At 70.1% G+C, this 56239-nt stretch carries 53 protein-coding genes (1 of these 53 cut by a window edge); 24 read left to right on the top strand and 29 right to left on the bottom strand.

Translation table 11 applies throughout. The annotated features are described in order from the left end of the window. Positions 1 to 402 carry the 3' portion of a YcxB family protein gene (locus J7E91_RS16860; protein WP_214904829.1) on the top strand. Its footprint begins 126 nt before the window's first position, so the window shows 402 of its 528 coding nt (coding positions 127-528); the start codon falls outside the window, past its left edge; it ends in the stop codon at positions 400 to 402. 64 nt (positions 403 to 466) lie between these two features. On the opposite strand, the gene J7E91_RS16855 is transcribed toward J7E91_RS16860, so the two are convergent. The 4 genes from J7E91_RS16855 to J7E91_RS16840 form a co-directional block, all read right to left on the bottom strand. After that, positions 467 to 886 carry a Fur family transcriptional regulator gene (locus J7E91_RS16855; protein ID WP_028813525.1) on the bottom strand — a complete coding sequence of 140 codons (420 nt, stop codon included), beginning with the start codon at positions 884 to 886 and terminating at the stop codon, positions 467 to 469. Between the two features lie 65 nt (positions 887 to 951). Beyond that, positions 952 to 1866 (bottom strand): metal ABC transporter permease, encoded by a 915-nt coding sequence (locus J7E91_RS16850; RefSeq protein WP_214904826.1) that lies wholly within the window; start codon positions 1864 to 1866, stop codon positions 952 to 954. A gap of 2 nt (positions 1867 to 1868) precedes the next feature. Then, complete coding sequence (locus J7E91_RS16845) at positions 1869 to 2642, bottom strand: metal ABC transporter ATP-binding protein (RefSeq protein WP_214904823.1); 774 nt, start codon at positions 2640 to 2642, stop codon at positions 1869 to 1871. 53 nt (positions 2643 to 2695) lie between these two features. Beyond that, positions 2696 to 3700 (bottom strand): metal ABC transporter substrate-binding protein, encoded by a 1005-nt coding sequence (locus J7E91_RS16840; RefSeq protein ID WP_214904820.1) that lies wholly within the window; start codon positions 3698 to 3700, stop codon positions 2696 to 2698. Positions 3701 to 3819: 119 nt separating this feature from the next. On the opposite strand from J7E91_RS16840, the gene J7E91_RS16835 reads away from it, so the two are divergent. The 3 genes from J7E91_RS16835 (at position 3820) to J7E91_RS16825 (ending at position 5884) form a co-directional block, all read left to right on the top strand. Further along, complete coding sequence (locus tag J7E91_RS16835; RefSeq protein ID WP_214904817.1) at positions 3820 to 5205, top strand: glycine--tRNA ligase; 1386 nt, start codon at positions 3820 to 3822, stop codon at positions 5203 to 5205. 89 nt (positions 5206 to 5294) lie between these two features. Next, the gene (locus J7E91_RS16830) at positions 5295 to 5507 is read left to right on the top strand and encodes a hypothetical protein (protein WP_214904814.1); all 213 of its coding nucleotides are present in this window, start codon (positions 5295 to 5297) and stop codon (positions 5505 to 5507) included. A 164-nt stretch (positions 5508 to 5671) separates the two neighbouring features. Further along, on the top strand, positions 5672 to 5884 hold the full coding sequence (locus tag J7E91_RS16825) for a DUF6243 family protein (RefSeq protein WP_214904812.1): 213 nt from the start codon (positions 5672 to 5674) through the stop codon (positions 5882 to 5884). 67 nt (positions 5885 to 5951) lie between these two features. Here the strand turns inward: J7E91_RS16825 and J7E91_RS16820 are convergent, their stop codons facing one another. Continuing rightward, on the bottom strand, positions 5952 to 7406 hold the full coding sequence (locus J7E91_RS16820; RefSeq protein ID WP_214904810.1) for an MFS transporter: 1455 nt from the start codon (positions 7404 to 7406) through the stop codon (positions 5952 to 5954). 52 nt (positions 7407 to 7458) lie between these two features. Here J7E91_RS16820 and dusB point away from each other — a divergent pair, with 52 nt between their 5' ends. The 3 genes from dusB (at position 7459) to J7E91_RS16805 (ending at position 13224) form a co-directional block, all read left to right on the top strand. Further along, entirely contained in the window at positions 7459 to 8598 is a 1140-nt protein-coding gene (dusB, locus tag J7E91_RS16815) for a tRNA dihydrouridine synthase DusB (protein ID WP_214904808.1), read from the top strand. 377 nt (positions 8599 to 8975) lie between these two features. Further along, positions 8976 to 11717 (top strand): pyruvate, phosphate dikinase, encoded by a 2742-nt coding sequence (gene ppdK, locus J7E91_RS16810; protein WP_214904806.1) that lies wholly within the window; start codon positions 8976 to 8978, stop codon positions 11715 to 11717. Between the two features lie 424 nt (positions 11718 to 12141). Further along, positions 12142 to 13224, top strand: coding sequence for a helix-turn-helix transcriptional regulator (locus J7E91_RS16805; protein ID WP_214904803.1), 1083 nt, complete (start codon positions 12142 to 12144; stop codon positions 13222 to 13224). Here J7E91_RS16805 and J7E91_RS16800 read toward each other — a convergent pair. The 7 genes from J7E91_RS16800 to J7E91_RS16770 form a co-directional block, all read right to left on the bottom strand. Next, positions 13194 to 14351: an alkaline phosphatase PhoX gene (locus J7E91_RS16800; RefSeq protein WP_214904801.1), complete on the bottom strand. Its 1158-nt coding sequence runs from the start codon at positions 14349 to 14351 to the stop codon at positions 13194 to 13196. The genes J7E91_RS16805 and J7E91_RS16800 overlap by 31 nt on opposite strands. 86 nt (positions 14352 to 14437) lie before the next feature. After that, the gene (pcaC, locus tag J7E91_RS16795) at positions 14438 to 15679 is read right to left on the bottom strand and encodes a 4-carboxymuconolactone decarboxylase (protein ID WP_214904798.1); all 1242 of its coding nucleotides are present in this window, start codon (positions 15677 to 15679) and stop codon (positions 14438 to 14440) included. Continuing rightward, on the bottom strand, positions 15672 to 17165 hold the full coding sequence (locus tag J7E91_RS16790; protein WP_251015787.1) for an adenylosuccinate lyase family protein: 1494 nt from the start codon (positions 17163 to 17165) through the stop codon (positions 15672 to 15674). Before J7E91_RS16790 ends, pcaC begins: the two co-directional genes overlap by 8 nt. Then, the gene (gene pcaG, locus J7E91_RS16785; protein WP_214904796.1) at positions 17152 to 17718 is read right to left on the bottom strand and encodes a protocatechuate 3,4-dioxygenase subunit alpha; all 567 of its coding nucleotides are present in this window, start codon (positions 17716 to 17718) and stop codon (positions 17152 to 17154) included. Before pcaG ends, J7E91_RS16790 begins: the two co-directional genes overlap by 14 nt. Continuing rightward, positions 17718 to 18497, bottom strand: coding sequence for a protocatechuate 3,4-dioxygenase subunit beta (pcaH, locus tag J7E91_RS16780; protein WP_214904793.1), 780 nt, complete (start codon positions 18495 to 18497; stop codon positions 17718 to 17720). Before pcaH ends, pcaG begins: the two co-directional genes overlap by 1 nt. Further along, positions 18494 to 19288, bottom strand: a complete 795-nt coding sequence (locus J7E91_RS16775) for a CoA-transferase subunit beta (protein WP_214904790.1) — start codon at positions 19286 to 19288, stop codon at positions 18494 to 18496. The genes pcaH and J7E91_RS16775 overlap by 4 nt, the downstream gene beginning before the upstream one ends. After that, the gene (locus J7E91_RS16770; protein ID WP_214904786.1) at positions 19285 to 20106 is read right to left on the bottom strand and encodes a CoA transferase subunit A; all 822 of its coding nucleotides are present in this window, start codon (positions 20104 to 20106) and stop codon (positions 19285 to 19287) included. The genes J7E91_RS16775 and J7E91_RS16770 overlap by 4 nt, the downstream gene beginning before the upstream one ends. Positions 20107 to 20256: 150 nt before the next feature. On the opposite strand from J7E91_RS16770, the gene J7E91_RS16765 reads away from it, so the two are divergent. Next, a complete protein-coding gene (locus J7E91_RS16765; RefSeq protein ID WP_214904784.1) occupies positions 20257 to 20694 on the top strand; it encodes a MarR family winged helix-turn-helix transcriptional regulator in 438 nt (145 codons plus the stop codon). A 24-nt stretch (positions 20695 to 20718) separates the two neighbouring features. Here the strand turns inward: J7E91_RS16765 and J7E91_RS16760 are convergent, their stop codons facing one another. Beyond that, entirely contained in the window at positions 20719 to 21351 is a 633-nt protein-coding gene (locus J7E91_RS16760) for an SRPBCC domain-containing protein (RefSeq protein WP_214904782.1), read from the bottom strand. 155 nt (positions 21352 to 21506) lie between these two features. On the opposite strand from J7E91_RS16760, the gene J7E91_RS16755 reads away from it, so the two are divergent. After that, complete coding sequence (locus J7E91_RS16755) at positions 21507 to 21920, top strand: VOC family protein (protein WP_214904780.1); 414 nt, start codon at positions 21507 to 21509, stop codon at positions 21918 to 21920. Positions 21921 to 21971: 51 nt separating this feature from the next. Here the strand turns inward: J7E91_RS16755 and J7E91_RS16750 are convergent, their stop codons facing one another. The 6 genes from J7E91_RS16750 to J7E91_RS16725 all read right to left on the bottom strand — a co-directional run bounded on the left by J7E91_RS16750 (position 21972) and on the right by J7E91_RS16725 (position 28680). Next, entirely contained in the window at positions 21972 to 22901 is a 930-nt protein-coding gene (locus J7E91_RS16750; RefSeq protein WP_214904778.1) for an oxidoreductase, read from the bottom strand. A 27-nt stretch (positions 22902 to 22928) separates the two neighbouring features. After that, positions 22929 to 23699 carry an SDR family NAD(P)-dependent oxidoreductase gene (locus tag J7E91_RS16745; RefSeq protein WP_214904776.1) on the bottom strand — a complete coding sequence of 257 codons (771 nt, stop codon included), beginning with the start codon at positions 23697 to 23699 and terminating at the stop codon, positions 22929 to 22931. Between the two features lie 101 nt (positions 23700 to 23800). Beyond that, entirely contained in the window at positions 23801 to 24385 is a 585-nt protein-coding gene (locus tag J7E91_RS16740) for a TetR/AcrR family transcriptional regulator (RefSeq protein ID WP_214904774.1), read from the bottom strand. A 50-nt stretch (positions 24386 to 24435) separates the two neighbouring features. Then, on the bottom strand, positions 24436 to 24765 hold the full coding sequence (gene nirD / locus J7E91_RS16735; protein WP_214904772.1) for a nitrite reductase small subunit NirD: 330 nt from the start codon (positions 24763 to 24765) through the stop codon (positions 24436 to 24438). Next, complete coding sequence (gene nirB / locus J7E91_RS16730) at positions 24762 to 27293, bottom strand: nitrite reductase large subunit NirB (protein WP_214904769.1); 2532 nt, start codon at positions 27291 to 27293, stop codon at positions 24762 to 24764. Before nirB ends, nirD begins: the two co-directional genes overlap by 4 nt. A 1-nt stretch (position 27294) precedes the next feature. Beyond that, entirely contained in the window at positions 27295 to 28680 is a 1386-nt protein-coding gene (locus tag J7E91_RS16725; RefSeq protein ID WP_214904766.1) for an NAD(P)/FAD-dependent oxidoreductase, read from the bottom strand. Between the two features lie 288 nt (positions 28681 to 28968). Between J7E91_RS16725 and J7E91_RS16720 the strand changes: the two genes are divergently transcribed. Further along, complete coding sequence (locus J7E91_RS16720) at positions 28969 to 29751, top strand: TSUP family transporter (RefSeq protein ID WP_214904763.1); 783 nt, start codon at positions 28969 to 28971, stop codon at positions 29749 to 29751. A 56-nt stretch (positions 29752 to 29807) separates the two neighbouring features. Here the strand turns inward: J7E91_RS16720 and J7E91_RS16715 are convergent, their stop codons facing one another. The 4 genes from J7E91_RS16715 to J7E91_RS16700 all read right to left on the bottom strand — a co-directional run bounded on the left by J7E91_RS16715 (position 29808) and on the right by J7E91_RS16700 (position 32872). Continuing rightward, complete coding sequence (locus J7E91_RS16715) at positions 29808 to 30191, bottom strand: VOC family protein (RefSeq protein ID WP_214904760.1); 384 nt, start codon at positions 30189 to 30191, stop codon at positions 29808 to 29810. A 244-nt stretch (positions 30192 to 30435) separates the two neighbouring features. Further along, entirely contained in the window at positions 30436 to 31065 is a 630-nt protein-coding gene (locus tag J7E91_RS16710; RefSeq protein ID WP_214904758.1) for a class F sortase, read from the bottom strand. 166 nt (positions 31066 to 31231) lie between these two features. Continuing rightward, positions 31232 to 31846, bottom strand: a complete 615-nt coding sequence (locus J7E91_RS16705) for a hypothetical protein (protein ID WP_214904756.1) — start codon at positions 31844 to 31846, stop codon at positions 31232 to 31234. A gap of 219 nt (positions 31847 to 32065) precedes the next feature. After that, the gene (locus tag J7E91_RS16700; RefSeq protein ID WP_214904753.1) at positions 32066 to 32872 is read right to left on the bottom strand and encodes an aminotransferase class IV family protein; all 807 of its coding nucleotides are present in this window, start codon (positions 32870 to 32872) and stop codon (positions 32066 to 32068) included. A gap of 92 nt (positions 32873 to 32964) precedes the next feature. Here J7E91_RS16700 and J7E91_RS16695 point away from each other — a divergent pair, with 92 nt between their 5' ends. The 6 genes from J7E91_RS16695 (at position 32965) to J7E91_RS16670 (ending at position 40953) form a co-directional block, all read left to right on the top strand. Then, positions 32965 to 33594, top strand: a complete 630-nt coding sequence (locus J7E91_RS16695) for an NADPH-dependent FMN reductase (RefSeq protein WP_214904751.1) — start codon at positions 32965 to 32967, stop codon at positions 33592 to 33594. A 315-nt stretch (positions 33595 to 33909) separates the two neighbouring features. Continuing rightward, a complete protein-coding gene (locus J7E91_RS16690) occupies positions 33910 to 34302 on the top strand; it encodes an SseB family protein (protein WP_214904749.1) in 393 nt (130 codons plus the stop codon). After that, entirely contained in the window at positions 34299 to 34913 is a 615-nt protein-coding gene (locus J7E91_RS16685; protein ID WP_214904746.1) for a hypothetical protein, read from the top strand. Before J7E91_RS16690 ends, J7E91_RS16685 begins: the two co-directional genes overlap by 4 nt. Continuing rightward, entirely contained in the window at positions 34913 to 39661 is a 4749-nt protein-coding gene (locus tag J7E91_RS16680) for a putative T7SS-secreted protein (protein WP_214904743.1), read from the top strand. The genes J7E91_RS16685 and J7E91_RS16680 overlap by 1 nt, the downstream gene beginning before the upstream one ends. Beyond that, positions 39618 to 40223 carry a hypothetical protein gene (locus J7E91_RS16675; protein WP_214904740.1) on the top strand — a complete coding sequence of 202 codons (606 nt, stop codon included), beginning with the start codon at positions 39618 to 39620 and terminating at the stop codon, positions 40221 to 40223. Before J7E91_RS16680 ends, J7E91_RS16675 begins: the two co-directional genes overlap by 44 nt. A 304-nt stretch (positions 40224 to 40527) precedes the next feature. After that, a complete protein-coding gene (locus J7E91_RS16670; RefSeq protein ID WP_214905309.1) occupies positions 40528 to 40953 on the top strand; it encodes a hypothetical protein in 426 nt (141 codons plus the stop codon). Here the strand turns inward: J7E91_RS16670 and J7E91_RS16665 are convergent. From J7E91_RS16665 to J7E91_RS16655, 3 genes are all read right to left on the bottom strand, one after another. Then, the gene (locus J7E91_RS16665; RefSeq protein ID WP_214904737.1) at positions 40883 to 41083 is read right to left on the bottom strand and encodes a DUF397 domain-containing protein; all 201 of its coding nucleotides are present in this window, start codon (positions 41081 to 41083) and stop codon (positions 40883 to 40885) included. The genes J7E91_RS16670 and J7E91_RS16665 overlap by 71 nt on opposite strands. Before the next feature lie 164 nt (positions 41084 to 41247). After that, positions 41248 to 41448 carry a DUF397 domain-containing protein gene (locus J7E91_RS16660; RefSeq protein WP_214904735.1) on the bottom strand — a complete coding sequence of 67 codons (201 nt, stop codon included), beginning with the start codon at positions 41446 to 41448 and terminating at the stop codon, positions 41248 to 41250. A gap of 14 nt (positions 41449 to 41462) precedes the next feature. Next, a complete protein-coding gene (locus J7E91_RS16655; protein WP_214904731.1) occupies positions 41463 to 42314 on the bottom strand; it encodes a DUF5753 domain-containing protein in 852 nt (283 codons plus the stop codon). Positions 42315 to 42551: 237 nt separating this feature from the next. On the opposite strand from J7E91_RS16655, the gene J7E91_RS16650 reads away from it, so the two are divergent. Both J7E91_RS16650 and cutA read left to right on the top strand, forming a co-directional pair. Next, the gene (locus J7E91_RS16650; RefSeq protein WP_214904728.1) at positions 42552 to 43022 is read left to right on the top strand and encodes an ATP-binding protein; all 471 of its coding nucleotides are present in this window, start codon (positions 42552 to 42554) and stop codon (positions 43020 to 43022) included. Continuing rightward, the gene (cutA, locus tag J7E91_RS16645) at positions 43010 to 43378 is read left to right on the top strand and encodes a divalent-cation tolerance protein CutA (RefSeq protein WP_251015785.1); all 369 of its coding nucleotides are present in this window, start codon (positions 43010 to 43012) and stop codon (positions 43376 to 43378) included. Before J7E91_RS16650 ends, cutA begins: the two co-directional genes overlap by 13 nt. On the opposite strand, the gene J7E91_RS16640 is transcribed toward cutA, so the two are convergent. Continuing rightward, positions 43379 to 45547: a molybdopterin oxidoreductase family protein gene (locus tag J7E91_RS16640; RefSeq protein ID WP_214904724.1), complete on the bottom strand. Its 2169-nt coding sequence runs from the start codon at positions 45545 to 45547 to the stop codon at positions 43379 to 43381. Positions 45548 to 45714: 167 nt separating this feature from the next. Next, positions 45715 to 46464 (bottom strand): vancomycin high temperature exclusion protein, encoded by a 750-nt coding sequence (locus J7E91_RS16635; RefSeq protein ID WP_251015784.1) that lies wholly within the window; start codon positions 46462 to 46464, stop codon positions 45715 to 45717. Positions 46465 to 46498: 34 nt separating this feature from the next. Between J7E91_RS16635 and J7E91_RS16630 the strand changes: the two genes are divergently transcribed. From J7E91_RS16630 to J7E91_RS16620, 3 genes are all read left to right on the top strand, one after another. Further along, positions 46499 to 47140 (top strand): GNAT family N-acetyltransferase, encoded by a 642-nt coding sequence (locus J7E91_RS16630; RefSeq protein ID WP_374224726.1) that lies wholly within the window; start codon positions 46499 to 46501, stop codon positions 47138 to 47140. 642 nt (positions 47141 to 47782) lie between these two features. Next, positions 47783 to 48694 (top strand): sirohydrochlorin chelatase, encoded by a 912-nt coding sequence (locus J7E91_RS16625; RefSeq protein WP_214904718.1) that lies wholly within the window; start codon positions 47783 to 47785, stop codon positions 48692 to 48694. Between the two features lie 36 nt (positions 48695 to 48730). Next, positions 48731 to 50140 carry a deoxyguanosinetriphosphate triphosphohydrolase gene (locus tag J7E91_RS16620; RefSeq protein ID WP_214904715.1) on the top strand — a complete coding sequence of 470 codons (1410 nt, stop codon included), beginning with the start codon at positions 48731 to 48733 and terminating at the stop codon, positions 50138 to 50140. Here the strand turns inward: J7E91_RS16620 and J7E91_RS16615 are convergent. Further along, a complete protein-coding gene (locus J7E91_RS16615; protein ID WP_214904709.1) occupies positions 50112 to 51131 on the bottom strand; it encodes a helix-turn-helix transcriptional regulator in 1020 nt (339 codons plus the stop codon). The genes J7E91_RS16620 and J7E91_RS16615 overlap by 29 nt on opposite strands. A gap of 376 nt (positions 51132 to 51507) precedes the next feature. Here J7E91_RS16615 and J7E91_RS16610 point away from each other — a divergent pair, with 376 nt between their 5' ends. The 3 genes from J7E91_RS16610 (at position 51508) to J7E91_RS16600 (ending at position 56204) form a co-directional block, all read left to right on the top strand. Then, positions 51508 to 52773 (top strand): FAD-dependent oxidoreductase, encoded by a 1266-nt coding sequence (locus tag J7E91_RS16610; RefSeq protein ID WP_214904706.1) that lies wholly within the window; start codon positions 51508 to 51510, stop codon positions 52771 to 52773. A 35-nt stretch (positions 52774 to 52808) separates the two neighbouring features. Then, complete coding sequence (gene dnaG / locus J7E91_RS16605; protein WP_214904703.1) at positions 52809 to 54713, top strand: DNA primase; 1905 nt, start codon at positions 52809 to 52811, stop codon at positions 54711 to 54713. Between the two features lie 138 nt (positions 54714 to 54851). Continuing rightward, positions 54852 to 56204 (top strand): RNA polymerase sigma factor, encoded by a 1353-nt coding sequence (locus J7E91_RS16600; protein WP_214904701.1) that lies wholly within the window; start codon positions 54852 to 54854, stop codon positions 56202 to 56204. The last annotated feature ends 35 nt before the right edge of the window (positions 56205 to 56239 follow it).

Below are 56239 nucleotides of genomic sequence, written 5' to 3'. Positions count from 1 at the left end.
CGGGGGGCGGTGATGGCGCTCTTCGCAGGCTTCGGGCTGCTGCTGGTGGTGGCACCCGGCGGGCCCCCGGCGGGTAACGTCCTGCTGTGCGGACTGGTTGTCCTGTTCGTCTGGTCGGTTCCGCACCTCCAGGCGCACCACGTGCTGCGCATCGTGAAATGGCAGGGCGAATACCGTGCGACGGTCACCGACGCGGGTGTCTCGGCCACCAACGAGCACGCGACCCTGACCACGCGCTGGTCGCTCTTCCGGGGTTACCGGGAGACCCGCGACCACGTCGTCCTCCTCAGTCGGGATCCGAACATCCTGTGCCTGGAGGTCCTGCCCAAGCGAGGACTCGGGGCCCCGGACGACATCGACCGGCTGCGGGCGATCCTCGACCGGAACCTGCGGCGGGTCTGAGGCGGTTCAGGTACGAGAGCGGGCCCGCACCGAACCGTCGGTGCGGGCCCGCTCTCGTACCGCCTCAGACGCTTGCCGCGCACTCCACGCACGTGCCGAAGATCTCCACGGTGTGGGCCACGTTGACGTAGCCGTGCTGGGCCGCGATGGCCTCGGCCCACTTCTCCACCGCGGGGCCCTCGACCTCGACGGCCTTGCCGCAGACCCGGCACACCAGGTGGTGGTGATGCTCACCGCTGGAGCAGCGCCGGTACACCGCCTCGCCTTCGCTGGTGCGCAGTACGTCGACCTCGCCGGCGTCGGCGAGGGACTGCAAGGTGCGGTAGACCGTCGTCAGCCCGACCGAGTCGCCCCGGTGCTTGAGCATGTCGTGAAGCTCCTGCGCGCTGCGGAACTCGTCCACCTCGTCGAGCGCCGCCGCGACGGCGGCCCGCTGCCGGGTGGACCGGCCACGCACCGGGGATGGGGTTCCCGCAGTCGTCACAGGTGCCTCCTCTGGTCGCCCGTACGTATGTCGGGCCATTCTGTCAGGTCGCCGCCGAGTGCCGGTCAGACCTTGACACCATTGGCGGGGCGGGAGGTCTGCGGCAGTCCGCCCGCCTCCACGCTACATCCCGGCCCCGACCCGGCCTCCGCGTCCCTCAGCGCCCGTGCCCGGCGCCTGGCGAGCGGTGTGGCCAGCGCGGTCAGTACGAAGAAGACGCCGATGGCCAGCAGCACGATCGTCGCGCCCGGCGGCACTTCGTACTCGTACGAGGTCACCGTGCCCGCCAGCGTCACCGCCGTGCCGATGATCACGGCCAGTACGAACGTGACCTTGAAGGACCGGGTGATCTGCTGCGCCGCCGCCACCGGCACCACCATCAGCGCGCTGACCAGCAACAGCCCCACCACGCGCATCGCGACGGTGACCGTGACGGCCGCGGTGACCGCGATCAGCAGATTCAGGGCGCGCACCGGCAGACCGGTCACGCGGGCGAACTCCTCGTCCTGGCTGATGGCGAAGAGGTGCCGCCGCAGACCGACCGTGACGAGCATCACAAAGGCGGCGAGCAGGCAGATCGCGACGACGTCCGAGTCCGAGACGGTCGACAGGGAGCCGAAGAGGTACGAGGTGAGGTTGGAGTTGGAGCCGTTCGGCGCGAGGTTGATCAGCAGGACACCGCCTGCCATGCCGCCGTAGAAGAGCATGGCCAGTGCCATGTCGCCGCGCATGCGCCCGTACCAGCGGATCAGTTCCATCGCGACGGCGCCGGCGATCGAGACGAGGGCGGCCATCCACACCGGGTTGGCGCTGAGGAGGAAGCCGAGGCCGACTCCCGTCATCGCGACATGGCCGATGCCGTCGCCCATCAGGGCCTGGCGGCGCTGTACGAGGTAGATGCCGACGGCGGGGGCGGTGATGCCGACGAGGACGGCGGCGAGCAAGGCCCGCTGCATGAAGGCTGTTTCGAGGATTTCCATGATCAGGTCAGCAGTCCCGTCCGGACGGGCTCGGAATCCGAGTGCGGATGTACGTGATCGTGGCCGGGCAGCGCGTGCTGGCCCAGCGACTCCGGTGGCGGCCCGTCGTGGGTGACGCAGCCGTCGCGCAGGACGACCGCGCGGTCGATCAGGGGCTCCAGGGCACCGAGTTCGTGGAGTACGAGGAGCACGGTCGTACCGGCCACGACCTGCTCGCGCAGCGTCGAGGCGAGGATCTCCTGGCTGGTCAGGTCCACGCCCGCCATCGGCTCGTCCATGATCAGCAGCTCGGGCTCGGAGGCGAGCGCCCGCGCTATGAGGACGCGCTGGTGCTGGCCGCCGGAGAGGGCGTTCACGGAGTCCTTGGTGCGGTCCGCGAGCCCGACGAGCTCGATGGCGCGGTGCACGGCGGCGCGGTCGGCCTTCGAGGGCCAGCGAAGCTTCGTACGGGAGAGGCGGCCGGAGGAGACGACCTCGTACACCGTCGCGGGAACGCCGCTCGCGGCCGTGGTGCGCTGCGGTACGTACCCGACGCGCGACCAGTCGCGGAAGCGGCGCAGCGGCGTACCGAACAGGTCGACGGAGCCGCCGGTGAGCGGCACCTGGCCGATCACGGAACGTACGGCCGTCGACTTTCCGGAACCGTTGGCGCCGAGCAGCGAAACGACCTCACCGCGGTGCACGGTGAGGTCGATGCCGCGCAGCACGGGGCGCGAGCCGAGCGTGGCCGTGGCCCCGCGCAGGGATATGACGGGCTGCTCTGGCTCTGGCTTCATGGCTCGCGCCTCCGATGCTGCTGGTGGTGCTGGGTTGCTGGAGGAGACCTGCTTCACTTCGCGCCGAGGGCCTTCTCCAGCGCGGCGAGGTTGGACTCCATGACCTCGATGTAGTTATCGCCCTTGGACTTGTCCGTGATTCCCTCCAGCGGGTCCAGGACATCGGTCTTGAGGCCGGTGTCGCCCGCGAGGGTCTTGGCGGTCTTGTCGCTGACGAGCGTCTCGAAGAAGACCGTGGTGACCTTGTCGTCCTTGGCGATCTTCTGGAGGTCCTTCATGCGGGAGAGGCTGGGCTCGGAGTCGGGGTCGAGGCCGCTGATGCCCTCCTGCTTGAGGTCGTAGCGCTCGGCGAGGTAGCCGAAGGCGGCGTGGGTGGTGATGAACGTCCGGGTGTCGGTGTTCTTCAGACCCTTCTCGAACTTCGTGTGCAGGCCGTCGAGCTTGGTGACCAGGGCGTCGGTGTTCTTCTTGTACGCCGCGGCGTTGTCGGGGTCGGCCTTCTCCAGGGCCTTGCCGACGCCCTTGGCGACCTCGGAGTACTTCACGGGGTCGAGCCAGATGTGGGGGTCGCCGGCGGCTTCGGCGTGGTCGTGGCCTTCTTCTTCGGCGTGCGCGTCGGTGTGCTCGTCCGCGTGCTCGTCGCCCGCGTGCTCGTCGTGGCCGGCCTCGGTGCCGTGTTCTTCGAGGTGGGTGAGGCCGGCGGCGTCGACGGTGTTCTTCACACCGGACTGCGCGACCGCCTCGTCGACGGCGGGCTGGAGGCCCTTGAGGTAGAGGATGAAGTCCGCTTCGCCGAGCCCGGCGGTCTGCTTCGGGCTGAGCTCCAGGTCGTGCGGCTCCACACCGGGCTTCGTGAGGGTCGATACGGCGACGTGCTCGCCGCCTATCTCCTCGGCCAGGTACTGCATGGGGTAGAACGACGCCACCACGTCGAGCTTGCCCTCGCCGTTCTTGTCGGCGGCGCCGGAGGAGGAAGAGCAGGCACTGACGGCCATCAGGCCGAGCGCGACGGCTCCGGCGGTAGCGGCGGTGGGTATGAGGCGTCGTCGTACGTTCATGACACCCATTTTCAACAAAAGTGGAAACGATTGTCAATAATGACGGGTGTGACGTGGAGCTACGAGCGCCGGTAATCTGAATCATTCGCGTTCGTCGTCGTCGTAATGAAGAGAGCACCGTGGCCGCCGACAAGATCGACACCATCGTCAGCCTGAGCAAGCGCCGTGGCTTCGTCTACCCGTGCAGTGAGATCTATGGCGGTTCCCGGGCCGCCTGGGACTACGGGCCGCTGGGTGTCGAGCTCAAGGAGAACATCAAGCGTCAGTGGTGGCGCTCCATGGTCATCGCGCGCGAGGATGTCGTCGGTCTTGACTCCTCGGTGATCCTGGCGCCCGAGGTGTGGGAGGCGTCCGGTCACGTCGCGACGTTCTCCGACCCGCTCACCGAGTGCACCGCCTGTCACAAGCGTCACCGCGCGGACCACCTGATCGAGGCGTACGAGGCCAAGCACAACGGCCGCGCGCCCGAGAACGGTCTTGCCGACATCAACTGCCCCAACTGCGGCACCAAGGGCCAGTTCACCGAGCCCAAGCAGTTCTCCGGCATGCTGGAGACGCACCTCGGCCCGACCCAGGACACCGGCTCGCGCGCCTTCCTGCGTCCCGAGACCGCGCAGGGCATCTTCACCAACTTCGCCCAGGTGCAGCAGACTTCGCGCAAGAAGCCGCCGTTCGGCATCGCGCAGATGGGCAAGTCCTTCCGGAACGAGATCACTCCGGGCAACTTCATCTTCCGCACGCGCGAGTTCGAGCAGATGGAGATGGAGTTCTTCGTCAAGCCGGGCGAGGACGAGCAGTGGCAGGAATACTGGATGGAGCAGCGCTGGAGCTGGTACCGCGAGCTTGGTCTCCGTGAGGAGAACATGCGCTGGTTCGAGCACCCCGCGGAGAAGCTCTCGCACTACTCGAAGCGCACCGCCGACATCGAGTACCGCTTCAACTTCGGCGGCAGTGAGTTCTCCGAGCTGGAGGGTGTGGCCAACCGCACCGACTTCGACCTCAAGGCCCACTCCAAGGCTTCCGGCCAGGACCTGTCGTTCTTCGACCAGGAGGCCGGCGAGCGCTGGACTCCGTACGTCATCGAGCCGGCGGCCGGCGTGAACCGCGCCATGCTCGCCTTCATGCTCGACGCGTACATCGAGGACGAGGCCCCGAACGCCAAGGGCGTCATGGAGAAGCGCACCGTGATGCGCCTCGACCCGCGCCTGGCGCCGGTCAAGGTCGCGGTCCTGCCGCTGTCCCGCAACCCGCAGCTGTCGCCGAAGGCCAAGGGCCTGGCGACCGACCTGCGCAAGAACTGGAACATCGAGTTCGACGACGCGGGCGCCATCGGCCGCCGCTACCGCCGTCAGGACGAGATCGGTACGCCGTTCTGTGTGACCGTCGACTTCGACACCCTCGACGACAACGCGGTGACGGTGCGCGAGCGCGACACCATGAAGCAGGAGCGCGTCTCGCTGGACCAGATCCAGTCGTACCTGGGCGGCCGCCTCATCGGCTGCTGACCTGCTCGTACGTTGCGAAGGCCCCGGTTCCGCCCAGCGGAGCCGGGGTCTTCGTGCACACTGGGCCCGACGCACAGCAGGGAGGCGTGATGCCGCCGACTACCGGCAGCAAGGTCCGCAGATGGGATCAGCACGGCCGTGAGCACGTGGTCGAGGTCCAACGGGTCGGGATACAGCGCTCGTTGAACTGCGGTACGTGCGGCTGGCGCAAGGGGGTGCAGTTCCTGCCCTGGCTCAAGGCCCAGGAGCATCTCGCCGAGGCTCACCAGGCGACGGTGGACCCGGCGGGCTCCCGGACCTGAGCCGACGGCCGCCCGGCGGAAAAATCTGGTGCCCGGCGGCCCCGCGGCCCGGTAATGTCGCATGCATGTTCTTCCAGATCTACGAGTGAGCGCGCGGCGGATCCGACGTCCGCCCCCCACCCGACGAATCCCCAGATCACTTCTCATCACTTCGGGAGAACCCCGTGGCAAAGAGCCGCAACAACCTTCTCGGCGTAGGCGGGCAGCGCAAGAGGATGTCCCGCGCCGAACTCGCGGACAACGGTCCCACGCGCAACGCCGACCGCAAGCTGGCGTCCGACCACAAGGAGGAGCTGCTGCGCAAGATGCGTGAGCGCGCCGCCGGGGCAGAGGGCGGCGAGGCGGCCGCCGACGGCGCCCAGGACGCCCAGAGCTGACGTACGAGCAGTACAGCGGTGGGCCCGGACCGCACACAGCGGTCCGGGCCCGCACCCTTGTCCGGCCTCAGCGCACCGCGCCCGTGGAAGCCCGGCAGGACGCGGACTCCTCCAGCCGGGCGGCCGTCCGGCCGGCCGACCTCAGGGCCCAGGGGCCGCTGGTCAGCGCTCCCACCAGCAGTACGCACAGTCCGCAGCCGGCGATGATCCACCAGGCCGGTCTGCTCGCCGCGACGAAGGTGGCGTCGTACGACCGGCCGTGCAACCCGGCGGCCAGGACCGCGCCGATGACGGCGACGCCCAGCGTCTGGCCGACCTGCCTGCTGGTCGAGGCGATCGCGGCGGCGACGCCCGCCTGGGCGCGCGGCATGCCGGACACGGCGGTGTTGGTGATCGGTGCGTTCACCACGCCGAAGCCGAGGCCGAACAGTACGTACCCGGTGAACAGCATGGGCGTGGACGTCTCCGCCTCGAACGCCGCGAACAGCACCCCGCTCGCCGTCATCGTGACACCCGCCAGGAGCAGCGGGAGCCGTGGCCCCCGGCTGCCGACAAGACGGCCCGAGAGTGGCGCGCAGACCAGGGTCAGCCCTGCCATGGGCAGCATGTAGAGCCCGGCGTGCAGGGCCGAGAAACCGCGTACGTCCTGGAGGTACAGGGTGTTCACGAAGAGGAAGCCGCCGAGCGCCGCGAACGCGCACACCGCGATGACCGTCGCCCCGCTGAACGGCGCGCTGCGGAAGAACCGGGGATCGATCAGTGGCTCCGTGCGCCTCCGCTCGTACAGGAGAAGGCCCACGAGCGCCATCGCGGCCGTTCCCGCGAGCAGCAGAATCGGCGGCGACGTCCAGCCCGCGACGGGGGCCTCGATGATCGCGTACGTGAGCGATCCGAGCAGCGCGATGACCAGGAGCTGTCCCACGGGGTCCGGGCGGCGCGCCTTGGGGGCACGCGACTCGGGTACGTACCGGATGGTCAGCAGCAGTGCGGCGAGTCCGACCGGCAGATTGACCCAGAAGATCGCCCGCCAGCTGACCGAGTCCACCAGCAGGCCGCCGATCAGCGGGCCCGCGGCCATGGAGATCCCGACCACACCGCCCCACACCCCGATCGCCCGGGCCCGCTCCCGCGGCTCGGTGAAGGTGTTGGTGATGATCGACATGGCGACGGGGTTGAGCATCGAGCCGCCGACGGCCTGGACCATGCGGAAGGCGACGAGCGATTCGAGGTTCGGCGCGAGGGAGCAGAGCAGCGAGCCGAGGGTGAAGAGCACGAGGCCGGTCTTGAAGACCCTGCGCCGCCCGATCCGGTCTGCGGTGGAGCCCGCGAGCATCAGCAGCGAGGCGAGGACCAGCGTGTACGCGTCGATCGTCCACTGCATCCCGGCGACCGTCGCGCCGAGCTCCTCGCGCATGGAAGGGAGGGCGACGTTGAGGACGGTGTTGTCGAGGCTCACGATCAGCAGGCTCATGCAGCAGATCGCCAGCACCAGCAACCGCCGCCGGTGGGTGAGCTCGGGCATACGCGGATAGTACGGCTCACTAACGACTCGTGCCGTACGGGACAATGGGGCCATGACCACCGCGCTCCCCATGCTCTCCATCGGCCCGCACTCCGTGCAGCCCCCGGTGGTGCTCGCCCCCATGGCCGGCATCACCAACGCCCCTTTCCGCACCCTGTGCCGCGAGTTTTCCGGTGGCAAGGGGCTGTTCGTGAGCGAGATGATCACCACGAGGGCGCTGGTCGAGCGCAATGAGAAGACCATGCAGCTGGTCCACTTCGACGCGACGGAGACGCCGCGCTCGATCCAGCTGTACGGCGTCGATCCCGTCACGGTCGGCAAGGCGGTCCGCATGATCGTGGACGAGGACCTGGCCGATCACATCGACCTGAACTTCGGCTGCCCGGTGCCGAAGGTGACACGCAAGGGCGGCGGCTCGGCGCTTCCGTACAAGCGGCCGCTGCTGCGGGCCATCCTCAACGAGGCCGTCTCCAACGCGGGCGAGCTGCCGGTGACGATGAAGATGCGCAAGGGCATCAACGACGACCACCTCACCTACCTCGACGCCGGGCGGATAGCGGTCGAGGAGGGCGTCACGGCGATCGCCCTGCACGGGAGGACCGCGGCGCAGCACTACGGGGGTACGGCCGACTGGGACGCCATCGCGCGCCTCAAGGAGCACGTGCCGGAGATCCCGGTCCTCGGCAACGGCGACATCTGGTCCGCCGACGACGCGCTGCGGATGATGCGCGAGACCGGCTGTGACGGTGTGGTCGTGGGGCGCGGGTGCCTGGGGCGCCCGTGGCTGTTCGGGGACCTGGTGGCGGGCTTCGAGGGGACGGGCGCGTACGCCGCGCCGACGCTGCGCGAGGTCGCCGCGGTGATGCGCAGGCACGCGGAACTGCTCGGGGAGTGGATCGGTGACGAGGCACGCGGGGTCATTGACTTCCGTAAGCACGTCGCCTGGTACCTGAAGGGGTTCTCGGTCGGCTCGGAGATGCGAAAGAAACTCGCAATCTCCTCATCCCTGGATGAAATGGACGCTCACTTGAGCGAGCTCAATCTGGACCAGGCGTGGCCCGTGGGGGCGGATGGGCCTCGGGGACGTTCGTCCGGCAATGGGCGAGTTGTCCTGCCGGATGGCTGGTTGAAGGACCCGTACGACTGCTCCGCCGTGAGTACGGAGGCGGAGCTGGACACGTCCGGAGGCTGAGATCCGGGTCTCGGAAGGGTCTCATCTGTGACGTGATCCTCGCCACGCCTGATGTGGTCATTGCTCAGATGAGCACTTCAGGCGGGGCTGCACCTCTCAAAAGGTGGCACTGGGTGCCACCTTCTTTTGTTTTGATCGATCAAATCAACTGTCACTCTCTGCTGGCAGTTCGGCAAAAGATCGCTGCACTGTGTAGTTATGTGTTGAACACTTGAATGAAGCCCTCGATCGGTCGCGCCGAGTTGATCACTTTCGATCTGCTGGCGGACGAGTGGTTAAGGCCGCATGACAGTCAGGTGGACGTACCCAGACACCTTCGATCTGGGTATGTTCCTCGCCGTCAGGGCAGCCACCGCGTCCTCGAGGAGTCGAGACCCGTGTCGGAAAACAAAGAACCCCAGGTAGCCACCGAGCCCCAGGGTCAGAAGTTCGTTTATGACTTCACCGAAGGCAACAGGAACCTCAAGGACCTGCTGGGCGGCAAGGGTGCCAACCTCGCCGAGATGACCAACCTCGGGCTGCCCGTCCCTCCGGGCTTCACCATCACCACCGAGGCGTGCAAGGTCTACCTCGACAGCGGCGAGGCGCCGGAGGCGCTGCGCGCCGAGGTCAGCGCGCACCTCGACGCCCTTGAGCAGAGGATGGGCAAGAAGCTCGGCCAGGCCGACAACCCGCTGCTCGTCTCCGTCCGCTCGGGCGCCAAGTTCTCCATGCCCGGCATGATGGACACCGTCCTGAACATCGGGCTCTCCGACAAGTCGGTCACCGGCCTCGCCAAGCAGGCCGGCGGCGACGAGCGCTTCGCGTGGGACTCGTACCGCCGTCTCATCCAGATGTTCGGCAAGACCGTCCTCGGCGTCGACGGCGAGCTCTTCGAAGAGGCGCTGGAGCAGGCCAAGCACGCCAAGAAGGTCACGGTCGACACCGACCTGGAGGCGGCCGACCTCAAGAAGCTGGTCCGCAAGTTCAAGAAGATCGTGTCCGACGAGGCCGGACGCGACTTCCCGCAGGACCCGCGCGAGCAGATGGACCTCGCCATAAACGCGGTCTTCGACTCGTGGAACACCGACCGCGCCAAGCTGTACCGCCGCCAGGAGCGCATCCCCGGTGACCTCGGCACGGCCGTCAACGTGTGCTCCATGGTCTTCGGCAACCTCGGCCCCGACTCCGGCACCGGTGTCGCGTTCACCCGCGACCCCGCCAGCGGCCACCAGGGCGTGTACGGCGACTACCTGCAGAACGCGCAGGGTGAGGACGTCGTCGCCGGTATCCGCAACACTGTGCCGCTCGCCGACCTCGAGAACATCGACAAGGCGTCGTACGACCAGCTCATGCAGATCATGGAGACGCTGGAGACCCACTACAAGGATCTCTGCGACATCGAGTTCACGATCGAGCGCGGCCAGCTGTGGATGCTCCAGACCCGCGTCGGCAAGCGCACCGCCGGCGCCGCCTTCCGCATCGCCACGCAGCTCGTCGACCAGGGCCTCATCGACGAGGCCGAGGCGCTCCAGCGCGTCAACGGCGCGCAGCTCGCGCAGCTGATGTTCCCGCGCTTCGACGAGGAGGCGAAGACCGAGAAGCTCGGCCGCGGCATCGCTGCATCCCCGGGCGCGGCGGTCGGCAAGGCCGTCTTCGACTCGTACACGGCCGTCAAGTGGTCGCGCTCCGGCGAGAAGGTCATCCTCATCCGCCGTGAGACGAACCCGGACGACCTCGACGGCATGATCGCCGCCGAAGGCATCCTGACCTCGCGCGGCGGCAAGACCTCGCACGCCGCCGTCGTCGCCCGCGGCATGGGCAAGACCTGTGTCTGCGGCGCCGAGGAGATCGAGGTCGACACCAAGCGGCGCCGCATGACGGCTCCGGGCGGGATCGTCGTCGAGGAGGGCGACGTCGTCTCCATCGACGGCTCCACCGGCAAGGTGTACCTCGGTGAGGTGCCCGTCGTACCGTCCCCGGTCGTCGAGTACTTCGAGGGCCGCATGCACGCCGGCGCCGACGACGCCGACGAGCTGGTCGCCGCCGTGCACCGGATCATGGCGTACGCCGACCGGGTACGTCGCCTTCGGGTACGCGCCAACGCGGACAACGCCGAGGACGCCCTGCGCGCCCGCCGCTTCGGCGCCCAGGGCATCGGCCTGTGCCGCACCGAGCACATGTTCCTGGGCGAGCGCCGCGAGCTCGTCGAGCGGCTGATCCTGGCCGACACGGACGACGAGCGCGAGCAGGCGCTGGGCGCGCTGCTGCCGCTCCAGAAGGCCGACTTCATCGAGCTCTTCGAGTCGATGGACGGGCTGCCGGTGACGGTGCGGCTGCTCGACCCGCCGCTGCACGAGTTCCTCCCCGACATCACCGAGCTGTCGGTGCGCGTCGCGCTCGCCGAGGCCCGCAAGGACGCGAACGAGAACGACCTGCGCCTCCTCCAGGCCGTGCACAAGCTGCACGAGCAGAACCCGATGCTGGGTCTGCGCGGTGTACGTCTGGGCCTCGTCATCCCGGGTCTGTTCGCGATGCAGGTCCGCGCCATCGCCGAGGCCGCCGCGCACCGCAAGAACGCCAAGGGTGACCCGCGACCGGAGATCATGATTCCGCTCGTCGGCACCGTCCAGGAGCTGGAGATCGTCCGCGAGGAGGCCGACCAGGTCATCGCGGAGGTCGAGGCCGCCACCGGCACGAACCTGAAGCTGACCATCGGCACGATGATCGAGCTGCCCCGCGCCGCTCTGACCGCCGGTCAGATCGCTGAGGCCGCGCAGTTCTTCTCCTTCGGTACGAACGACCTCACCCAGACCGTGTGGGGCTTCTCCCGCGACGACGTCGAGGCGAGCTTCTTCACGGCGTACCTGGAGAAGGGCATCTTCGGGGTCTCCCCGTTCGAGACGATCGACCGGGACGGCGTCGGCTCCCTCGTCCGCTCGGCCGTCGAGGCGGGACGCGCCACGCGCCCCGACCTGAAGCTCGGCGTCTGCGGCGAGCACGGCGGTGACCCGGAGTCGGTGCACTTCTTCCACGAGGTGGGGCTGGACTACGTGTCCTGCTCGCCGTTCCGGATCCCGGTGGCGCGCCTGGAGGCGGGCCGCGCGGCGGCGCAGTCCGCGGGCAGCGACTCGCGCTAGACCGGCCGCATAAGAAGCGGCGGCGCCTCTCGGAGGCGCCGCCGCTTCGTTGTGCCGGTGATTAGGAGCGCGGAGAAGTTCAGGAAACAACAGAAAGCAACAGCAGTTCAATTACGCCATTTTCCCCGGAAAGCGGCGGCAGGATGCGGTCGCCGGATCCCCACCCGGCGACCGCATCCTGATACCTCGACGGACACTGAGCCGCTACCTTCGCCGACCGCCGCCAGACCCAGCAAAGCCCCCCACGGCCTTCGCTGCGTCTTTCCGGTGACTCCGGTGTCGTGTCCGACGGGGAACAGCATTTCGTTCGGCACAGGGGACGCGCGATGCGTTTCAACTGTGGCTGAAAGGCCGTGGTGACGGCGTGTGATTGCGTGCATACTCGGCTGCGGGGGCGATTGCGGATGCAACAGATGGGGCTTCGGTGCTACGTGTTCATTTCTCCGGTGTTGACCTGTCGAGGATTCGGCTGTCCGACCGGCCGGACGCGTTGTGGGAAACGGTCCTCAGCTTTCACAGATTGCGAGACCGGCGCGGCGCCAAGGTGTTCGGAGAATGGCGACGGGAATCGCGGGCTCGGTTGAATGGTGAAACACGGCTGCTGTCGTCGGTGATACCGACGAGGGGCTATTTTCCCGATTTCCTGACACCCCGTGAGGGGACGCGCGGCATGGACACGGCACTCGAAGCGGTACGGGGGACCGCACCCGAGCGGCTGCGCGCCGAGCTGGCGCTGCTCGTCGCCTCGCACCGGCCGGACCGTATGACGGCTCCGCAGAACCACGCGGCATCGACACAGCAGCGCCTCGCCCCACTGGCCGGCGGCCGGGGTGAGCCCCTGGCCCGCCTCACCGGCGCCCTGCGCGGCTACCACCGCGCCGCCGTCGAGCCGTACTGGCCGCACATCCAGGCCCGTGTCGAAGCCGACAGGGCGGCCAGGGGCCGCGCCCTGCTGGACGGCGGCGCGGACGAACTCCTCGCCTCGCTCCCGCCGATGCTGCGCTGGCGCCCGCCGGTCCTGGAGGCCGACTATCCGGTCGACCGGGATCTGTACCTGCGCGGCCGGGGCCTGCTGCTCCAGCCGTCGTTCTTCTGCCGCGGCACGCCGGTCGTCTACCGCGACCCGCAACTGCCGCCCGTCCTGGTCTACCCCGTGACCCACGCGGACGCCGCCCCGGCCCCCGCCGACGACCCCGGACCGCCCCTGGGCCGCCTGGTCGGCCAGACCCGCTCCACGGTCCTCGGGGCGATCGGCAGCGGCTGTACGACGAGCGAACTCGCCCGCAGGGCAGGGGTGTCGCTCGCGTCGGCGAGCCAGCACGCGTGCGTACTGCGCGAGGCCGGCCTGGTCGTCACCCTGCGGCACGGCAACGCGGTGCTCCACACCCTGACGCCGCTGGGCGCCGCCCTCCTGCGGGGCGGCGCCACAGCGGAAGCCCTCGTACCTTCGCCGGAAGAGACGGGGGCGGCGGGCCGTCAGCTGCGGAAGGGGCCCGTCACCTCGTAGGTGATGCCGCCGGACGAGCTGCCGCTCGTACCGCGCTGGCTGGAGAAGTACAGGCGCTTGCCGTCCGGCGAGAACGCCGGGCCGGTGATCTCCGAGCCCGACTGACCGTCGATCCGCAGGAAGGGAGCCACCACGTCGTCCGGCGTGATCACGCAGATCTCCATGTTGCCGCCGTCCTCGGCGACGAAGAGGTCACCGGACGACGTGCCCGTGACGTTGTCCACGCCGGTCAGCGGGGCGGTGCCGCTCACCAGCGAGTCGTCGTAGGCGAGCTCGATGGTCTGCGCGGCCGCGTTGTACTGCCAGACGCGGTTGTCGCCCTTGGTGGTGAACCAGCACGTGTCGTCGGCGTAGTAGCAGCCCTCGCCGCCCGTGAAGCGCTTGGCGCCCGAGACCTGGTTGCGGGTGGCGGTCGAGGCGCCGCTGGGGTCCGGGACGGTGGCCCAGGTGACAGGTCCGGACGTACCCGAACCCATCTTCAGCACCTCCAGCCTGCCCGCCGACAGATCGCCCCAGGTGGTGGGCGTGAAGCGGTAGAAGCAGCCGTCGGAGACGTCCTCGGTGAGGTAGATCGTCCTGCGCACCGGGTCGGCGGCGGCGGCCTCGTGCTTGAAGCGGCCCATCGCGTCGCGCCGTACGGCGGCCTTCACGCCCCACGGGTCGGTCTCGTAGACGTAGCCGCGGTCGACCTCCTCACAGGACAGCCAGGTGTTCCACGGGGTCTTGCCGCCCGCGCAGTTCTGGCGGGTGGAGGACAGGATGCGGTACGCGCCGGTGATCGCGCCCGTCGAGGAGAAGCGGACCGCGCCCGCGCCGCCGGAGGGGTTGATCTCCGAGTTCGAGACGTAGATCCAGCCGGTGCCGTCCGCGTAACAGGCGCCGCCGTCCGGGGCGTTGTGCCAGGTGTACGCGGTGGAGCCGACCTTCTGGCCGGAGCGGGCTATGACGCGGCTGCTGAAGCCGGACGGCAGGCGCAGGCCGTTGGCGTCGGGGGAACCCAGCGCACCGTAGGGGCCGGTGCCGGGCTGCGCGGGGGCGGCGTACGCGGCGCCGCGCCAGAGGGTGCCGCCGAAGGCGGTGACGGAGGTGCCGATGACAGCGCCGCGCAGGAAGCTACGACGTTCCATGTGTCACTCCAGGGTGGGGGACTGTGACCTCGCAACCTAAGAGTCTCGAATTGACAGTGCATCAACAACCGGTGAGCGGCAGGTGATCAGTCGTAGACCTGGTCATCGAGGTCGTCGAGGTCGACCTGGTCGTCGGGCTCGATCTGGTAGTCGGCGCGGTCCAGGTCGTCGAAGACGTCCTGCGCCACGGTGAACGCCGAGTTCGCCGCCGGGACTCCGCAGTACACCGCCGTCTGGAGCAGGACCGCGCCGATCTCCTGCCTGCTCAGGCCGTTGGTCAGCGCCGCCCGCACATGCAGCGCGAGCTCCGCCTCGTGGCCGTGGGCGACGAGCGCGGTGAGGGTGACGCAGCTGCGGATGCGCCGGTCCAGGGTCTCGTCGGTCCAGATCTCACCCCAGGCGTACCGCGTGATGAAGTCCTGGAAGCGGGCCGTGAACGGTGTCGTACGGCCGATCGCGCGGTCCACGTGGGCCGGGCCGAGGACCGCCCTGCGGACGCGCATGCCTGCCGCGTGGCGGGACGCGTCGGTGTGGGCGGGCGGCGGGGCGAAGTGGGCGAGCAGCGCGGCGGTCACCGTCTCGGGCTTCTCGACGCCCGCGAGGTGCGCCGCGCCCGCGATCTCCAGCAGGCTCGAACCCGGGATCGCGTCGGCGATCTCGCGGGCGTGCGCGGGCGGCGTCGCCGGGTCGTCGCGTCCGGCGACGACGAGGGTCGGTGCGGCCACGGTGGGGAGCGCGCCGCGCAGGTCGTACGCCGCGAGGGCGTCGCAGCAGGCGGCGTAGCCGGCCGGGTCGGTGGCGCGCAGGTCTTCGATGAGCGCGTGGCCGAGGGGCGTCGAGGCGAACGCGGGCGCGAACCAGGTGCCCGGGCGGCTCGACACCATCGCCTCGGTGCCCTGCGCCCGTACGAGAGCGGCGCGCTCGCGCCAGGTGGCCGGGTCGCCGAAGCGGGCCGACGAGCAGACCACGGCGAGGGCGGTGACGCGTTCGGGGAAGTGCGTCGCCAGGTGGAGTCCTACGGCGCCGCCGATCGAGACACCGGCGTATGAGAAGCGCTCCCAGCCCTGCGCGTCGGCGGCCCGCAGTACGAGCGCCGCCAGGTCGGCGACGGTCGCGGTGCCGTCCAGCGGCATCAGCCCGGCGGGGGTGCCGCCGTGGCCGGGGAGGTCCCAGCGCAGGACGCGGTGGACGCGGGCCAGGGCGGCGAGCTGGGGCTCCCAGACGGTGAGGGAGGTGCCTACGGAGGGGCCGAGGATCAGCGGGGTGCCGGATTCGGGGCCGTCGAGGCGGACGTGGGGGAGCTGGGGGAGGTGGCCGGCGTCAGGCATGGGGGTGCTCCGGCTTTCGGTCCAGGGCGCGGTCTACGAGGGCCGCCGCGGAACCGGTGTAGCGCGTGGGGTCGGTGAGTTCGGCGAGCTGGTCTTGGGGGAGCACGTCCGCGAGTGCCTCGGCCAGGGGGATGCCTTCGGTGGCGGTGCGCCGGGAGGCGGCGGTGAGGAGCTCCTTGGCACGGGCCCGGCCCAGGGCGGGGGTCAGGGCGGCGGCGACGCGTTCGCTGACGATCAGGCCGTGGGTGAGACCGAGGTTCTCGCGCATGCGCTCGGGGTGGACGCGGAGGCTGGTGACCAGCTCGGCAGCGTGGGCCGCCGCGCCGCCGGCCAGACGCAGAAGCTCGCGCAGGGGCTGCCATTCGGCGTGCCAGGCACCTGCGGGGCGTTCGTCCCCGGCGGTGGCGAGAGAGGCGACGAGTACGGACGCCAGGGCGGGGGCCTGGTGGGCGGCGGAGGCGATCAGGGTGGCGTGGACGGGGTTGGCCTTGTGGGGCATGGCGGAGGAGCCGCCGCCGGTGCCTTCGGAGAGCTCGGCGATCTCGGTGCGGGAGAGCGTCAGGACGTCCGTTGCGAGTTTGCCGAGGGCGGCGCAGGTGAAGGCGAGGGCGGTGGCCAGGTCGGCGGTGGGGGTGCGGAGGGTGTGCCAGGGGAGGGTGGGCGCCGCGAGGTTGAGTTCGGCGGCGTAGGCGGTGAGGAGGGTGAGGCCGGGGGTGGGCTCGGGCTGGGGGGCTTTGGGGTCGGTGCCGTGCCGGGGCGTCTCCTCGGGCGCCGAACGTTCGGGTACCGCGTTGGTTCGTTCGCGGTGGTTGCGTTCAACGCCCTGCGGGGAGCGCCCCGGCACGTCCCCTCCCGGCACCGTGAAGTCGTCACCGGCGGCCGTCCGGCCGAAGGCGGCCAGCGTGCCCGCCGCTCCTCCGAGTTGTGCGGGGAGGCAGAGGGCCCGCAGGCGGGCGTGGGCGTCGAGAGCGAGGCTTCGCCAGCCCGCTGCCTTCAGGCCGAAGGTGGTGGGGACCGCGTGCTGGGTCAGGGTGCGGCCCGGCATGGGGGTGTCCCGGTGTTCCGCCGCCAGGGTGGCGAGAGCCGCCGCCGTGCGGGTCAGGTCAGCCGTGATCAGGGGGAGCGTGCGGGTGGCTACCAGCATCATCGCCGTGTCGACGATGTCCTGGCTCGTGGCTCCCCGGTGCACGTACGGCGCCGCTTCCGGGCCCACCGCCGCAGTGAGGCCGGCCACCAGCGGGATCACCGGGTTGCCGCCGGACCTCGCGCGCAGGGCCAGGTCGCGTACGTCGAAGCGGTCGGCCTGCGCCGCCGCCGTGACCGCCTCGCCCGCCCAGGCGGGCCCCTGCGCCCGGGTCAGGGCCGCCTCCGCGTCCAGCATCGCCTGGAGCAGCGCCACGTCGCCGGTGGCGGCTTCGGCCGCCGTTCCCGCGCGTACGGGGGAGAGGAGTCCGTGGTCGGGCCGGTCACGGTCAGGCGAAGTCAAGGAAGACCGTCTCTTCCTCGCCCTGGAGGCGGATGTCGAAGCGGTGGGTGCGGTGGCGGTTCGGTTCGGGCCGGGCGATCAGTGTCGCGCGGCGCTCGGGAGTCAGCGAGGCGAGCAGGGCGTCCGGGCCCTCCGCGAGGTACGCGCGCGTGAAGAGGTGGTGCGTCAGGCCGCGCGCGAACACGCACACGCTGATGTACGGGACGGACGGGGCACCCGGCGGCAGCGTACGGACCGTGTAGTGGCCGTCCGCGTCCGTCGGCACCCGGCCGAAGCCCGTGAAGCCGACGCCGTCGCGGCCGAGGAAACCGCCGTTCACGGGATCGCGGCGCATCGATCCCGGCGCGCCGGCCAGTGAACCGTCCGGTCCCGCCTGCCAGAGCTCGACGATCGCGTCGGGGACCGGTTCCCCGGCGCCGTCGTACACGTACCCGTGCAGCGTGATCGTGTCGGGATGATCGGCGGGGGCGATGTCGCCGCCTCCCGGGAACGGCAGGGCGTACCCGTAGAAGGGGCCGACGGTGTGCGAAGGGGTGGGCGGCAGATGCGTCATCAGCGGCCTTCCTCGATCCAGGTGGCGGACGGGCCGTCGAGGACGATGTCCCAGCGGTAGCCCAGCGACCATTCGGGGCGGGAGAGGGAGTGGTCGTACGCGGCGACGAGCCGGGCGCGGGCCGCGTCGTCCGTCACCGACTGGAGGATCGGGTCGTACGCGAAGAGCGGGTCGCCGGGGAAGTACATCTGCGTGACCAGGCGCTGGGTGAAGGCCGAGCCGAAGAGCGAGAAGTGGATGTGGGCGGGGCGCCACGCGTTCTCGTGGTTGCGCCACGGGTAGGCGCCCGGCTTGATGGTGGTGAAGCTGTACGAGCCGTCGTCACCCGTCAGGACCCGCCCCACGCCCGTGAAGTTGGGGTCCAGGGGGGCCGGGTGCTGGTCGCGCTGATGGGCGTACCGGCCGGAGGCGTTGGCCTGCCACAGCTCGACGAGCTGGCCGCGTACCGGCCGGCCCGCGCTGTCGAGCAGCCGCCCGGAGACGGTGATGCGCTCGCCGAGCGGCTCGCCCGCGTGCTGCCGGGTCAGGTCGTGGTCGAGCTCGGTGACGTCGGTGTGGCCGAAGACGGGGCCGGACAGCTCGACGGTCTCGGGGTCCCCGTCGACGGCCACCAGGGGCTGCTTCGGGTGGCGCAGGAGGCTGCTGCGGTACGGCGGGAAGTCGCGCGGCGGGTGGTGCGTGGCCGGAGCCCCTGCCGCGCGGGCCTTCTCGTAACCGGCGCGGATCTCGGCGAGCTCGCCGTCGATGTCGGACTGCGTGAGAGGGGTCGGCGGTGTCATCGGGCGTCGTCCTTTCCTGCGGAACCTGCGGAACCTGCGGCCTTCAGGGCGCGCAGTGCGGCCAGTTCGGCCGGCGTCGGGGGCTCGGTGACCCCGACCGTGTCCGCGGCCTTCAGCTCCCAGCCGGTGGCCGCCCGTACCTGCTCGACGGTGACGCCGGGATGGAGTTCGGTGAGAACCAGCTCCGCGGTGGCCGGGTCGGGGCGCAGGATGCCGAGGTCGGTGATGACGGCGACCGGGCCCGCGCCGGGCATGCCGAGCTCCTTGCGGTCGCCGGGGCCCGAGCCGTGGCCGAGCGTGGTGACGAAGTCCAGCTTCCGCACGAAGTTGCGGGTGGAGTGGCGCAGCACCATGAGCACCTTGCCGCAGTTCGACGCGATCTCGGGTGCGCCGCCCGCGCCGGGAAGGCGGCCCTCCGGCTTGTCGGGGCCCCGGTCGACGACGGTCGTGTTGATGTTGGCGAAACGGTCGACCTGGGCGGCGCCGAGGAAGCCGACGTCGATCCGGCCGCCCTGGAGCCAGTAGTTGAACATCTCGGGTACGGGCACCACCGCGTCGGCCGTCTCGGCCAGCTCGCCGTCGCCGATGGACAGCGGGAGGCGGGTCGGCTTGGAGCCGATCGTCCCCGACTCGTAGATCAGCACCAGGCCCGGATTGACGGTGTTGCGGGCGAGGTTGGCGGCGGTGGACGGCAGGCCGATGCCGACGAAGCAGGTCCGTGCCCCGGCCAGCGCGCGGGCCGCGTTGATCTCCATCAGCTCGTCGCGGGTGAAGTCCTCGGTGGTCGTCATCGGACGGCAGACCCTTCGGTGCGTACGTTCTCGTTGATCCAGCGGGTGAAGGTGTCGCGGTCCCGGGCGATCGGGTCCCAGGCCTGGTAGAACGCGTTGTCGCGCACCGTGTAGCCAGTGGCGTACGACGGGTGCGCGCCGCCCGGCACCACGGCGACCGCGTCGATGACCCAGGTCGGCAGGACGACGCCGCCGGGCCGGGGCGTCAGCTCGTCGACGACCTCCTCGACGGTCACCAGCACCCGGCCGGCGGCGAGCGCGGCCTCCTTCTGGACGCCGGTCAGGCCCCACAGCTGGACGTTGCCGTCCCGGTCGGCCTGCTGGGCGTGGATGACGGTGACGTCGGGGTTGAGCGCGGCGACGGCGGCCAGCTCCTCACCGGTGAACGGGCAGGTGACGGAGGAGACCGTGTCCGTACGGGTCGCGAGGTCGGAACCGCGGTAGCCGCGCAGTACGGCGAACGGCAGGCGCGACGCACCCGCGACGTATCGGTTGGCCATGCCGGCGTGGCTGTGCTCGTCGAGCTCCAGGGGGCGCGGCCAGCCGTTCTCGACGGCGTCGCGGAAGCGGTGGAGGGAGCCGACGCCCGGGTTGCCGCCCCAGGAGAAGATCAGCTTCTTCACCAGACCGGCGCCGATGAGCTGGTCGTAGATGACGTCCGGGGTCATCCTGGCGAGGGTCAGGTCGGTGATGCCCTGGCGGATGATCTCGTGTGCGGCGGCGTACGGGATCAGGTGGGTGAAGCCCTCCATGGCGAGGGTGTCCCCGTCGTGGACGAGGTCCGCCACGGCGTCGTGCAGGCTGCGTATGTCGGCCATCGTCACTCCGCGAGTTGCCCAGTGTGAGTTTGGGAGAGTTGCTCAGTGTACTGACTAAATTCTCGTCGAGGCCGTACAATTCCACTGAGTAAGGCTGGCGTCAATGACTCAGTGCACAGAGCATCGACCCGATCATTCCAGGAGGCCCGCATGGCTGCGGTCGATCTGAGCACCCACCCCGGGCATCTCGCCCGGCGGCTGCAGCAGGCGCACACCCTGCTGTGGACCACGATGGTCTCGGAGGAGACGACATCGCCGCAGTTCGCCGTCCTCAACGCGCTGACCGAGAAGCCGGACATCGACCAGCGCACCCTGAGCGAACATGTCCACCTCGACCGCTCGACCATCGCGGACCTGGTGGCGCGCCTCGGCAGGCGCGGTCTGCTGGAGCGGGTGCGCGACCCGGACGACGGCCGGCGCAACGTACTCAAGCTCACGGACGAGGGCACGGCGGTGCACCGCAAGCTGGTCACCCGGACGACGCGGATGAACCGGGTGTTCCTCGCCCCCCTCGACGAGGGCGAGCAGGAGACGCTGCTGCGCCTGATCGGGCGGGTCGCGGACGCGGCGGAGGAACTCCGGGGCTGAGTCCGCGGGCGTTCCGGGGAACGTTCAGCTCTCCACAAGCTCCTTGAGAGCGGCGAGACGCTCCTTCCAGAAGGCCTTGTACGCCGCCACTTCCGCCGCGTCCGCGAGCTTGGTGTGGATGAGTGACACCTGCGTCTTCGACTCGCCCTTCGGCGTGAAGTAGACGGAGAGCCGGCCGCTCGCGCAGTCGGCGGACAGGGTCTTGCCCGCGCGGTGGGTACGCAGCGAGAACTCGCTGCCGGGAAGCCATCGGCGGCGTACATCCTCATCGGTGAAGGCGGCCTCGCAGCGCGCAACCGGCGCCTCGACCGTTCTGCTGCCGCTCGTCTGCCAGTCACCGGCCGACGACTGGCCGACCTGGCGCAGGCCGCGTTCCTGTTCGTACCCGACCGTGATCGACTGGGCGTACCAGCCGTCCACCGCGAGATCTTCGGTGAGGTGGCGGGCGATCTCCGTGTGGCCGCGCCCGATGGCGCCCCACGCGTCGAGGAGCGCGAACCAGGTGTCCCAGTCCCGGCCGGTGGACGCCTTCAGCGCATCGGCCGACAGCTTCTCGGTGATCTTCTTGCCCGCGGAACCGGCGGAACCGGCGGAACCGGAGGAACCGGAGGAACCGGAGGAACCGGAGGAACCGGAGGAACTGGAGGAGCTGGTCATGGCGCCGACGCTAGGACGGGCGTGGCGCACCCGCAAGGCGGAAACTTTCTGCGAGTTTCTGTTCGAGCGATGAGTTTCGCGTGGTGCCCGGGTCTACCCCTGCGTATGGCAACGACGGTACTGAACCGCCGACCGAGAGAAGAGAGACACAGCTCATGCCCCAGATGATCTTTGTGAACCTGCCGGTCAAGGACCTCGACACCACGAAGGCCTTCTTCGGCAAGCTCGGGTTCTCGTTCAACCCGCAGTTCAGTGACGACAAGACGGCCTGTCTGGTGATCAGCGACACCATCTTCGCCATGCTGCTCACCGAGCCGCGCTTCAAGGAGTTCACCAAGAAGGAGATCGCGGACACGAGCAGGACCACAGAGGTGCTGCTCGCCCTCAGCGCCGAGAGCCGGGAGAAGGTCGACGAGATGGCGGACACCGCCCTCGCGTCCGGCGGTTCCCCCGCGAACGAGCCCCAGGACCACGGCTTCATGTACGGCCGTTCCTTCCACGACCCCGACGGTCACACGTGGGAAGTCATCTGGATGGACCCGTCGGCCGTCGAGGGACAGCAGGGCTGACACCGGGCGGCAGGAGCGGCGGAAGCGGCAGGCAAAGTGACGAGGAGGGCCTCATGATGTGAGGCCCTCGTACGTCACGCCCGTGAGCTGCTCCGAAGCCACCCACAGCCGTTCGCTCGCCACATCGTTCGTTGTCCACGTCGCGCGCCACGACTTCGTGGGCGCGCCCCGCCAGCCCTGGAACTTCGGCCCGGTGAACGAGTCGGGCCGTACGCCGGGCGCGGTCGCCGCGTACAGCGTGGGCAGGGCGCCGGACTCGGCGGGCTGCGCGACGATCCTGTTCCCCAGCGCCACGATCCGTTCGGCCGCCCTGCGCCCCTCCATCCGTACGCCGGCGGACTGGAGGTTGGTGCTGGCGTAGCCGGGGTGGGCGGCTGCCGCGACGACGTCGGAGCCCGCCGCGGCGAGCCGCCCGGCCAGCTCGTGGGTGAAGAGCAGGTTGGCGGTCTTGGACCGGCCGTAGGCGATCCAGCGCCGGTACCCGCGCTCGCTGTTGAGGTCGCCGATGTCGATGTTGGACAGTGCGTGCAGCCCGCTGGAGACGGTCACGACACGGGCCTCGGGCGTCCGGAGCAGATGCGGCAGGAGCAGTCCGGTGAGGGCGAAGTGCCCGAGGTGATTGACGCCGAACTGCGTCTCGAAGCCGTCGGCCGTCCGTCCGTACGGGAGCGCCATGACGCCCGCGTTGTTGATGAGCAGGTCGAGGCGGTCGTACGCGTATGAGCTCGCGAAGTCCCGTACGGAGGACAGGTCGGCCAGGTCGAGTGGTGTGAAAACGACCAGTGCTCCGGGCAGTTCGCGGGTGATGCGCGCCGCGGCCTCTTTGCCGCGTTGCTCGCTGCGGCACGCGAGGACCACCCGCGCGCCGCGGCGGGCGAGTTCGCGCGCCGTGACGAGTCCGATGCCGCTGTTGGCCCCGGTGACCACGGCCGTACGGCCGCTCTGGTCGGGGATGTCGCTCGCTTTCCAGCCAGTCGTCATGGGGCCAGCGTACGACCGGACACCTCGTCAGGCGGAGGCGCCTCCGTCGATGACGAGTTCGCTTCCGACGACGGACGCGGCGTCGGCGGAGGCGAGATACAGCACGGCGGCGGCAACCTCACCGGTCGTCGATATCCGGCCGAGCGGAGACTCGTCCTTCATGCGGACGGCGCGCTCGGCGTCGCTCTCGCCGGGGTGCAGCGACATGGTGGTGGCGGCGGCGCCCGGGCTGACGGCGTTGATCCGGACGCCGTCCTGGATGTGGTCGAGGGCGGCGGCGCGGGTGAGGGCGGATACGGCGGCCTTGGAGGCGATGTAGCCGGCGGCGCCGGGGATGCGCCGGTGCGCGCCGAGGTTGGAGGAGATGTTGACGATCACCCCGCCGTTCTCCTGGGAGCGCATCGCGTCGATCTCGGCCTGCATGGACAGGAGTACGCCCGTGACGTTGATGTCGAGGAGCGTGCGCCAGTCGTTCTCGGACAGCTCGGCGACGGGACCGCCTCCCCGGAACACGCCGGCGTTGTTCACCGCGACGTCGAGGCTGCCGAAGCGCTCGACGCTCTCGCGAACGAGCGCCCTCACGTCCTCGGAACGGCTGACGTCGGCGGTGACCGCGACCGCGGTGCCGACGCCGCCCGTCTGCCGTGCCAGGGCGACCGTCTCGTCGAGGGGCGCGGCGCGGCGTCCCGCTACGACGACGTTCGCGCCCTCGGCGGCGAAGGCGAGAGCGATGGCGCGGCCGAGGCCGGAGCCCGCGCCGGTGACGAGGGCGGTCTTGCCGGAGAAGCGAGCAGTCATGATCGGTCCGTCCTTATATTTGAACGAGCGTTCTGTTATTGGGGCGTAAAAGAGACGCCCTGAGGGCGCCCCGGAAGTGGTCGGTGGTGTCGTTGGGCCGGTCAGTCGAGAAGTGTCAGCGCCTGTTCGGCCGCGTCCCGCACGCGGGCGGGGTCGCTGGAGGCCTTGCCGACGACTCGCAGGCCCTGCATCAGCACGAGCAGCATGCGGGCGAGCGCCCGCGGATCGCGGTCCTCGGGCAGCTCGCCCTGTGCCTGGGCCCGTACGAGCGCGGAGTGCAGCAGGGTTTCCATGTGCTCCCAGCTCACCTCCACCCGGCGGGCCGCCGAGTCGTCGTGCGGGGCCAGCTCGGCGGCCGTGTTGGTGACGAAGCAGCCGGGCAGCCGTTCCTTGTCGGAGGCCGCCTCGGCGGCGAACCGCCGCAGCACCGCACGCACGGCCGGCAGTGCGGGGCCCGGCTGGGAGAGCTCGCCGAGCAGGCGCGGGTTGCGGGAGTCGGCGTACCGGTCGAGCGCCTTCAGGTAGAGCTCGTGCTTGTTGCCGAACGTGGCGTAGATGCTGGCGCGCCCGATGCCGAGGTGGTCGACGAGGTCCGCCATGGTCGTCGCTTCGTAACCGCGCCGCCAGAACAGCTCCAGAGCTGCCTGCAGCGCGGCGTCGGGGTCGAATTCCTTGGTCCTGGCCACGTCCGGAACGGTAGCCGTTCTGGAACGATCGGTCAATTAGCGGCGATCGGTCAATTAGCTCCGACGCGTACGGCGAACGTCTGCACCGAGACCGTCTCGTCGTCCAGACAGTGCCCCGTTTCCAGGTCGAAGCGCTGCTTGAGGAGAGGCGACGCAACGAAGGGACGGCCGTTCGCGGTTCCGGTCAGACCACGGGAGAGCACCTGGGCGCCGGAGAACGGGTCGCGGTTGTCGATGGCGTACGGGCGCCCCGCGCGGTCCGTGAACAGCGCCGCCTGGCGGCCGTCGGGGAGCAGGGCCGCCACACCGCGCCCGGGTGTGAGGGCGGACAGGTCGCAGGCGGTGAACCAGGAGTCGTCGATGCGCAGTTGCAGGGTCATCCGGCACGGGTCCCTTCGAGGGTGAGAACGGTCAGGTCCGGCTTCATCTGGTCGCGCTCGGGAACGAACCGTACGGACGGGTCCGGCGCGTCGGGAGCGTTGACGAACGAAACGAACCGGGACAGCCGCTCGGGGTCGTTGATGGTCTCGGCCCATTCGTCGCGGTAGCCGGACACGTGGGTGGCCATCAGGGCTTCGAGCTGCTCGCAGATGCCCAGCGAGTCGTGGACGACGACGTCCCTGAGGTGGTCGAGGCCGCCCTCCAGCCGCTCCAGCCAGGTGGACGTGCGCTCCAGGCGGTCCGCGGTGCGGATGTAGAACATCAGGAACCGGTCGATGAGCCGCACGAGTTCCGCGTCCGACAGGTCCTGGGCGAGGAGATCGGCGTGCCGCGGGGTCGCGCCGCCGTTGCCGCCGACGTAGAGGTTCCAGCCGTTCGCTGTGGCGATGACACCGAAGTCCTTGGACTGTGCCTCGGCGCATTCACGCGCGCATCCCGAGACCGCCGACTTCAGCTTGTGCGGCGCGCGCAGGCCCCGGTAGCGGAGCTCCAGGTCGATGGCCATCCGGACGCTGTCCTGGACGCCGTACCGGCACCACGTCTGTCCGACACAGGACTTCACCGTCCTGAGGGCCTTTCCGTAGGCGTGGCCCGACTCGAAGCCGGCGTCCACCAGCCGCGTCCAGATCAGCGGGAGCTGGTCGACCCGGGCGCCGAAGAGGTCGATGCGCTGGCCACCCGTGATCTTCGTGTAGAGCCCGAAGTCGCGGGCCACCTCGCCGATCACGATCAGCTTCTCGGGGGTGACCTCGCCGCCCGGGATGCGCGGCACGATCGAGTACGAACCGTTGCGCTGCATGTTGGCGAGGAAGTGGTCGTTGGTGTCCTGGAGGGCGGCCTGTTCACCGTCGAGGATGTAGCCGTTGCTCAGGCTGGCCAGGATCGAGCCGACCGTCGGCTTGCAGATCTCGCAGCCGTCGCCGCCGCGGGCCTCCTCACGGCCGTGCGAGTCGAGGAGCGCGGCGTACGACGTGATGCGCAGGGTGCGGACGATCTCGTACAGCTCGGAGCGCGTGTGCGGGAAGCAGCCGCACAGGCCCTTGTCGCCCGACTGCGGAAGCAACTGGCCGATCAGCTTCACGCAGCTGCCGCAGCCGGTCCCCGCCTTGGTGCACTTCTTCACCTCGGGGAGCGTGGAGCAGGCCGTCACCTGACCCTTGGTGACGTTGTGGCAGTTGCAGACCACCGCGTCATCGGGGAGGGCGGACGGGCCGAGGGTGACCTGGCCGCCACCGGCCGGCGCGATGAGCTGTTCCGGTGCGACGGGCGGTACGGAACCGGTGAGCGGTCGCAGCATCGCGTACGCGTCGGCGTCGCCCACCAGCACACCGCCGAGGAGCGTGCCGTCCGGGCTGACCACCAGCTTCTTGTAGACGCCGGAACGGGAGTCGGAGTACGTGACGTCCAGGCAGCCCTCCGCGTGGCCGTGCGCGTCACCGAAGGACGCGACGTCCACACCGAGGAGCTTCAGCTTGGTGGACATGTCCGCACCGGTGAACGCCCGGTTCGCGCTTTCGGCCGTTCCCGCGAGCGTCCCAGTGATCGCTTCGGCGGCCGTCTCCGCCATCTCGTAACCGGGCGCCACGAGCCCGTACACCCGGCCGTCCGACGCCAGGGCGCACTCACCTATCGCGAAGACGGCGGGGTCGGACGTACGGCACTGCTCGTCGACGGCGATGCCGCCCCGCTCGCCGACCGGCAGACCACAGTCCCTCGCCAGCTGGTCGCGCGGCCGTACACCCGCCGAGAAGACGACGAGATCGGTCTCGATCGTCGAACCGTCCGACAGGGACATGCCGTTGACTACGCCGGCGTCGTCCGTGGTGACGGCCTGGGTGCCGACGCCCGTGTGGACCGTCAGCCCCATGCCCTCGATCGTACGGAGCAGAGCCGCGCCGCCGCCCTCGTCGACCTGGACGGGCATCAGGCGGGGCGCGAACTCCACGACGCGCGTGTCGAGTCCGAGACCGCTCAGCGCGCCCGCCGCCTCCAGACCGAGCAGTCCGCCGCCCACGACCGCTCCCGTACGCGCTGTTTTCGCGTACGCCTCGATCGCGAGGAGGTCCTCAATGGTGCGGTAGACGAAGCAGCCCTCCGCGTCCTTCCCCGGAACGGGTGGTACGAAGGGATACGAACCAGTGGCGAGTACCAGCGCGTCGTACGCGAAGGTCCGGCCGGCGCGCGAAGTGACCGTGCGGGCCTCGCGGTCGATGGCCGTCGCCGGGTCGTCGAGGTGCAGCTCGATGCCGTGCCGCTCCATGAAGCCGGGCTCGCCGAGAGCGAGCTCGTCCGGGGTGCGGCCCGAGAAGTACGAGGTGAGCTGCACGCGGTCGTACGCGGGCCGCGGCTCCTCGCACAGGACGACGACTCGCGCCCTCTCCGTCACGCCTCGCTCGGCGAGGGCCTCCAGGAAGCGCTGGCCGACCATGCCGTGGCCGACGACCACGATCGTGGGTGGTGTGGACATCTCAGGCGCCTCCAAGCAGATGGAACAACGGGGTGGAGGGGAGCGGTTCGTCACCCTCCCAGGTGCGGGCGAGTTCGCCGACGGCGCCGAGATCGCCCAGCAGGATGCCGCCGATCAACCGGTCCCCGCGAACGACGACTTTGCGGTACGCGCCACGGGTGGCATCGGCGAGCCGGACGACGTCGTCACCGGGGAGCGGATTTGTCTCGCCGAAGGCGGCGAGGTCGAGCGGCCCGGCGCCGGCGCCGGTGCCGCGGCTGTTGAGGGTGAGACGGGTGAGGGCGCGGGTGCCGGTGTAGCGGGGCAGGGAAGCACTCGCGGGACCGGTGACCGCCGCTACGAGCCCGGCGGACACCGCAGCCGCGACGGCGTCGGCGGTGTCTGCGGTATCGGCGTGACCGGACGGCGGGGCGGCCAGTGCGGCGGCCGACGGCGAGGTGAGCAGCAGTGCCGCCAGGATGTCGGCCTGTTCGAGGGCGGGACCCGCGAGACCGTATACGCGGCCGTTGTGCTCGGCGCAGTCACCGATCGCGCGGATGTGCGGGTCCGAGGTGCGCAGCTCGTCGTCCACGACGATGCCGTGGCGCACCTCCAGGCCCGCCGCCTGCGCGAGGCCTACTCGGGGGCGTACACCGCAGGCGAGGACGACCAGGTCCGCGTCGAGGGCGTAGCCGTCGGCGAGCTCGACGGCCCGCACCGTCCCGGCGGCCCCCTCCCCGGCCTCGCAGCGCAGGCCACGTACCCGGCACTCGGTGTGGACCTCGACACCCAGCGTCTCCAGGTGACCGCGCAGCAACTCGCTGGCCTCCGGGTCGAGCTGGCGCTGCATGAGGTGTTCGCCCTGCTGGGCCAGTACGACCTGAGCGCCGCGTTCCGCGAGCGCGCGGGCCGCCGAGACGCCGAGGAGGCCGCCGCCGATGACGACGGCGCGGGTGCCTTCGCGTACGGCGGCTGCCAGTGCCAGGCAGTCGTCCAGGGTGCGGAAGGGGTGGACGCCGTCGGGGAGGTCGGCGCCGAGGCCGCGCAGCGGCGGCAGGACCGGGTTGGAGCCGGTCGCGAGGACCAGCGTGCCGTACGGGACGACGCTTCCGTCGTCGCACTGCACCACCCGCTCGGCACGGTCGATACGGACCACCCGCACTCCGCGCCGTACGGGCGTCTCCGGCTGCGCGATGACCTCGGGGCCGTAGCGGCCGGAGAGGACCTCGGCGAGCAGCACCCTGTTGTACGGAGCGTGCTCCTCCTCACCTATGACGGTGACGGTCGGCGTCGCCGCCGGCGTCGTCGGCACCGACGACGCGGCCGCCGGAGTGGTCCGGCGGGTCAGTTGCCGGGCCAGCCGGGCACCCGCCGTCCCGCCGCCGATCACCACGATGTCCTTGCTCATGACTGCAGCGTGCGGGGGCGGTGTTACCCGACCGCATCCCGTCTGTTTCCCGCGGGGAACACTGCGCTCAGCGCCACGCGTACCGCACTGTGAGGGGTCGGAGCCGCGCTGCCGGTCCTGTCCGGCCGGGGCCGCGCTGCCCGTCCTGTCCGGCCGGGGCCGCGCCGCCCGGACCCGCCTGGGCACTGTCCGGACCCGCCCCGGCACCGCCCGCCGGAACCTCAGATGTCGCTCAACTCTCCAGGGATCGATGGACGCCACACCCACCCCCTCCCTAGGGTCGCGATCATGCCCGACATATCGCTGACCGCGCTCGTTGTCCTTTGCATCGCCGCCGCCGCGGCCGGCTGGATCGACGCGGTGGTGGGCGGTGGAGGGCTGCTGCTCCTGCCGGCGCTGCTGCTGGGCCTGCCGCACGTGCCCGCCGCGCACGTCCTCGGTACCAACAAGGCGGTGGCGATCGTCGGCACCTCGGGCGCCGCGGTGACGTACCTTCGCAAGGCTCCGGTGAAGGTCGGGACGGCGATACGGATCGGGCTCGCGGCCCTCGTCGGCTCCATGACCGGCGCGTTCTTCGCCGCCGGGATCAGCAGCGGCGTACTACGCCCGGTGATCATGGTGGTGCTGCTCGCCGTCGCGGCCTTCGTGCTCCTGCGGCCCTCCTTCGGCCGCGCCGCCGCCGACGCGAAGACGCCGGTCACCCGGGCCCGTACGGTCACCGCGATCGTCCTCGTCGGCGGCGGCATCGGCTTCTACGACGGCCTTTTCGGCCCGGGCACCGGCACGTTCCTCGTCCTGGCGCTGACCGCCGTGCTCCACCTCGACCTGGTCACGGCCTCCGCCAACGCCAAGATCGTCAATGTCTGCACCAATGCCGGTGCGCTCGCGATGTTCGCCTACCAGGGAACGGTGCTGTGGCAGCTCGCCGCCCTCATGGCGCTCTTCAATCTGGCGGGCGCGATGGCGGGCGCGCGGATGGCGCTCAGGAAGGGCAGCGAGTTCGTGCGCGGGGTGCTGCTGGTGGTCGTCTTCTCGCTGGTCGCGAAGCTGGCCTTCGATCAGTGGACGTAGGTCGGCGTAGTTGGCACGCGGTCCGAGGCGGGCCCCGTCTGAAGCGGAGGACGTGGTCAGAGGGGCTGGAGCCGGGTGTGCAGGAGGCAGAATTCGTTGCCTTCCGGGTCGGCCAGGACGTGCCAGTTCTCGGTGCCGGTCTGGCCGACGTCGGCGGGCCTGGCGCCGAGAGCGAGCAGCCGCTCCAGCTCGGCGTCCTGGTCGCGGTCGGTGGCGTTGACGTCGATGTGCAGTCGGAGCTTCCCCGTCCGCGGGGCGCTGCTGGGGCTGAGGATGAGGGTGGGCTGCGGGCCGCCGAAGCCGGCGTCGGGCGGCCCGATCTCGATGCTTCCGTCGTCTTCCCGGCCGAGTTCGACGTAGCCGAGGACCTCGCTCCAGAACGCGGCGAGCCGGTCGGGGTCGGCGGCGTCGATGACCAGCTCACTGATGCGGCATGCCATGCCCGGCAGTGTACGTAGACGACCCGAGAGTCGACAGTCGGCCGCGTGCAAGGCGTCCGACAACGCGGAACCCGCCCGGCCGATCCGGCCGGATCGGCCGGGCGGATCTGACCCGGTACACCCCCCCAGCGGGGCGGTGCGCATCCGCCTGCTCGACCGCGGCAAGACCGTGTCCGGGGTCGCCGTCCGGCCTGAATGCCACCCGGTCACGGTCGGACGAATCCGGCTTCTTCGCCCCAGCCGGTCAGCGCACCGCCGTGAGGTGCGCGTACGCCACCACGTTCCCCCGGTAGCCGGTCCTCTCGGAGAACGTTCCGCCGCAGGTGATCACCCGCAGCTCCGCCTGCCCGGAGGCGGCGTACACCCGCTCCTCCGGGAAGTCCTCGCTGTCGTACACCTCGATGGCATCGATGGTGAAGACGGCGGTACGCCCGTCCTTGCGCACCACCTCGATGGTGTGGCCCTTCTTCAGCGCGCCGAGGTGGTAGAAGACCGCCGGGCCCCGCGCGTTGTCGACATGCCCGGCGATGACCGACGTGCCCTCGGCGCCGGGCGGGGTGCCGTCCTTGTACCAGCCGGCGAGGTTGCGGTCCCCGGCCGGCGGTACGTCGAGGCTTCCGTCGGGGGCGAGGCCGAGCCGCATGACAGGTGCGTCCACGTGCACGGCGGGTATCCGGATCCGTACGGGCTCGGAGGGCCGCAGCGGTGGCGCCGGCGGCACCGTGCTCCTCGGGACGTGCTCGGAACCGGCGGCGAACGCCTCGGCGGACGACGGCCGGGGCGGGTCCTGACCCGCGGCGCCGTTCTGGATCAGCCAGAGGCCGGTGCAGACGGCGATGGCGACGAGCCCGCCCTTCGTACGCCGGTCCGTCATAGTTGATCACCCTCCAGTCCAGTCCAGTCCAGTCCAGCCCGTCCCGGTCCGGTCCGTTCCGGTCCGTTCCGGGGCGTACGCCCCGCGTGCCCCCGCCCGGCTCGGGGCCAGGGCGGAGGCACGGGGAACTCCGGCGGTACGGGTACGGCGCGGCAGGGCCCCCCCGTCAGCGCTCCCGTGTGCCGCTCGCCCGGCGACGCAGGAGCCAGGTACCGCCGACGGCGGTCGCGGCCAGTACGGCCACGCCCGCCGCGATCTGGGTGGTGTCGGGGCCCGCGGACCCGCCGACACCGGTCTTGACGTGGCCCGTGGGGTGCGTGGGTCTGTGGGCCGGGTCGTGGTGGGTCGGGTCGTGGTGAGCCGAGTCGTGGTGGGTCGGGTCATCACGGTCCGGGTCGGGGTGGGGGGACTCGGGCGGCGGACCGGCGGTCACGGTGAGAGTTCCCTCGGCGGTGTTGCCGTTGTCGCAGGCCACAGCGATGTCGTGGGTTCCGTCCGGGGCATCGGGGGGAAGCTTGAACTGCCCGGTGGCGACCTCTTTGTGGGTGGCGGGCCGCAGCGGGAAGTCGCCCGCCCCGACGGAGTTGGCGTCGCCCGTGCCGCCGCTGTCGGCGCCGCAGGCGGTGGTGTTCACCGTGATGGCCGCACCGGGGCCCGCGGTCGCCGGATACACCTCCAGCGTGTGCTGCGGCGTGCCGTTCTCGGCGTACGCCGGTCCTGCGCCGAGGCCGATCGCGGTGGCCGCCAGCGCGGTACCGGTCAGCAGAAGTGCAGGGCGCATGGTGATCCTCCCGGAAGCGTCGGTACGGCACTCCCTCCCGAGATAAGTGGCCGTACGCGCCGGGCGCCTGCTGAAGCCAGGTCAGATGGCCCGCTCCCACCAGGCGCCACGCCCGGCACGAGCCGCGTTCACCCAGGTCAGCACCCGGGCGGCGGCAGGCTGGACGGTCCGCCCCGCCCTGCGCACCGAATGGGTGACGGGCGGGGTGTCCGGGCCGCCTCAGACGCGGTCCCAGGGCGTCGCCTCGTACACCGACATGACCGTCTTCATCAGTTCCTCGTCGACCGCGAACTCCGTGTCGTCGATACGCCGCACCGGGGCGATGCCCTGCGCGTTCGTGACGAACGCGGCCCGGTACGTGCCGAGACCGTCCAGCGTCACCGGGCCCCGCACCGACGGCAGGCCGGACTCCGGGAGGCGGGCTTCGAGCAGGGCCATGGTGACGCCGTGCAGCGACGGCGCGTCGGGCCAGACGACCGAAGTGCCGTCGTAAAAGGCGATGTTGGTGATCGCACCCTCCGTGACGACTCCGCCCGGACCGGTCAGCAGCGCGTCGTCGAAGCCCGCGTTCCGCGCGAGCCGGCCGTAGTGGGTCTGGGCGAAGCCGCCCAGGTGCTTGAGGTGCGGGAAGGGACGCTCGTACGGGACCGACATCAGGGCCCGCGGCGTCGGCGGCATGGTGGCGGGCGGGCGGACGGTGACCATCAGGGTGGGCGCCTCTGCCTCGGGCGCCCAGAACACGTACACGCGCACCGCGGCGTCGTGCACCCCGGCCCCGTCGAGCGCGTGCCGCACCCGCTCGCGCACCAGCTCCCCGTCGAGCCCGACGCCGAACACCTCCTGGGTGGCGGCGTCGAGTCGCGCGAGGTGCAGGCGCAGTCCGCGCACGCCGCGGTCCCTGACTTGCATCGCGGTGAAGTGGGCGTAACCGCCGTACAGGGCCGGGACGAGCAGGTCGTCCGCCGTGGTGGCCCTTCGGCCGTCGACCTCGATGTGGGGAGCGGCGGATGCGGGAGGTGTGGTCATGCGACCACCGTAGAGGCGGCGCGCGCGTGTTGAGAGATGTCCCCGCGCGTACAGCTTGACCTCAATCATGGTTGAGGTACGAGTCTTGCCGCATGGACATCACGACGCACGTATCCGCCCAGGTCAACACCCCTTCCGACGCCCCCGCCCCGCTGCGGGTCGCCGTCATCGTCGCCAGCAATCGCGAGGGCCGCTTCGCCCCCGTCATCGCCGACTGGTTCCTCTCCCGGACCGCCGAGCACGACGACCTCGACATCGATGTGATCGACCTGGCCGGCATCGAACTGCCGACCGCCCTCTCCTTCAACCCGTCGGACGAGGTCAAAGCAGTCCTCGCCCAGGTCTCCCCGCGCCTCGACGCCGCCGACGCCTTCGTTGTCCTCACCCCCGAGTACAACCACTCCTTCCCCGCCTCCCTCAAGAACCTCATCGACTGGACCGGCAGCGAATGGCACGCCAAGCCCGTCGGCTTCGTTTCCTACGGCGGCATGTCGGGCGGCCTGCGCGCCGTCGAGCAACTGCGCCAGGTCTTCGCCGAAATGCACGCCACCACCATCCGCGACACCGTCAGCTTCCACGGCCCCCGAGCCCACTTCGACGATGACGGCCGGCACAAGGACCCGTCCGCCCCCAACACCGCCGCCAAGGCCCTGCTGAACCAGCTCACCTGGTGGGCACACGCCCTGAGAAACGCCAAGTCCGCCCGCCCGTACACCGGCTGACGGCGGCGACGCGGGACCCCGAAATCGTCTGCCATGCAGAACTGACGGCGGTGCCCACCAGGCAGGATGGTGATCGGGTGAAGGCCGGTGGCCGTTCAGCCGAGGGTGCCCGCGTCACTGGCGGTGTGCGCCCGATGTCTTGTTGTACTTGCGTTCATTTGATCCGAATCACACGGACGGCGCGTACGCCCGCCTGCACGCGCCACAGTTCGCGGCGACGACGGCGGCTTGAACTGTGACCACTCACAGTGGGTTGTCAGACCCGTCGGTTACGGTGAGGGTTCGCGTACGCAATGAGCAACGGGGGTGGCGGGTATGCGTGCTGAGGCGTTGGCGCTGCGGCTGACGGAGCTGGCGGGGACTGGGGAGGGGGACCTCCGGTCGCTGGTGGGTGAGTTCCGGCGCAGTGAGGTGCTGGTGCCGGTGGTGGAGGGGGCGCTGCTTTCGGTGGCGACGGGGCCGGTCCGCTGGTTGTTCGCGTTCACGAGTGTGGAGGCGCTGGAGGTCTTCGCGCGGCAGCGGGGCGAGGTTGTTGATGAGTGGGTGCCGGTGTTCGGGGCCCGGCTTGTGGACCAGGTGATTCCGGATATTGGTGGGCCGGTGGGGGTCGCGGTGGATGTCGGAAGTCCGGCGGGGATGGTGCTGCCACCGGTGGCCGGGATCGTGCCGGACGCGGTGGCGCTGGATGTGGCGGGTGCTGCGGTATGAGCGACGCGGGCGGGTACCGGGCGGATACCGAGTCACTGGGTGAGATCACCAAGGGCATCAACCTGGCGATGGATGAGCTGAAGGAGCTCGGGTTCGATGTCGATGCGAATCTGGGGCGGGGCTTCGACGACTTGGAGCTTGCCGGCCTGGAGTTGGGTGACAAGCCGTTGCAGGAGATCTTCGCGGAGTTCTGCGACCGGTGGGGCTGGGGGGTGCGCACCCTGATGCAGGACGCCAGTAATTTCGCGGCCGGGCTCGGACTGAACGCAGGGCTCTACCACGAGGAGGAACGGTACGCGGCGAACACGTTCAAGACGGTGTGGAATCAGGTCGGCGGCAACCCGTACGCCTCTGCGGAGGAGATCGAGAAGACGTCGGTGAAGGACACGGTGCTCAAGGGCAACGTGGTCGGCCATGTGATGGACGCGGACTACAGCGCGGAGTCCGTGGTGGAGGCCGAGGCGGGGAAGAGCGAGGCCGTCGCTCAGGCGGTGGAGGACTTCGGGACGTCGCCGTTGACGGGGTGGCAGGACGATACCGAATGGCAGTGGGACGGCCCGCCCCAAGCCGAGCAGGCGCCCGCCGGGGGTTCTGCGGGTGGTGAGCGCTGATGGGCATCGACCTGCCCGATATAGGCGGCGCGATCAAGAGCGGTGTCGACAACATCGGTGCCAGGGCCGAGGGCGCCCTGGACTCCGCGAAGGAGAGCGTCGGCGAGGCCACCAACCGGGTCACGGACAAGGTGGCCGACGGCCTGTCCTCGGTCGGGGCCGACCGGATCGCCGAGGGCGTGCGGGACTACGGCGAAGGTGTGAGCAACCGCCTGGGGGGCGATGTCCCCGAGCGGCAGTTGGGCGAGAGCGAGGATCCCAGGGAACTCATTCACGGCAGCGCCCCGGCGATTGAGGCGCGGGCGTCCCACCTGGCTGACTTCGGCAAGGCGTTCGAGACGGTCGGCCAGGGTTTGCGTGGTCTGGACAGCGGTGCCTGGCAGGGCAAGGCCGGTGACGCGTTCCGGGAGAAGTTCGGGATGCAGCCGCCGGCGTGGTTGAAGGCGGCCGACGCGTGTGAGGAGGCCGGCAAGGCTCTGAAGGCGTACGGGGAAGCGGTGAGCTGGGCGCAGGGGCAGGCTTTGGCCGCGATCGAGGCGTACAAGAGTGCTCAGCGGGCCAGTCAGAGCGCGGCCAAGGTGTATGACGCGCAGGTCGCCCAGTACAACCAGGCCGCCACCCAGTACAACAAGATTGCCGCGACGGGCGGTGATCCTGGCCCGAAGCCGACCCAGCCAGGCACGTTCCATGACCCGGGCGAGGCGGCCCGCCGCGAGGCACAGGAGATCCTGACCGAGGCCCGCCGCCAGCGCACCGAGGCGGCACGCGACGCGTACCTGCGCATCAAACAGGCTCTGGAGCAGGCGCCGCAGAAGCCGGCGCTCAGCGACCGGCTCGGTGCCGAGGCCAAGGACCATGTGCTGAGCACGAGCATGGACCTTGCGCACCTGGTCGGCGGCTTCGCCAAGGGCCTGGGCGACGCAGTGGTGATGGCGCGCACGCTCAATCCGTTGGATCCCTACAACCTCACCCACCCCGCCGAGTGGAGCAAGCAGCACCATGCGCTGGCGATGAACCTGCTCGGCACGGTGGCCCATCCCGAGCGGATCCCGATGGGAATCATCGGCTCCGGATGGTCCAGCGACCGAGGAGACACCGCCGGCAGATTCCTGTCCAACGTGATCGGAACCAAGGGAGCGGGCGGGCTGGCCAAGGGCGCCGCCCGGGGAGCGGCCCGAGGAGCCGCCCGAGGAGCGGGCACGGGCACGGCCCGTAGAAGTGTCGGCGCGGCGCTCAAGGACTTGGCCAGGGAACTGAAATGCAAGTGGTTCGGCGACCCCATCGACATGGCCACCGGCCGGATGGCGCTGTCGCAGACCGACGTATCACTCCCCGCCCGCTTGCCGTTGGTCTTCTCGCGGCAGTTCGAGTCGTCCTACCGGGCAGGCCGCTGGTTCGGCCCCAGCTGGACCTCCACCGCCGACCAGCGCCTGGAGATCGACGCAGAAGGCGTCATCTTCATCCGTGACAACGGCGCCATGCTGGCCTACCCCCACCCGGCGCCCGGCGTGCCGACGCTGCCCCTGGAGGGCGGGCGCTATCCGCTGACCATCGACGCCCACGGCGACTACACCGTCACCGATGAGCTGAGCGGTCGAATATGGGACTTCGCCGCCCCGGGCGGCGACGGCAACGGCATCGCCCTCCTGGCCCAGGTCATCGACCGCTCGGGCCAGTGGCTCACCTTCGAGTACGACACCGAAGGCGCCCCGACAGCAATCGTGCACTCGGCGGGCTATCACCTCAAGATCACGACCGCCGAGGACCGAATAACCGCCCTGCACCTCGCCCACGCGGCAGAGGACGGCGGCGACCAGGAGCTGGTCCGCTTCGGCTACGACGAACACGGCCACCTGGCGGCGGTGACCAAGCCGTCCGGCCTCCCGACCCGCTTCACCAACGATTCACTCGGCCGGATCACCGCCTGGACCGATACCAACAACTCGTCCTACAGGTACGTCTACGACGACCAGGCGCGTTGTATCTCTCAGTCAGGCGAAGCCGGCCACCTCCGCAACACGTTCACCTATGACGACACCGACCCCGAGACCGGTAACCGGGTCATCACTGCGACCAACTCCCTCGGCCACAGCACGCGCTACCACGTCAACCGTGACCTGCAGGTCGTCAAAGAGATCGCCCCGGACGGAGCCACCACCCACACCACGTACGACCGGTACGACCGTCCCCTGACCATCACAGACCCGCTCGGGCGCACGCTCAGCTACGCGTACGACAAGGCCGGCCGCATGGTGATGGCCGTCCGGCCCGACGGCCGTTACACCAGCGTCGGCTACAACGACCAGGGCCTGCCCGTCTCCATCGCCGGGGCCGACGGGACATACGGCGCCCAGTCCTTCGACGAGTTCGGCAACCGCACGGAGCACACGGATTCCTCCGGGGCCACGACTCGCTTCACGTACGACGAGCTCGGCCACCTGTCCGGGGTGACGGACGCGCTGGGCGCGAGGACCACGGTCTGCTGCAACGCCGCAGGCCTCCCCCTGGAAGTCACCAACCCCTTGGGCGCTGTGACGCGTTACGAGCGGGACGGTTTCGGACGTCCGGTCGCGGTCACCGACCCGCTGGGTGCGACGACGCGGCTGGAGTGGACGGTCGAGGGCAAGCTGTCGCGGCGCACCGCTCCGGACGGGAGTACGGAGACGTGGACGTACGACGGCGAGGGCAACTGCACGTCACACACGGACGCGATGGGCGCCGTCTCGACCTTCGAGTACACGCACTTCGACCTGATGTCGGCCCGCACGGGCCCGGACGGGGTCCGTTATGAGTTCGAGCACGACTCGGAACTCCAGCTCCGGAAGGTCATCAACCCCCAGGGTCTGACCTGGAGGTACGAGTACGACCCGGCTGGTCGCCTGATAGCCGAAACGGACTTCGACGACCGGGCGCTGACGTACGCCCATGACGCAGCAGGTCAGTTGACGACGCGGACAACAGCCTCCGGTGCGGTGATCCGCTTCGAGCGGGATGTGCTGGGTCGCACGGTGAAGAAAGACGCCGCTGGGGCGGTGACGACGTACGCGTACGACGTAACGGGCAGCCTTGCCCGGGCGACCGGCCCGGACGCGGACCTGACGCTGGAGCGGGACGACGCGGGCCGCCTGCTGGCGGAGACGGTCAACGGCCGCGCGGTCACGTACGCCTACGACACACTGGGCCGCCGAACCGGCCGTACCACCCCGGCGGGTGCGGTCAGCACCTGGAGATACGACGCGGCGGGCAACCGCACCGAACTGACGACCTCTGGTCGGACCTTGACCTTCGAGCACGACGAGGCAGGCCGCGAACTTTCCCGCCACCTCGGCGGAGCTCTGACTCTCACCAGCGCCTTCGACGACCTCGGCCGCCTGACCAAACAGGAGCTGTTCGGCCCGGCCGACCGGCGCATCCAGCAGCGTGCCTACGCATACCGCGAGGACGGCAACCTGGTCGGCATCGACGACCAGCTCAACGGATCCAGCCGCTTCGACCTGGACGCGGCAGGCCGGGTCACCGCGGTCCACGCGGCAGGCTGGACGGAGACATACGCATACGACGAGGCGGGCAACCAGACCTCGGCATCCTGGCCGCCCCCCATGCCGGGCCAGGAAGCGGTCGGCCCGCGCACCTACACCGGAACACGCATCCGCACAGCGGGCGCAGTCCGCTACGAACACGACACGGCAGGCCGCATCACACTCCGCCAGAAGCCACGCCTGTCCCGCAAGCCGGACACCTGGCGCTACACGTGGGACGCCGAGGACCGCCTGGTCTCGGTCCTCACCCCGGACGGCACGACCTGGCGCTACCAGTACGACCCACTGGGCCGCCGCATCGCGAAACAGCGCCTTGCGGCAGACGACTCCGAAAAGATCGCGGAACAGGTCGACTTCACCTGGGACGGCACGACACTGTGCGAACAGACGACGCACACCCCGGGCACTCCTCACGCTCCCGCGCTCACCCTCACCTGGGACCATGACGGCCTACGCCCCCTGACCCAGACGGAACGCAAGACTTCGGCGGCCGACACCTCTCAGGAGGAAATCGACGCCCGCTTCTACGCAATCGTCACAGACCTCGTCGGCACCCCGACAGAACTCGTCGACGAACAGGGCGACATCGCGTGGCGGTCCCGCAGCACGCTCTGGGGCACGACGGCTTGGAACCGGACAGCTACGGCCTACACCCCTCTTCGCTTCCCCGGCCAGTACTTCGACCCAGAGACAGGCCTCCACTACAACTACTTCCGCCACTACGACCCCGAAACCGCCCGCTACCTCACCCCCGACCCGTTTGGCCTCGCGCCCGCAGACAATCCCACGGCATACGTCCACAACCCTCACACCTGGGGCGACCCGCACGGTCTCGCGCCCTACGAGAATCAACTGCCTGACGAGTTGGGGCAGGAACTGGCAACGGCTGAGCGTCTAGGGGTGACGCCCATCCGGGTAGGAGGTGAAGGGTTCGATGCGGCGGTCAACTCAGGAACCGTAAAGTGGGCCGTGACACCGGAAGGGGATCTCCTAGTGATCCCTAAGCATGTTGATGGCGTGGAATTGAAGCACCCCGTCCTCACGGGAGGTGGGCCAGTCATAAGTGCGGGAGAAGCAGAGATCGCTGGCGGGGGAGGGGGATATTTTGGTCTCGAACTCAATAACAATAGCGGCCACTATCGGCCATCACTGGAAAGCCTTAAAATTGGAAGAGAAGCATTTGAACGGGCCGGAATTCCCTTTGTGTAACGGTCAAGAGGGGCCCTCGGGCGGCAATCAGCCTGATTTGAAATTTGCGGCAAAACTATCCGTAAGCGAGGTGCGGGAGATTGTCGATCGAGCCGCAGTAGGCTCAGCTGCGGACTCGTGGTGGGAGGGTATGCGTACGTTGTGTGTTGGCAGGATGCAGGATGTGCGGCGGAATGCGAGCGAGCGCATTGAGTGGGGGCGATTGGCTGTTAAAGCTATCCACTCCAAGCGTGAGGGAGACCCGGATCCCAAGATTCCACTCGCTGCGGAAGCTCGGATTCGCGCATACGTGATCCGAGAATTTGGGAAGGATCAGGAAGATGATTTCAGGAATCCGGTAGCACTTTGCGGTCAGGTCATTGCGGGGGTTGATTCTGAGCTCGACTCGGTAGCATTTTCGGCCTCTCGCTGGCGGGAGGCTGGCCGGGCAGAAATGTTGCGGTTGCGGAGAATTAAAAACCTCCTTCAGTCTCTTGTGGAAATCAAGGAGTTTCTTGATCCAGGCGATCCTCTTTGCCGCAAGGTGGCGACGTGGTTGGAACTGATTCCGTCTTTGCCCTGACCCGGGATGTGGCCGCCTCTCTGAACACGTAACACGCTCGTGAGTCGGCGGACGACTGACCGGGGGGGGAGACCTATGGAACGTAAACCTGGGAAGGGAAGGTGCATAATTTCGGAAGTCGACCGGATTTCCGAGGTATGCGATAACTGCGGAGTCGAATCCTGGTCCGTAGCCAGTGAGGCGCTTGTGCGTGAAGGTGCGCAGACTTCGTAGTGCAGATCGAGAAAGAGCGAAGGGGGGATGTATCGCATTGTTGGGGTCACAAGGAAACTGCGTCGAGCGGTTCGCCCGCCAAAAGGGTGCCATGGAAACGTTGTTCCAATACCGGCTCCGCAGTCCGACCGGCGGGCTCGCCGCCGACTTGACCGCCCACCCCGTTGCATCCGATCAATCTTCCGAGTGCTCCCTGCGGATCCACCAAAATATCTGGCTGGCCTATCCACTTGGCGGACTTTATTGGAAAGATGCCGCTTGGCTCTCCTTCGGAGTGGCGCTACACGCACAAATCTTGGCGACACGCCATCCAAAAGGTCTGGGTATCCAAGTAGTTTCGCTTCGAGCGCCATTGAACGACTACCGATCCGAAGTTGCGGCGCTCGCAATGGACGGGTGGCTGCGCGCCGAATTCGACCTGCCAACTGCTGGCGCTGAGGTTTCGTTTAGTCAAGCAGGCGGTGACTATATTTTCCATTGGGGAAATATCGAATCACCATTTGCGGATCACACCTAGCACTATGGCGAAGGGCCGGGTCATCGCTCTCGCGCAGTTCGATGCCTATCGTTTCGGTGACGCCGACCTCCAGGCAGTTGGATCCGTCTGGGCTGAAGGACGATTTCTGCCAGTTAGTGAAGGTCGGCATGGTGCCTGCTCTCAGCTTCCGTGGGCCGAGCGGTGGACGGTGATGCCGCTCTTGAGGCTGTGTATGAGGCTGCGAAGCTCCTTGGCGATGTTGACGCAGGCGTTGCCCTCTGCGCAGTAGGAGGACTTCTACCATTCGCTAGCGGTCGGCATGCCGGGCCCCTTTCAGGCGTCGGCGGAACGCGGGCTGAGCCCGTGGGTCTTCAGGCTGAGTACGAGCTGGCGCACACTTTGGGTTGTGGCGGTGAGGATGACCTCCGGGTCATCGCTTTCGCGGAGCTTGATACCTCCTGTTTCTGCGGCGACCTCCAGGCAGTTGGAGCTGTCTCCGCTGTAGGTGGACTTCTGCCAGGGTGACGTGGGCACGGTGGATTCCTTTCTCAGATGTCCTGCGCAATGCGGTGGATGAACTCGCGGGACGCGGAAGGCTTCAAAGCGCTGTGCTCCATGCGGTCCAAAACTGATCGGTACTTTGCCAACTGGGCTTCGGCATCGAGAAAGTCGCAGCCGTGGTGCACGTCGAGTTGCACAGTGTCGAGCTGCGGCACAGGGCCGGATACGTAGTCGATGGACTGGCCGTTGCCTGGGAACGTGGCCTTGCTGAAGGGGATCACTCTGATGGTGACGTGGTCGAGCTCACTCATTGCGATGAGGTGCTTGAGTTGGGCTCGGGCTGTTGCGGATTCACCGAAACCCATGCGAAGGGCGGCTTCGTGGATGATCGCGGTGTATGGGATTGGAGGATCCCGGTAGAGGATCTCCTGTCGCTTGATGCGGTGGGAGATGCGGTGCTCCACCTCGTACGGGCGCAGGGGCGGGACGACGGTGTTGAAAAGCGCACGGGCGTGGTCCGGTGTCTGGAGGAGTCCTGGGATGTGGATCACCACGGCCACTCTCAACTCTGCGGCGTAATACTCCAGTTCCGCTAGATCGGCGAACGCGGCAGGCAGATACTCGCGATGTTCGTCCCACCAGCCGCGCTTGCGACCGCCGGTCATGGCGGCGAGAGCCTCCACGAGTTGATCGTCTCCACATGAGTAGGCCCGGGCGAAGGCGCGGACCCGGTCGGCGCTGACGGCGTAGCGGCCGGCTTCGATGCTGCTGATTCGCGCTTGGTTGACGCCGAGGAGGGTGGCGGCGGCAGTGGCGGTCAGGCCCGCGTGTTCACGGAGTTTGCGCAGCTCGGCACCAAGACGGCGCTGTCGCAGGGTGGGTGCGGTGCTGGGTGGCATGAGGCTCCCCTCTTCGTGTGCACGCAGTGTGCCCGTGTCACCCACAAGGGGCAATTGGCAAGCATCTCTATAGCCTGATGGCAACTATCCCATTCAGCGCTCTATGGTGGAACCCAAGCCACTTGCTGGTTTGGCTGCCGTGAGTTCGGAAGCGCACCGCCCCTCGATCGGGCGGCATTGCCACCGCGCGGTGCCGCGGCAAGTGGGGTCAACTCCGTCCTTCCGTAGGAGGCGTTCATGGCCACCGTATCCTCGTCCGAACCTTGGGCGTACGCCCTTCACTTGCCTCATCATCCCCGTGCCCCGCGTGTTGCCCGGATGACGCTCCGAGCCGTTCTTGGAGGGCACGGGATAAGCGAATTGATTGACGTCGCAGAGCTGTTGACCTCCGAGGTGGTCACCAATTCCTACCGGTACTCGGACGGCCCCGCCTCCCTGCGGATGCGGTCCATGGACAAGGGGCGGCGGCTGCGGGTCAGCGTGTGGGACACGAATCCCGTGATCCCGGCGCCCTTCGACAAACCGCCGGGGCCGCTGCCATTCGTTCCGCTCCGGGAGCCGGACGATTCCACCGGTGGGCGGGGGCTGCTGCTCGTACAGCTCTGTGCCGACAATTGGGGTGGCTTTTCCGTCAGGGCCGGGCTCGGCGGGAAGCTGCTCTGGTTCGAGCTGGGGCGGCCCGAGGTGGAATTCGCATGCGCGGCGTAATGCGCAATGGAGAGCAGGGAGTGACCGTGGCCGAATGGCTGACCGTACTGACCATGATCGACAGCCGGGAGAAGGCGCTGGCGCTCGCGCGTGGTGCCGTGGACGCACGGCTGGCGGCCTGTGCGCAGGTCGGTGGGCCCGTGGCCTCCGTCTACTGGTGGGAGGGGGCGACGGAGACCGACGAGGAGTGGCAGGTGGTGTTCAAGACGGTCGGCGGGCGGTACGAGGAGCTGGAGGCCTACGTCAAGGGCGTCCATGACTACGACACCCCCGAGATCATCGCCACCGCCGTGGTGCGCGGCAGCGCGGAGTATCTGGCGTGGGTGGCCGAGGAGACCGCTGTGGCCGGTGACTGATCAGTCCTGCGGCTCCCGCTCGACCCGTACCGCGCAGACCTTGAACTCCGGCATACGTGACGTCGGGTCCAGCGCCGGGTTCGTCAGCGTGTTGGCCCTGCCCTCGCCCGGCCAGTGGAACGGCATGAAGATCGTGTCCGAGCGGATGGAGTCCGTGATCCTGGCCGGCGCGACCGCCCGGCCGCGACGGGACACCACCGCCAGCCGGTCGCCCTCCGACACGTCCAGGCGCTGCGCGAGCCGTGGATGCAGCTCTACGAACGGGCCGGGCGCGGCCGCGTTGAGCTCGTCGACGCGGCGGGTCTGGGCGCCGGACTGGTACTGGGCGACGACCCGGCCGGTGGTGAGGAGGAGCGGGTACTCGGCGTCCGGTTCCTCCGCCGCCGGGCGGTGTACGACGGGGACGAAGCGGGCGCGGCCGTCCTCCGTCGCGAAGCGGTCGAGGAAGAGGCGGGGCGTACCGGGGTGGTCGCCACCCGTGGCCGTAGCGGTGTCCGTGGTCGTGGCCGTGTCCATGGTCGTGTCCGGGCAGGGCCAGAAGACGCCGTCCTCCTCCGCGATCCGGCGGTACGAGATGCCCGAGTAGTCCGCCGGGCCGCCCGCCGATGCGCGGCGCAGCTCGTCGAAGACTTCCTCGGGGTCGACGGGGAAGCCCTTCTCGTGGCCCAGCAGCGCCGCGAGCGCGTGCATGACCTCCAGGTCCGTACGTACACCGGGCGGCGGGTCGATCGCCTTGCGCCGCAGCAGGACCCGCCCCTCCAGGTTCGTCGTGGTCCCGGTCTCCTCCGCCCACTGGGTGACCGGAAGGACGACGTCCGCCAGTGCGGCGGTTTCCGAGAGGACCACGTCCGCCACCGCCAGGAAGTCCAGCGAGCGCAAGCGCTCCTCGATGTGGGCGGCGCGGGGCGCCGAGACGACGGGGTTGGAGCCCATCAGCAGGAGGGATTTGATGTCGCCGCCGAGCGCGTCGAGGAGTTCGTACGCACTGCGGCCCGGGCCCGGCAGGCTGTCCGGGTCCACGCCCCACACCCCCGCGACGTGCTCACGCGCGGCCGGGTCGGTGAGCTTGCGGTAGCCGGGCAGCTGGTCGGCCTTCTGGCCGTGCTCGCGGCCGCCCTGCCCGTTGCCCTGGCCGGTGAGACAGCCGTAACCGGAATGGGGACGGCCGGCGTGGCCCGTGGCGAGGCAGAGGTTGATCCAGGCGCCGACCGTGTCCGTGCCCTTGGACTGCTGCTCGGGGCCGCGCGCGGTGAGGACCATGCCGGTCCCGGCGTCACAGAACATCCGTACCGCGTCACGGAGCTGGGGGAGCGGGACGCCGGTGAGGCGCTCGACGAGCTCGGGCCAGTGCCCCATCGCGGCCGACCGTGCCTCCTCCCAGCCGGTCGTACGGTCCCGGATGAAGGCGTCGTCCGTACGGCCTTCGGCCACGACGATGTGCAGCAGCCCGAGCGCGAGCGCCAGGTCGGTGCCGGGGCGCGGTGCGAGATGCAGGTCGGCCTGTTCGGCGGTGCGGGTACGGCGGGGGTCGACGACGATGAGCTTGCCGCCGTTCTCCTTCAGCTCCGTGAGGTAGCGCAGCGCGGGCGGCATCGTCTCCGCGAGGTTCGAGCCGACGAGGATCACGCAGCCGGTGCGCGGGATGTCCTCCAGCGGGAAGGGCAGGCCCCGGTCGAGGCCGAAAGCCTTCTGGTGGGCCGCGGCGGCGGACGACATGCAGAAGCGGCCGTTGTAGTCGATCTGGGACGTGGACAGGACCACGCGGGCGAACTTGCCGAGCGCGTACGCCTTCTCGTTGGTGAGTCCGCCGCCTCCGAAGACCCCGACCGCGTCGCGGCCGTACGCCTCTTGTGTACGACCGAGCTCCTCCGCGATCTTCGAAAGGGCCTCCTCCCAGGTGGCCGGTTCGAGCCTGCCTGTGGCGGGGCGACGGACCAGTGGCTCGGTCAGGCGCACCCGGGAGGAGAGCACGGCGGGCGCCGTACGGCCCTTGCCGCACAGCGCGCCCCGGTTCACCGGGAAGTCCGTACGCTCGACGACTTCCACCACGTCGCTGACCTGGGCGGCGGCCCGCAGGTTCATGCCGCACTGGAGCGCGCAGTACGGGCAGTGGGTGGGGGTGGGGGTCGACGGCGGTGCCGGGGACAGGGTGGGGGAGGTGCGGGGCATGCCGTCAGCATGCGACGGCGGTGTTACGGCGACGGGCGCCCGGTGTTACGCCTCCGGTACGCCTGGCTCCGCGTCACCCCCTCTCTACGGTGAGGTGCCGCTGCTGGTGGCGAGGGCTGCTACTGCCCGCGAGGTGCTTGACCGGCATAACGGCGGCCGCCGGGCTGTCAGCGCGCCGACGCCTCGGCCAGCGCTTCGGCCACACCGGGTTCCTGGCGCCCCAGAAACTGCGGATCCGGTTCGGTCGCGGCGTCGAGCGCCGCCTTGCCGGCCGCGAGGATCTCCCGTACGCCGCCGTAGTACCAGGTGGCGTCGCGCCGGGCGTCGACACCGACGCCGTATGCGTCGACGCCGGCCGCCCGGCACAGCCCGATCGCCCGGCGGATGTGGAATCCCTGGCTCACCAGCACGGCCCGGTCCACCCCGAAGATCTTCTTGGCCCGTACGCACGAGTCCCAGGTGTCGAAGCCGGCGAAGTCGCTGACGATGCGCTTGTCGGGCACGCCGTGCGCGACGAGGTAGGCGCGCATGGCGTCCGGTTCGTCGTACTCCGTCCGGCTGTTGTCCCCGGTCACGAGCACGACCTTCGCCTTGCCCGCCCGGTAGAGCTCGGCGGCCGTGTCGAGGCGGTTCGCGAGGTACGGCGACGGGCCGCCCCGCCAGAGGCCCGCCCCGAAGACGACGACGACGTCGCGGGCGGGGGCGTCGGCCGTCGTCCTGACCCGGCTGTCGGCGACGGCGTGCAGCCAGGTCGCGGGCGCGAGCGCGAACACGGCGGTGAGCATGAGGGCCTGGACGGTACGCCGTTGGGCGCGGCGGGTGCGGGGTATGAGGCGCGGGCGTTTCAGCCGACCACCCGCCCACCGCTGTGCCCTGCCCCGCGCCTTACCCCATGCACTGCCCCAGGAAAATCGCATGCTGCTGCCCGCCCCCGACTGGAATGCTTTCGCCATGTCGAGACAATTCTGGCCCCTGTACGGACTGCGGCTCACAACTCCGCGCCTGGAACTGACGCTTCCGGACGGTGAGGTGCTCGACGAACTGGCCCGCGTCGCGGCCGACGGCGTACACGACGAGGCGTACATGCCGTTCTCGGTGCCGTGGACCGACGGGTCGCCGCAGGACCGGGCGCGGGCGACCTTCCAGCACGTACTGGGCACCATCGCTGAGTGGCGGCCGGAGAAGTGGACACTCAGCCTCGCCGTACGGTGCGAGGGCAAGACCGTCGGACGGCAGGACCTGATGACTGACGACTTCCCGGTGACCAGGGAAGGGGAGACCGGCTCCTGGCTGGGGCTGGCACACCAGGGGCGCGGCATCGGCACGGAGATGCGGGCGGCCATGCTGCACCTGGCCTTCGAGGGTCTTGGGGCGCGCCATGTCACGTCCGGCGCGATGACGGACAACGCGTCTTCCCTGCGGGTGTCGGAGAAGCTCGGCTACCGGCCGGACGGCCTGATGGTGGAATCGGTACGGGGCGAGGCCAGGACGGTGCTGCGGCTGCGCCTGACCCGCGAGGCCTGGGAGGCGCACCGAACGGTGCCGGTGGAGGTGGCGGGGCTGGAGCCGTGCCGCGAGCTGTTCGGGGCGTAGCGCCGAGGGGGGCGGGACCTGGCGCAGGCCTCTGGCTCCTGCTCTTGGCGCCCTTACCCCCTGTCCCAGGCACCCCGCGGGCCTGGCCCCAGGTCCTGGCCGGGCCCTAACCCAGGTCCTCGATCCGGGCCCTGGCCTGCCCGCCGGGCCCCTGGCCCATGTCCTCGATCCCCGGTCCCCGGTCCCTGGCCCCGCTCCCGTCCCCCCGGACCCTGACCCCGGCCCCCTGGCGCCGGCCCCCTGGCCCCTGACCCGGTCCCCGGCCCCGGACCCGGTCCCCGGCCTTTGCCCTTGGCCCTGCCCCGGCTCCAGGCCCCGGCCCCTGGCCCTGGGGCCCCGGCCCCTGGTCCCCGGGCCCAGCCCCGGTTCGGTCCCCGGCCGCCGGCCCCCAGGCCTCGCCCCTAGCCCCCGGCCCGGCCCCTTCCTCCCCCCTCCCCCCCCCCCGCAAACCCCTCCTCCCGCAGCAACCTCCAGCCCGTCCGGCGTTTGAGGACCGGGGGCCGGGGCGGAGCCCCGGTTGCGGGAAGGGGCGGGGAGGAAAAGGCCCGCCTGACACCGGCCCCGCCGGCCCGGTGAGGCCACCGAAAACACCCGTCACGCTCGCGCAACGAGGCCGCAACCTGCGCCCGGCAGTATCGGTTCATGACGGAGTCGGCAGCACACCGCGAGTCACTTCCGCTCGACAGTACGGCGCAACTGCTCACCCGCATCACCACCCAGCTCGGCACGCAGCTGAGGCACGTCTCCCTGAACGGAACCCGCCGTCCGATGACACCGCCCACGCACCCGCTCACGCACCCGCCCCGCCCCCCGTCCCCGCCCGCCCTCGTCGCCGTCGCCCACGGCAGCCGCGACCCCATGGCGCTGCGCACCGTCACCACGCTGCTGGAACGCGTGCGCGAGCTGCGCCCAGGTCTCGACGTACGGCTCGGGCACATCGAACTCAACGAGCCGCTGCTGCCCGACACGCTCGCGGACATCGGCCCGGGCGCGGCCGTGCTCGTACCGCTGCTGCTCAGCCGTGGTTACCACGTCAAGCAGGACCTGCCGCAGGCCGCCGCCACCGCCCCCCACCTGCGCATCCGCATAGCGAGCCCGCTCGGCCCGCACCCGCTCCTGGTCGAGGCGCTGTACGCCCGCCTCACCGAGGCCGGCTGGCAGACCTCCGACGCCACGCACCGGGGCAGCGGCGTCGTCCTCGCCGCCGCCGGCTCCCGCGACCCGCAGTCGGCCGCCGACACCCGCCGCACCGCCGCGATGCTGAGCGAACGCCTCGGCGGAGTCCCCGTCGTCCCCGCCTACGCGTCCGCCGCCTCCCCGGCCGTCCCCGAAGCCCTGCGCGCCCTCGCCGCGCGCGGCCGCCACCGCACAGCCGTCGCCTCGTACTTCACCGCGCCAGGCCGCTTCGCCGCGCAGAGCGCCGCCGCCGCGCCCTGGATCGCGTCCGCGCCGCTCGGCACCCACCCGGCCCTGGCACGGCTCCTCCTGCTCCGTTACGACCAGGCTCTCGCCACCCGATCCCCGTTGCCCCGGCGCCAACTGGCCTCCGCCTGAGCCCCGGCTGTCACTGCCTGCGTTTACTGTCGGTGCATGGAAGGCACAGCGCACGAAGCCCCGCACACGAACGCACAGCCCACGAACGCCCCGCCCACGGACGCCCCGCCCACGGACGCCCCGCACACCAGCACCCAGCTCGACGCCGCCCAGCCCGCCGACGCCCTCTACGACGGCGCCGCCACCGAGCGCTGGGCCACCGAGCCCGACAAACGGCCCGGCAGGACCGCCTTCCAGCGCGACCGCGCGCGCGTGCTGCACTCCGCCTCGCTGCGCCGCCTCGCGGGCAAGACCCAGGTGGTCACGCCCGGCTCCAGCAGCCAGGTCTGGGACGCCAGCCCGCGTACCCGCCTCACCCACTCCCTCGAATGCGCCCAGGTCGGCCGCGAGCTGGGGGCGGCCCTCGGCTGCGACCCGGACCTCGTCGAGGCCGCCTGCCTCTCCCATGACATGGGCCACCCGCCCTTCGGACACAACGGCGAGCAGGCGCTCAACGACTTCGCCAAGGACTGCGGCGGCTTCGAGGGCAACGCCCAGTCGCTGCGCCTCCTGACCCGCCTGGAGCCCAAGCGCTTCGTACCCTCCGCGGAGAGCGGCGAGATGGTCAGCGTCGGCCTCAACCTCACCCGCGCCGCCCTCGACGCCGCCACGAAATACCCCTGGCCGCGCGGCGCCCACCCCACCGACCCCGGCTCGGGGAAGTTCGGGGTGTACGAGGACGACCTGCCCGTCTTCGACTGGGTCCGCCAGGGCGCCCCCGCCCACCGCCAGTGCTTCGAGGCCCAGGTCATGGACTGGTCCGACGACGTGGCGTACTCGGTGCACGACTTCGAGGACGGCCTGCACGCCGGCCACCTCGACCCCAACTGCCTGTTCGCCGAGCCCGAGCGCCAGGAGATCTTCGCGGTGGCGATCGGCAGATACGTACCGGAGGACACCAGTCCGGACGAGCTGGCGGCGGCCCTCGACCGCCTCCTCGACGAGGAGTGGTGGCCGCACGGCTACGACGGGTCGGCCGTCGCCCAGGCCCGCCTGAAGGACGCGACCAGCCAGCTCATCGGCCGCTTCTGCCTCTCCGCCGAGGGTGCGACCCGCCAGGCGTACGGAACGGGCAGGCTCACGAGGTACGCCGCCGAGCTGGTCGTTCCGCGCGAAGTCCGCCACGAGTGCGCCGTCCTCAAGGCCGTCGCCGACCGGTACGTCATGCAGCGCGACGAACAGGAGCGGCTGCGCGCGGACCAGCGCATCGTCATCGCGGAGCTCGCCGAGGCACTCACGGCCCGCGCCCCCGAGGGCCTCGATCCCCAGTTCCGCGCACTCTTCGCCGCCGCGCCGGACGACAGGGCCCGCAAACGTGTGATCGTCGACCAGATCGCGTGCTTCACGGACGCCGCCGCCCGGTCCCTGCACGCCCGGCTCACGGCCGCAAGGGGCCACCGTTCATGAGGGCGTCACCGAGCGCGGTCCGCCGGTGCACGATGCGGCTGCCGCGCCGGTCCGAGGCGACCAGCCCCGCCTCCCGCAGCACCGTCGCGTGCCGGCTCGCGGTGGACAGCGCCAGCCGCAGGACGCCGCCGAGCTGCGTCGTCGTCATCGGCCGCCCCAGCACCTCCAGCACGGCCGCCCTGGTGTGGCCGATGAGCTGCGCCACCGGCAGTCCGGCCGCCCTCACACCCGGGTCCCCCGCCCCCTGCCCACGGGCGAGGGCCAGCCACCCGGGATCCGGCGTCACCGGGTGCACCAGCACAGGCGGCAGCTCCTCATCGGCCAGCGCGACGGGGTGCCGGATACAGAAGAACGAAGGGATCATCGTCAACGACCGCCCGCGCAGCTCCAGTTCCTTGTCCACCGGATACCCGGTCTCCAGCACCCCGCCGTCACGCCAGGCGAAATCCTGATACGTGGACAGCAGCCCCCGCGGACCCTGCGACAGAGCCGCCTCGGCCCGCACGGGACGCTCGGCGTCCACCGCCGACCTGATCACGTCCAGGTACGGCTCCACCGCCACCGCGTAGTAACGGCGCAGCGCGTCGCCCAGCCGCTCCAGCGCCTCCACGTCCCCGTCCGCCAGCCGCCGGGCGACCGGGGGCACAGGGCCGCCCGCGAAGAGCTGCCCGAGTTCCGCCCTCATCCTGGAGGCAGGAGTGGAAAGCACCTGGTCCAGGCCGGTCTCCAGGTCGGGGATGCCCCGGCCCGGCGTCAGGAAGTCGGGGAGGTACGCCGCGCACGGGCACAGCCGGTTCAGCGACGCCACCGTCCGGGTGAGCCCCGCGCGGGCGATCGCCGCCCGGACCTCGCGCCGCCATGGGTCGAAGACCAGCGCACCCTGCCGGTTCTGCAGCAGGTGAAGACTGTTCACGATTTCCCACAGCGGGTCGGGCCGCGCGGCCACCCGCAGCCGGTTCAGATCCTCGGTGGTGAAGTGGATGCGTAACATGCTCCCCCACGCCGCGTGGTGTCCAGCGCCCTGTCCGCGCCCTGTCCGCGCCCTGCCCCAGCGCCTGTCCGCCGGCGCAACTCCCGTGCGTACGTAGAAGCGAGCGTAGTCACCAGTCACCGGAACCGTACGGTCCTTTTGCGTTGTGCACGAAAGCCCCGCCTGACGTCCACATCGGCGTGACCCTTGTCCTGTGGTGGCTGCGGGCTGTCAACGGGGGAGACGTCCGCGGCCACCTCTTCCCCGCCCCCGCCCGCCACCTCCGGGCCACCGGTGCGACACGCCCACGGCACACCCCCTCTTCCCCCATCACGCTCTGTGCGGGACGCTCGAATACGGCGACGTAGCGTGTGGGCAGGCACAGAGGAGGCACCAAGTGGTCGACGCAGATCTGACGTTCGTCATCGTCGGTGGGGGACTGGCGGGGGCGAAAGCCGCCGAAACTCTTCGCAGTGAGGGGTTCACCGGCCGGGTGATCCTCATCGGGGACGAGCGCGACCACCCCTACGAACGCCCGCCCCTGTCGAAGGGATTCCTGGCCGGCAAGGAGGAACGCGACAGCGTCTTCGTCCACGAACCCGGCTGGTACGCCCAGGCCGACATCGAGCTGCACCTCGGCCAGTCCGTCGTGTACCTCGACCGCGAGACCAGGACGGTCGGCCTCGGCGACGGCACCGCCGTCCGCTACGACAAGCTCCTGCTCGCCACCGGCGCCGAACCGCGCCGCCTCGACATCCCCGGCACCGGCCTCGCCGGCGTCCACCACCTGCGCCGCCTCGCCCACGCCGACCGGCTGCGCGGCGTACTGGCCTCCCTCGGCCGCGACAACGGGCACATCGTCATCGCCGGGGCCGGCTGGATCGGCCTGGAGGTCGCGGCCGCCGCACGCGGTTACGGCGCCGAGGTCACCGTCGTCGAACCCGAGCCGACCCCCCTCCACCAGGTCATCGGCCCCGAACTGGGCCAGCTCTTCACCGACCTGCACAGCGAGCACGGCGTCCGCTTCCACTTCGGCGCCCGCCTCACCGAGATCACCGGCCAGGACGGCATGGTCCTCGCCGCCCGCACCGACGACGGCGTGGAGCACCTCGCCCACGACGTCCTCGCCGCGATCGGAGCCGCCCCGCGCACCGCGCTCGCCGAGGCCGCCGGCCTCGCCCTCGTCGACCGCTCGCACGGCGGCGGCATCGCGGTGGACGCGGCGCTGCGCACCTCCGACCCCGACATCTACGCGGCCGGCGACGTCGCCGCGGCCCAGCACCCGCTCATCGGCACCCGGCTGCGCGTCGAGCACTGGGCCAACGCGCTGAACGGCGGCCCGGCCGCCGCCCGCGCGATGCTGGGCCAGGACGTCTCGTACGACCGGATCCCGTACTTCTTCTCCGACCAGTACGACCTCGGACTCGAGTACTCCGGCTGGGCGCCCCCCGGCACGTACGACCAGGTCGTCATCCGCGGCGACGTCGCGGGAAAGCGGGAGTTCATCGCCTTCTGGCTGAAGGACAACCGGGTGCTCGCCGGCATGAACGTGAATGTGTGGGACGTCACCGAAACCGTGCAGGCGCTGATCCGCTCCGGGGCCCCGGTGGACCCCGAAGCCCTCGGCAACCCCGCCGTGGAGCTGGCCTCCCTGCTGGGCTGAACGGGAGTGTCCGAGCACCGCCGTACACTTCACGCGTGGCAGGCAGGATCAACGATGACGACGTGAAGGCGGTCCGGGACGCGGTCCCGATCGACGCCGTTGTTTCCGAGTACCTCCAGCTCCGCAGTGCCGGCGGCGGCAATCTGAAGGGCCTGTGCCCCTTCCACGACGAGAAGTCCCCGTCCTTCCAGGTCAGCCCGAGCAAGGGTCTTTTCCACTGCTTCGGCTGCCAGGAAGGCGGCGACACGATCGCCTTCGTGATGAAGATCGACCACCTCTCCTTTTCCGAGACGGTCGAGCGCCTCGCCGCCCTGGCGGGCATCACCCTGCGGTACGAAGAAGGCGGCTACAACCCCACGCACCAGCGCGGCGAGCGCGTCCGCCTCGTCGAGGCGCACAAGGCCGCCGCGCAGTTCTACGTCGAACAGCTCGACTCGGCCGAGGCGGAGATCGGCCGCAAGTTCCTGGCCGGGCGCGGCTTCGACCAGAGCGCCGCCGAGCACTTCGGCGTCGGCTACAGCCCGGCCGGCTGGGACCACCTCACCCGCTATCTGCGCGGCAAGGGCTTCTCCGACAAGGAGCTGACCCTCTCCGGCCTCTCCCAGGAGGGCCGCCGCGGCCCCATCGACCGCTTCCGCGGCCGCCTGATGTGGCCGATCCGCGACATCACGGGCGAGGTCGTCGGCTTCGGCGCGCGCAAGCTGCGCGACGATGACAACGGCCCGAAGTACCTGAACACCCCAGAAACGGCGATCTACAAAAAATCCCAGGTCCTGTACGGCATCGACCTGGCCAAGAAGGAGATCGCCAAGACCAGCAGGGCGGTGGTCGTCGAGGGCTACACCGACGTCATGGCCTGCCACCTGGCCGGCGTCACCACCGCGATCGCCACCTGCGGTACGTCGTTCGGCGGCGACCACATCAAGATCCTCCGCCGGCTCCTCATGGACCACGCCTCCGCCGAGGTCGTCTTCACCTTCGACGGCGACGCGGCGGGCCAGAAGGCGGCACTGCGCGCGTTCGAGGACGACCAGAAGTTCGCCGCCGAGACGTCCATCGCGATCACGCCGGGCGGCATGGACCCCTGCGACCTGCGCCTCGCCAAGGGCGACGCGGCGGTGGCGTCCCTGGTCGAGACGCGCACGCCCCTCTTCGAGTTCGCGATCCGCCATGTCGTGTCGAGGCACAACCTCGAAACCCCGGCGGGGCGGGCCGCCGCGCTCGACGAGGCCGCGCCGATCGTCGCCAACATCAAGAACATCGCGATCCAGCACGAGTCCGCGGTCCAGCTCGCGGGCATCCTCGGCATTCTCGACACCCAGTTCGTGGTCAAGCGCGTCGCGCAGCTCGCCCGCTGGGCGCGCGACCGGGGCGGCCGCGGCCCCGCCGCACCGCAGGACCGCCGCCCGACGCCCTCGTACGACGCCGCCCCCTCCCACCCCTCCGGCCCCGCGCTGAACCTGCGAAGCCCCGCGCACCGCACCGAACGCGAACTGCTGAAGCTCGCGCTCCAGCGCCCCGAGCTGGTCTCCCCGGCGTTCGACGCGTACGGAGCGGACGAGTTCACCGCCCCGCCGTACGCCGCCGTGCGCCAGGTCATCGAGGAGGCGGGCGGCGCGGAGCAGGGCGCGCAGAACGCCTCCGACTACCTGGCGCAGGTCCGCGAGGCGGCGCCCAACGACACGGTGCGGGCGCTGGTCACGGAGCTGGCCGTCGAGCCGATCATGCGCAAGACCGTCGACGAGATCTACGCGGGCGAGCAACTGATCCGGGTCCGCCTGCGCGCGGTCGACCGCCGTATCCTGGACGTCCAGGGCACCCTGGCCCGCCTTGGCGGGCCGCACGCGGACCCGGAGCAACTCGCCGCCGTACAGAACGAGCTGTGGGTCCTCCAGCAGTACGCCCAGTCCCTGCGCAATCACGGCGCGGCGGCACTCTGACGCCCTACGGGCGTGTCCTCAAAACGCCGGACGGGCTGGACGGCTGCCGCAGCGGCCTCCCCCGGTAACGGACCGGACTCAAAAAGTCACCGCACGCCCCTCGTGGCGGCGATGTGTCGTACCCCACACTGAGTGGCGGTGCCTGAGTCCTCGGAGCGCGGCCGGCCCACGCCCAGTGGGCCTCACACACCCGCGGATCCGCTCATTGTGTACGGGACGGACGGCGGCCCGGTCGCCGCTCCCGTCCCGCTGCCGCACGCCCCCGAACCGGCAGCGATCACCCTGGAGGTCGCCCCCGTGCAGACCCAGACCCAGATCCAGACCCAGACGTTGACCGACGACGTCATGGCGACGGTCCCCCCGCAGGACCGGGGCGAACTCCACCCCGAAGCCGAACCCGCCGTCCCCGGCGAGGCGGAGGCCGAGGGCGAGGCCGGCGTCGGCGTCGACGCCGACGCCGACGTCGGCGTCGACGCCGGAGTCGACGCCGACGCCGAAGTCCTCGTCGAGGACCCGCCCGACGCCCCCGAGACACCGGACGCGTCCGAGCGCCGCCGCAACCCCCGCGCCGACACCGGAGGCCCGTCCTCCGACCTCTTCCGGCAGTACCTGCGCGAAATCGGCCGCATCCCCCTCCTCACCGCCGCGGAGGAGGTGGACCTGGCCCGCCGGGTCGAAGCCGGCCTCTTCGCCGAGGACAAGCTCAGCAGCACGCCCGACCTGGACTCCCAGCTCGCCGTCGACCTCGACAAACTCGTGGTCATGGGCCGGATGGCCAAACGCCGCCTGATCGAGGCGAACCTGCGCCTCGTCGTGTCCGTCGCCAAGCGTTACGTCGGCCGCGGGCTGACCATGCTCGACCTGGTCCAGGAGGGCAACCTCGGCCTCATCCGCGCCGTCGAGAAGTTCGACTACGCCCGCGGCTACAAGTTCTCGACGTACGCGACCTGGTGGATCCGCCAGGCGATGTCCCGCGCGCTCGCCGACCAGGCCCGCACCATCCGCGTCCCGGTCCATGTCGTCGAGCTGATCAACCGTGTCGTCCGCGTCCAGCGCAGGATGCTCCAGGAGCGCGGCTACGAACCGACCCCGCAAGAGGTCGCCGCCCACCTGGAACTCACCCCGGAGCGCGTCAGCGAAGTCCTGCGCCTCGCACAGGAACCGGTGTCGCTGCACGCGCCCGTGGGCGAGGAGGACGAGGTGGCGCTCGGTGACCTCATCGAGGACGGCGACGCCGCGTCGCCCGTCGAATCGGCCGCGTTCCTCCTCCTGCGCGAGCACCTGGAGGCGGTGCTCTCCACGCTGGGCGAGCGTGAACGCAAGGTCGTCCAGCTCCGGTACGGCCTGGACGACGGCAGGCCGCGCACGCTGGAGGAGATAGGCCGCCTCTTCGGCGTGACCCGCGAACGCATCCGCCAGATCGAGTCGAAAACCCTCAACAAGCTCCGCGACCACGCCTTCGCCGACCAGCTCCGCGGCTACCTGGACTGACAACGGTGCCCGGCCCCCGCCGGATGCTGTTGGTG

Source organism: Streptomyces sp. ISL-99 (genome assembly GCF_018614005.1).
In the GTDB taxonomy this organism is placed as follows: domain Bacteria; phylum Actinomycetota; class Actinomycetes; order Streptomycetales; family Streptomycetaceae; genus Streptomyces; species Streptomyces flavidovirens.
This window is presented reverse-complemented; position numbering and strand designations above follow the sequence as displayed.

Bases quoted from the DNA above. Each gene is read 5' to 3' on its own strand.
- J7E91_RS16850 (WP_214904826.1), bottom strand. From the start codon at position 1,866: ATGGAAATCCTCGAAACAGCCTTCATGCAGCGGGCCTTGCTCGCCGCC.
- J7E91_RS16845 (WP_214904823.1), bottom strand. From the start codon at position 2,642: ATGAAGCCAGAGCCAGAGCAGCCCGTCATATCCCTGCGCGGGGCCACG.
- J7E91_RS16840 (WP_214904820.1), bottom strand. From the start codon at position 3,700: ATGAACGTACGACGACGCCTCATACCCACCGCCGCTACCGCCGGAGCC.
- J7E91_RS16830 (WP_214904814.1), top strand. From the start codon at position 5,295: ATGCCGCCGACTACCGGCAGCAAGGTCCGCAGATGGGATCAGCACGGC.
- J7E91_RS16820 (WP_214904810.1), bottom strand. From the start codon at position 7,406: ATGCCCGAGCTCACCCACCGGCGGCGGTTGCTGGTGCTGGCGATCTGC.
- dusB (WP_214904808.1), top strand. From the start codon at position 7,459: ATGACCACCGCGCTCCCCATGCTCTCCATCGGCCCGCACTCCGTGCAG.
- J7E91_RS16800 (WP_214904801.1), bottom strand. From the start codon at position 14,351: ATGGAACGTCGTAGCTTCCTGCGCGGCGCTGTCATCGGCACCTCCGTC.
- pcaC (WP_214904798.1), bottom strand. From the start codon at position 15,679: ATGCCTGACGCCGGCCACCTCCCCCAGCTCCCCCACGTCCGCCTCGAC.
- pcaG (WP_214904796.1), bottom strand. From the start codon at position 17,718: ATGACGCATCTGCCGCCCACCCCTTCGCACACCGTCGGCCCCTTCTAC.
- pcaH (WP_214904793.1), bottom strand. From the start codon at position 18,497: ATGACACCGCCGACCCCTCTCACGCAGTCCGACATCGACGGCGAGCTC.
- J7E91_RS16775 (WP_214904790.1), bottom strand. From the start codon at position 19,288: ATGACGACCACCGAGGACTTCACCCGCGACGAGCTGATGGAGATCAAC.
- J7E91_RS16770 (WP_214904786.1), bottom strand. From the start codon at position 20,106: ATGGCCGACATACGCAGCCTGCACGACGCCGTGGCGGACCTCGTCCAC.
- J7E91_RS16765 (WP_214904784.1), top strand. From the start codon at position 20,257: ATGGCTGCGGTCGATCTGAGCACCCACCCCGGGCATCTCGCCCGGCGG.
- J7E91_RS16760 (WP_214904782.1), bottom strand. From the start codon at position 21,351: ATGACCAGCTCCTCCAGTTCCTCCGGTTCCTCCGGTTCCTCCGGTTCC.
- J7E91_RS16755 (WP_214904780.1), top strand. From the start codon at position 21,507: ATGCCCCAGATGATCTTTGTGAACCTGCCGGTCAAGGACCTCGACACC.
- J7E91_RS16750 (WP_214904778.1), bottom strand. From the start codon at position 22,901: ATGACGACTGGCTGGAAAGCGAGCGACATCCCCGACCAGAGCGGCCGT.
- J7E91_RS16745 (WP_214904776.1), bottom strand. From the start codon at position 23,699: ATGACTGCTCGCTTCTCCGGCAAGACCGCCCTCGTCACCGGCGCGGGC.
- nirD (WP_214904772.1), bottom strand. From the start codon at position 24,765: ATGACCCTGCAACTGCGCATCGACGACTCCTGGTTCACCGCCTGCGAC.
- nirB (WP_214904769.1), bottom strand. From the start codon at position 27,293: ATGTCCACACCACCCACGATCGTGGTCGTCGGCCACGGCATGGTCGGC.
- J7E91_RS16725 (WP_214904766.1), bottom strand. From the start codon at position 28,680: ATGAGCAAGGACATCGTGGTGATCGGCGGCGGGACGGCGGGTGCCCGG.
- J7E91_RS16720 (WP_214904763.1), top strand. From the start codon at position 28,969: ATGCCCGACATATCGCTGACCGCGCTCGTTGTCCTTTGCATCGCCGCC.
- J7E91_RS16715 (WP_214904760.1), bottom strand. From the start codon at position 30,191: ATGGCATGCCGCATCAGTGAGCTGGTCATCGACGCCGCCGACCCCGAC.
- J7E91_RS16710 (WP_214904758.1), bottom strand. From the start codon at position 31,065: ATGACGGACCGGCGTACGAAGGGCGGGCTCGTCGCCATCGCCGTCTGC.
- J7E91_RS16705 (WP_214904756.1), bottom strand. From the start codon at position 31,846: ATGCGCCCTGCACTTCTGCTGACCGGTACCGCGCTGGCGGCCACCGCG.
- J7E91_RS16700 (WP_214904753.1), bottom strand. From the start codon at position 32,872: ATGACCACACCTCCCGCATCCGCCGCTCCCCACATCGAGGTCGACGGC.
- J7E91_RS16695 (WP_214904751.1), top strand. From the start codon at position 32,965: ATGGACATCACGACGCACGTATCCGCCCAGGTCAACACCCCTTCCGAC.
- J7E91_RS16690 (WP_214904749.1), top strand. From the start codon at position 33,910: ATGCGTGCTGAGGCGTTGGCGCTGCGGCTGACGGAGCTGGCGGGGACT.
- J7E91_RS16685 (WP_214904746.1), top strand. From the start codon at position 34,299: ATGAGCGACGCGGGCGGGTACCGGGCGGATACCGAGTCACTGGGTGAG.
- J7E91_RS16680 (WP_214904743.1), top strand. From the start codon at position 34,913: ATGGGCATCGACCTGCCCGATATAGGCGGCGCGATCAAGAGCGGTGTC.
- J7E91_RS16670 (WP_214905309.1), top strand. From the start codon at position 40,528: ATGGAAACGTTGTTCCAATACCGGCTCCGCAGTCCGACCGGCGGGCTC.
- J7E91_RS16665 (WP_214904737.1), bottom strand. From the start codon at position 41,083: ATGCCGACCTTCACTAACTGGCAGAAATCGTCCTTCAGCCCAGACGGA.
- J7E91_RS16655 (WP_214904731.1), bottom strand. From the start codon at position 42,314: ATGCCACCCAGCACCGCACCCACCCTGCGACAGCGCCGTCTTGGTGCC.
- J7E91_RS16650 (WP_214904728.1), top strand. From the start codon at position 42,552: ATGGCCACCGTATCCTCGTCCGAACCTTGGGCGTACGCCCTTCACTTG.
- cutA (WP_251015785.1), top strand. From the start codon at position 43,010: ATGCGCGGCGTAATGCGCAATGGAGAGCAGGGAGTGACCGTGGCCGAA.
- J7E91_RS16640 (WP_214904724.1), bottom strand. From the start codon at position 45,547: ATGCCCCGCACCTCCCCCACCCTGTCCCCGGCACCGCCGTCGACCCCC.
- J7E91_RS16635 (WP_251015784.1), bottom strand. From the start codon at position 46,464: ATGCGATTTTCCTGGGGCAGTGCATGGGGTAAGGCGCGGGGCAGGGCA.
- J7E91_RS16630 (WP_374224726.1), top strand. From the start codon at position 46,499: ATGTCGAGACAATTCTGGCCCCTGTACGGACTGCGGCTCACAACTCCG.
- J7E91_RS16625 (WP_214904718.1), top strand. From the start codon at position 47,783: ATGACGGAGTCGGCAGCACACCGCGAGTCACTTCCGCTCGACAGTACG.
- J7E91_RS16620 (WP_214904715.1), top strand. From the start codon at position 48,731: ATGGAAGGCACAGCGCACGAAGCCCCGCACACGAACGCACAGCCCACG.
- J7E91_RS16615 (WP_214904709.1), bottom strand. From the start codon at position 51,131: ATGTTACGCATCCACTTCACCACCGAGGATCTGAACCGGCTGCGGGTG.